The 56267-nt window shown below is 71.8% G+C and carries 53 protein-coding genes, 1 tRNA gene and 3 pseudogenes (1 of these 57 running past the window's edge); 18 read left to right on the forward strand and 39 right to left on the reverse strand.

The annotated features are described in order from the left end of the window. From K7862_RS26145 to K7862_RS26155, 3 genes and pseudogenes are all read right to left on the reverse strand, one after another. Positions 1-558, reverse strand: a pseudogene (locus K7862_RS26145) (ISL3 family transposase); the annotation flags it as partial. A 261-nt stretch (positions 559-819) separates the two neighbouring features. Continuing rightward, positions 820-1155 (reverse strand): helix-turn-helix domain-containing protein, encoded by a 336-nt coding sequence (locus K7862_RS26150; protein ID WP_222966802.1) that lies wholly within the window; start codon positions 1153-1155, stop codon positions 820-822. Between the two features lie 218 nt (positions 1156-1373). Beyond that, on the reverse strand, positions 1374-2825 hold the full coding sequence (locus K7862_RS26155) for an MFS transporter (RefSeq protein ID WP_222966804.1): 1452 nt from the start codon (positions 2823-2825) through the stop codon (positions 1374-1376). 221 nt (positions 2826-3046) lie between these two features. Between K7862_RS26155 and K7862_RS26160 the strand changes: the two genes are divergently transcribed. From K7862_RS26160 to K7862_RS26170, 3 genes are all read left to right on the forward strand, one after another. Next, entirely contained in the window at positions 3047-4072 is a 1026-nt protein-coding gene (locus K7862_RS26160) for a helix-turn-helix transcriptional regulator (RefSeq protein WP_222966806.1), read from the forward strand. Positions 4073-4367: 295 nt separating this feature from the next. After that, positions 4368-4601, forward strand: coding sequence for a transposase (locus K7862_RS37835; protein ID WP_262413823.1), 234 nt, complete (start codon positions 4368-4370; stop codon positions 4599-4601). After that, positions 4564-5118 (forward strand): HAD-IA family hydrolase, encoded by a 555-nt coding sequence (locus tag K7862_RS26170; protein WP_222966808.1) that lies wholly within the window; start codon positions 4564-4566, stop codon positions 5116-5118. The genes K7862_RS37835 and K7862_RS26170 overlap by 38 nt, the downstream gene beginning before the upstream one ends. 279 nt (positions 5119-5397) lie before the next feature. On the opposite strand, the gene K7862_RS26175 is transcribed toward K7862_RS26170, so the two are convergent. Continuing rightward, on the reverse strand, positions 5398-6291 hold the full coding sequence (locus K7862_RS26175; protein ID WP_222966900.1) for an NADP-dependent oxidoreductase: 894 nt from the start codon (positions 6289-6291) through the stop codon (positions 5398-5400). Positions 6292-6361: 70 nt separating this feature from the next. Here K7862_RS26175 and K7862_RS26180 point away from each other — a divergent pair, with 70 nt between their 5' ends. Further along, on the forward strand, positions 6362-6970 hold the full coding sequence (locus tag K7862_RS26180) for a TetR/AcrR family transcriptional regulator (RefSeq protein ID WP_222966810.1): 609 nt from the start codon (positions 6362-6364) through the stop codon (positions 6968-6970). 343 nt (positions 6971-7313) lie between these two features. Here the strand turns inward: K7862_RS26180 and K7862_RS37840 are convergent. The 3 genes and pseudogenes from K7862_RS37840 to K7862_RS26195 form a co-directional block, all read right to left on the reverse strand. Beyond that, positions 7314-7982 (reverse strand): annotated as a pseudogene (locus K7862_RS37840) (zinc-binding dehydrogenase); the annotation flags it as partial. A 211-nt stretch (positions 7983-8193) separates the two neighbouring features. Continuing rightward, positions 8194-9080 (reverse strand): annotated as a pseudogene (locus K7862_RS26190) (aldo/keto reductase). Further along, the gene (locus tag K7862_RS26195) at positions 9080-9637 is read right to left on the reverse strand and encodes a TetR/AcrR family transcriptional regulator (RefSeq protein ID WP_222966812.1); all 558 of its coding nucleotides are present in this window, start codon (positions 9635-9637) and stop codon (positions 9080-9082) included. Before K7862_RS26195 ends, K7862_RS26190 begins: the two are co-directional and overlap by 1 nt. Positions 9638-10001: 364 nt before the next feature. On the opposite strand from K7862_RS26195, the gene K7862_RS26200 reads away from it, so the two are divergent. Both K7862_RS26200 and K7862_RS26205 read left to right on the forward strand, forming a co-directional pair. Then, the gene (locus K7862_RS26200; protein ID WP_222966814.1) at positions 10002-11462 is read left to right on the forward strand and encodes an MFS transporter; all 1461 of its coding nucleotides are present in this window, start codon (positions 10002-10004) and stop codon (positions 11460-11462) included. Between the two features lie 38 nt (positions 11463-11500). Beyond that, positions 11501-12100 (forward strand): TetR/AcrR family transcriptional regulator, encoded by a 600-nt coding sequence (locus tag K7862_RS26205; protein WP_262413826.1) that lies wholly within the window; start codon positions 11501-11503, stop codon positions 12098-12100. Between the two features lie 117 nt (positions 12101-12217). On the opposite strand, the gene K7862_RS26210 is transcribed toward K7862_RS26205, so the two are convergent. Next, the gene (locus tag K7862_RS26210) at positions 12218-12676 is read right to left on the reverse strand and encodes a hypothetical protein (RefSeq protein WP_222966816.1); all 459 of its coding nucleotides are present in this window, start codon (positions 12674-12676) and stop codon (positions 12218-12220) included. A 192-nt stretch (positions 12677-12868) separates the two neighbouring features. Between K7862_RS26210 and K7862_RS26215 the strand changes: the two genes are divergently transcribed. Next, on the forward strand, positions 12869-13966 hold the full coding sequence (locus K7862_RS26215) for an integrase core domain-containing protein (protein WP_222966818.1): 1098 nt from the start codon (positions 12869-12871) through the stop codon (positions 13964-13966). 185 nt (positions 13967-14151) lie between these two features. On the opposite strand, the gene K7862_RS26220 is transcribed toward K7862_RS26215, so the two are convergent. Next, a tRNA-Pro gene (locus tag K7862_RS26220) sits at positions 14152-14225 on the reverse strand. A gap of 164 nt (positions 14226-14389) precedes the next feature. On the opposite strand from K7862_RS26220, the gene K7862_RS26225 reads away from it, so the two are divergent. Further along, complete coding sequence (locus K7862_RS26225) at positions 14390-14683, forward strand: YiaA/YiaB family inner membrane protein (protein WP_262413827.1); 294 nt, start codon at positions 14390-14392, stop codon at positions 14681-14683. A gap of 68 nt (positions 14684-14751) precedes the next feature. On the opposite strand, the gene soxR is transcribed toward K7862_RS26225, so the two are convergent. Then, positions 14752-15213: a redox-sensitive transcriptional activator SoxR gene (gene soxR, locus K7862_RS26230; protein ID WP_222966823.1), complete on the reverse strand. Its 462-nt coding sequence runs from the start codon at positions 15211-15213 to the stop codon at positions 14752-14754. Positions 15214-15277: 64 nt separating this feature from the next. On the opposite strand from soxR, the gene K7862_RS26235 reads away from it, so the two are divergent. The 4 genes from K7862_RS26235 to K7862_RS26250 all read left to right on the forward strand — a co-directional run bounded on the left by K7862_RS26235 (position 15278) and on the right by K7862_RS26250 (position 22254). Further along, entirely contained in the window at positions 15278-16084 is an 807-nt protein-coding gene (locus K7862_RS26235; protein ID WP_222966825.1) for a thiamine pyrophosphate-binding protein, read from the forward strand. 17 nt (positions 16085-16101) lie between these two features. Further along, the gene (locus K7862_RS26240; protein ID WP_222966827.1) at positions 16102-17004 is read left to right on the forward strand and encodes a transketolase family protein; all 903 of its coding nucleotides are present in this window, start codon (positions 16102-16104) and stop codon (positions 17002-17004) included. Between the two features lie 1597 nt (positions 17005-18601). Then, positions 18602-21637, forward strand: coding sequence for a glycoside hydrolase family 2 TIM barrel-domain containing protein (locus K7862_RS26245; protein ID WP_222966829.1), 3036 nt, complete (start codon positions 18602-18604; stop codon positions 21635-21637). Then, positions 21634-22254 carry a GNAT family N-acetyltransferase gene (locus tag K7862_RS26250; RefSeq protein WP_222966831.1) on the forward strand — a complete coding sequence of 207 codons (621 nt, stop codon included), beginning with the start codon at positions 21634-21636 and terminating at the stop codon, positions 22252-22254. Before K7862_RS26245 ends, K7862_RS26250 begins: the two co-directional genes overlap by 4 nt. A gap of 95 nt (positions 22255-22349) precedes the next feature. On the opposite strand, the gene K7862_RS26255 is transcribed toward K7862_RS26250, so the two are convergent. The 3 genes from K7862_RS26255 to K7862_RS26265 all read right to left on the reverse strand — a co-directional run bounded on the left by K7862_RS26255 (position 22350) and on the right by K7862_RS26265 (position 23875). Then, positions 22350-22715, reverse strand: a complete 366-nt coding sequence (locus tag K7862_RS26255) for a hypothetical protein (RefSeq protein ID WP_222966833.1) — start codon at positions 22713-22715, stop codon at positions 22350-22352. A gap of 63 nt (positions 22716-22778) precedes the next feature. Continuing rightward, complete coding sequence (locus K7862_RS26260; RefSeq protein WP_222966835.1) at positions 22779-23117, reverse strand: DUF6228 family protein; 339 nt, start codon at positions 23115-23117, stop codon at positions 22779-22781. A 23-nt stretch (positions 23118-23140) separates the two neighbouring features. Next, positions 23141-23875, reverse strand: a complete 735-nt coding sequence (locus K7862_RS26265; protein ID WP_308012193.1) for a TetR/AcrR family transcriptional regulator — start codon at positions 23873-23875, stop codon at positions 23141-23143. 89 nt (positions 23876-23964) lie between these two features. On the opposite strand from K7862_RS26265, the gene K7862_RS26270 reads away from it, so the two are divergent. Both K7862_RS26270 and K7862_RS26275 read left to right on the forward strand, forming a co-directional pair. Then, a complete protein-coding gene (locus K7862_RS26270) occupies positions 23965-24447 on the forward strand; it encodes an SRPBCC family protein (protein ID WP_222966837.1) in 483 nt (160 codons plus the stop codon). 158 nt (positions 24448-24605) lie between these two features. After that, a complete protein-coding gene (locus tag K7862_RS26275) occupies positions 24606-25040 on the forward strand; it encodes a DUF5959 family protein (protein WP_308012194.1) in 435 nt (144 codons plus the stop codon). 30 nt (positions 25041-25070) lie between these two features. Here K7862_RS26275 and K7862_RS26280 read toward each other — a convergent pair whose 3' ends face one another. The 5 genes from K7862_RS26280 to K7862_RS26300 form a co-directional block, all read right to left on the reverse strand. Then, complete coding sequence (locus K7862_RS26280) at positions 25071-25598, reverse strand: hypothetical protein (protein WP_222966839.1); 528 nt, start codon at positions 25596-25598, stop codon at positions 25071-25073. A gap of 96 nt (positions 25599-25694) precedes the next feature. Then, positions 25695-26927 (reverse strand): MBL fold metallo-hydrolase, encoded by a 1233-nt coding sequence (locus K7862_RS26285; RefSeq protein WP_222966841.1) that lies wholly within the window; start codon positions 26925-26927, stop codon positions 25695-25697. A gap of 222 nt (positions 26928-27149) precedes the next feature. Then, positions 27150-28052 carry a GNAT family N-acetyltransferase gene (locus tag K7862_RS26290; protein WP_222966843.1) on the reverse strand — a complete coding sequence of 301 codons (903 nt, stop codon included), beginning with the start codon at positions 28050-28052 and terminating at the stop codon, positions 27150-27152. Between the two features lie 164 nt (positions 28053-28216). Beyond that, entirely contained in the window at positions 28217-30238 is a 2022-nt protein-coding gene (locus K7862_RS26295) for a M3 family metallopeptidase (protein WP_222966845.1), read from the reverse strand. A 134-nt stretch (positions 30239-30372) separates the two neighbouring features. Continuing rightward, positions 30373-30642: a DUF5302 domain-containing protein gene (locus K7862_RS26300; RefSeq protein ID WP_262413831.1), complete on the reverse strand. Its 270-nt coding sequence runs from the start codon at positions 30640-30642 to the stop codon at positions 30373-30375. A 102-nt stretch (positions 30643-30744) separates the two neighbouring features. Between K7862_RS26300 and K7862_RS26305 the strand changes: the two genes are divergently transcribed. Together K7862_RS26305 and K7862_RS26310 are read left to right on the forward strand one after the other, a co-directional pair. Next, a complete protein-coding gene (locus K7862_RS26305) occupies positions 30745-31773 on the forward strand; it encodes a saccharopine dehydrogenase family protein (protein ID WP_222966847.1) in 1029 nt (342 codons plus the stop codon). Next, positions 31770-32306 carry a GNAT family N-acetyltransferase gene (locus tag K7862_RS26310; protein ID WP_222966849.1) on the forward strand — a complete coding sequence of 179 codons (537 nt, stop codon included), beginning with the start codon at positions 31770-31772 and terminating at the stop codon, positions 32304-32306. The genes K7862_RS26305 and K7862_RS26310 overlap by 4 nt, the downstream gene beginning before the upstream one ends. Here the strand turns inward: K7862_RS26310 and K7862_RS26315 are convergent. From K7862_RS26315 to K7862_RS26330, 4 genes are all read right to left on the reverse strand, one after another. Next, positions 32279-33115 carry an SAM-dependent methyltransferase gene (locus tag K7862_RS26315; RefSeq protein WP_222966851.1) on the reverse strand — a complete coding sequence of 279 codons (837 nt, stop codon included), beginning with the start codon at positions 33113-33115 and terminating at the stop codon, positions 32279-32281. The two genes, K7862_RS26310 and K7862_RS26315, sit on opposite strands and share 28 nt — an antisense overlap. After that, complete coding sequence (locus K7862_RS26320; protein ID WP_308012195.1) at positions 33112-33924, reverse strand: SAM-dependent methyltransferase; 813 nt, start codon at positions 33922-33924, stop codon at positions 33112-33114. Before K7862_RS26320 ends, K7862_RS26315 begins: the two co-directional genes overlap by 4 nt. A 35-nt stretch (positions 33925-33959) precedes the next feature. Then, positions 33960-34175, reverse strand: coding sequence for a DUF397 domain-containing protein (locus K7862_RS26325; RefSeq protein WP_262413843.1), 216 nt, complete (start codon positions 34173-34175; stop codon positions 33960-33962). Between the two features lie 108 nt (positions 34176-34283). Then, positions 34284-35150: a Sco1979 family transcriptional regulator gene (locus K7862_RS26330; RefSeq protein ID WP_504740063.1), complete on the reverse strand. Its 867-nt coding sequence runs from the start codon at positions 35148-35150 to the stop codon at positions 34284-34286. A gap of 140 nt (positions 35151-35290) precedes the next feature. Here K7862_RS26330 and K7862_RS26335 point away from each other — a divergent pair, with 140 nt between their 5' ends. Next, positions 35291-35764 (forward strand): ATP-binding protein, encoded by a 474-nt coding sequence (locus K7862_RS26335; RefSeq protein WP_308012196.1) that lies wholly within the window; start codon positions 35291-35293, stop codon positions 35762-35764. Between the two features lie 75 nt (positions 35765-35839). On the opposite strand, the gene K7862_RS26340 is transcribed toward K7862_RS26335, so the two are convergent. Further along, entirely contained in the window at positions 35840-36646 is an 807-nt protein-coding gene (locus tag K7862_RS26340; protein ID WP_222966855.1) for an SGNH/GDSL hydrolase family protein, read from the reverse strand. Between the two features lie 301 nt (positions 36647-36947). Here K7862_RS26340 and K7862_RS26345 point away from each other — a divergent pair, with 301 nt between their 5' ends. Further along, entirely contained in the window at positions 36948-37763 is an 816-nt protein-coding gene (locus K7862_RS26345; protein ID WP_222966922.1) for a tyrosine-protein phosphatase, read from the forward strand. 63 nt (positions 37764-37826) lie between these two features. Here K7862_RS26345 and K7862_RS26350 read toward each other — a convergent pair whose 3' ends face one another. The 16 genes from K7862_RS26350 to K7862_RS26425 all read right to left on the reverse strand — a co-directional run. After that, complete coding sequence (locus tag K7862_RS26350; protein WP_308012197.1) at positions 37827-39002, reverse strand: serpin family protein; 1176 nt, start codon at positions 39000-39002, stop codon at positions 37827-37829. 71 nt (positions 39003-39073) lie between these two features. Beyond that, positions 39074-40561 (reverse strand): aspartate aminotransferase family protein, encoded by a 1488-nt coding sequence (locus K7862_RS26355; protein ID WP_222966859.1) that lies wholly within the window; start codon positions 40559-40561, stop codon positions 39074-39076. Further along, entirely contained in the window at positions 40548-42554 is a 2007-nt protein-coding gene (gene dxs / locus K7862_RS26360; RefSeq protein WP_222966861.1) for a 1-deoxy-D-xylulose-5-phosphate synthase, read from the reverse strand. Before dxs ends, K7862_RS26355 begins: the two co-directional genes overlap by 14 nt. 252 nt (positions 42555-42806) lie before the next feature. Then, the gene (gene hpnH, locus K7862_RS26365; protein ID WP_222966864.1) at positions 42807-43835 is read right to left on the reverse strand and encodes an adenosyl-hopene transferase HpnH; all 1029 of its coding nucleotides are present in this window, start codon (positions 43833-43835) and stop codon (positions 42807-42809) included. A gap of 5 nt (positions 43836-43840) precedes the next feature. After that, complete coding sequence (locus K7862_RS26370) at positions 43841-44455, reverse strand: phosphorylase family protein (protein WP_222966866.1); 615 nt, start codon at positions 44453-44455, stop codon at positions 43841-43843. A 3-nt stretch (positions 44456-44458) separates the two neighbouring features. Then, a complete protein-coding gene (shc, locus tag K7862_RS26375) occupies positions 44459-46468 on the reverse strand; it encodes a squalene--hopene cyclase (RefSeq protein WP_222966868.1) in 2010 nt (669 codons plus the stop codon). A 99-nt stretch (positions 46469-46567) separates the two neighbouring features. Continuing rightward, on the reverse strand, positions 46568-47638 hold the full coding sequence (locus tag K7862_RS26380) for a polyprenyl synthetase family protein (protein WP_222966870.1): 1071 nt from the start codon (positions 47636-47638) through the stop codon (positions 46568-46570). After that, positions 47635-49107: a hydroxysqualene dehydroxylase HpnE gene (gene hpnE, locus K7862_RS26385; protein WP_222966872.1), complete on the reverse strand. Its 1473-nt coding sequence runs from the start codon at positions 49105-49107 to the stop codon at positions 47635-47637. The genes K7862_RS26380 and hpnE overlap by 4 nt, the downstream gene beginning before the upstream one ends. Before the next feature lie 130 nt (positions 49108-49237). Continuing rightward, positions 49238-50182: a presqualene diphosphate synthase HpnD gene (gene hpnD, locus K7862_RS26390; RefSeq protein WP_222966874.1), complete on the reverse strand. Its 945-nt coding sequence runs from the start codon at positions 50180-50182 to the stop codon at positions 49238-49240. Beyond that, entirely contained in the window at positions 50179-51066 is an 888-nt protein-coding gene (gene hpnC, locus K7862_RS26395) for a squalene synthase HpnC (RefSeq protein ID WP_222966876.1), read from the reverse strand. The genes hpnD and hpnC overlap by 4 nt, the downstream gene beginning before the upstream one ends. A gap of 341 nt (positions 51067-51407) precedes the next feature. Further along, the gene (locus K7862_RS26400) at positions 51408-52220 is read right to left on the reverse strand and encodes an ABC transporter ATP-binding protein (protein WP_222966878.1); all 813 of its coding nucleotides are present in this window, start codon (positions 52218-52220) and stop codon (positions 51408-51410) included. Beyond that, positions 52207-53136: an ABC transporter permease gene (locus K7862_RS26405; RefSeq protein WP_222966880.1), complete on the reverse strand. Its 930-nt coding sequence runs from the start codon at positions 53134-53136 to the stop codon at positions 52207-52209. Before K7862_RS26405 ends, K7862_RS26400 begins: the two co-directional genes overlap by 14 nt. Positions 53137-53217: 81 nt before the next feature. Next, positions 53218-54090, reverse strand: coding sequence for a glycosyltransferase family 2 protein (locus tag K7862_RS26410; RefSeq protein WP_222966924.1), 873 nt, complete (start codon positions 54088-54090; stop codon positions 53218-53220). Positions 54091-54107: 17 nt separating this feature from the next. Further along, positions 54108-54887, reverse strand: a complete 780-nt coding sequence (locus tag K7862_RS26415; protein WP_222966882.1) for a CDP-alcohol phosphatidyltransferase family protein — start codon at positions 54885-54887, stop codon at positions 54108-54110. Continuing rightward, the gene (locus tag K7862_RS26420; protein WP_222966884.1) at positions 54865-55926 is read right to left on the reverse strand and encodes an iron-containing alcohol dehydrogenase family protein; all 1062 of its coding nucleotides are present in this window, start codon (positions 55924-55926) and stop codon (positions 54865-54867) included. The genes K7862_RS26415 and K7862_RS26420 overlap by 23 nt, the downstream gene beginning before the upstream one ends. Beyond that, positions 55914-56267: the 3' end of a phosphocholine cytidylyltransferase family protein gene (locus tag K7862_RS26425; protein WP_222966886.1), read on the reverse strand. 405 nt of this gene lie beyond the right edge of the window; 354 of the gene's 759 nt are visible here — the last part of the coding sequence; its start codon lies off the right edge, out of view — the gene reads right to left on this strand; the stop codon is at positions 55914-55916. The genes K7862_RS26420 and K7862_RS26425 overlap by 13 nt, the downstream gene beginning before the upstream one ends.

Consider the following 56267-nt stretch of genomic DNA (forward strand, 5'->3'; position numbering starts at 1 on the left):
ACGTTTGACGGTGTTCAGGGACAGTTGCAGTCGGCGGGCGCATTCGAGCAGGCCGACGCCCTTCTCGAGCAGGTTGTGGACCTGGCGCCAGCGTTCGAGGGTGGTCTGCGCGCGGGGCCCGTCGCAGATGGGGGCGTCGAGCACGGCGGCCCAGCAGGTGCTGTGTGCTTTCACCTCGTTCAGGGCGGCTTCGCACAGGTTGTGCCACAGGTGCCACCGGTCGATGACCTGCACTGTGTCGGGCAGGGCGCGGCGGATGGCCTCGGAGTAGGTCGCGGAGCCGTCTCGGCACACGATGTCGATGCCCGGATGCTCGCGCAGCCAGGCTTCCAGCGTGTCGGCGGTGCGGTCGGGCAGTACGTCGATCCGTTCATGGGTCTCGGCGTCGATCACCACGGTGGCGTAGCGGTGCTGCCGGCGCAGGGCGAAGTCGTCGACGCCGACCACGCGGGGCACCCGCCCGGTGGGCAGCGGGATGCGCAACAGGGTGCGCAGGGCCGTGTGACGCGACAGGCCCACCGCGAGTATCGCCAGACGCGATCCAGCCCGGCCCGCTAAGAAGCTGTTGCGCTATCGAGCGTGGTGAGCGTGGGTTCGAGTGTGGGTTCCCGGTCGGGTGATCTTCGGTCGGGGCAGGCATGGAGACAGGGCCTCCGGGGGACAAGCACCCCTCGGTCGCCTCGCTGTACCGAGCCTTCGCCGAAGCCGAGCAGGAGACGGAGGCGGTCTCGTGAGCGCAGAGGGGGAAGCCCCCTCACGGCCCGTCAAAAGATTTGACGGCTACGCCGGTTTTCTGTTCGGTTCCTACTCGGGCCCGGATCAGGTCGCCTCCGTGTATGGCGGCACGCTCGTGGCTGTGGCCACGATCTGGACGCGCGCTTGGGGCCCATAGAGCTTCGGGCGCCCCGGGCGGTGGGCGTCGTCTAACCCGGGCAGCCCGTGGAGCGCGAAACGGCCACGCCATTTGCGCACCGTGTTAACGCTGGTGGCGCAGGCGACAGCGATCTGGCCGTTCGTCAATCCGTCCGCCGCCACCAGCACAATCCTGGCGCGTAGTACCTGCCGGACTTGTCCGGATGCGGATGTGGTGGTCCGCTCCAACAACCTGCGGGTGGCCTTGTCCAGCATCACGGCCACCGCCGTCGTCCGCTCCATCCCAGGCTTGGCTTCCTCTTACCGGTAGGCCGGTTGGCCGGCGAACGCGGTGGCGTGACCCGTTACACCCGCCCTGGACGGTCCGGCTCCCACGGCCAGGGAGGCCGGGCCCACTGCACCCGCGACGTGGCCGGGGCCACGGCCGCCTGCGGCTCGGGCTTCCGGCCAGGCTCCGGAGCCGCACCCGGCCCTGGAGTCGGGTGCGGCCTGGCGGCTGCTCACCGAGCCGGGGCGGCAGCCGCACGGGGAGAGCGCAGGCAGACCGCGGCGACGGCGACGGCGAGCAGGACCAGGGAAGCGTTGACCGCGATGGCCACGCTCACGCCGTGCAGAACCGCGGTGGCCGCGGAGGAGGCCATCGCGCCGGTGGCGATGGCGCTCATGATCGGCGTTCCCATGGTGATGCCGATCTGCTGGGTCATCGTCGCCACGCCGGTGGCCAGACCCTGTTCGTGGTCGGGCAGCCCGGACGTCGCGGTGATCATGAACCCGACGATCACCAGCATATTGCCGACACCGCCGACGAAGGTGGCGATCAGCAGCAGCGCGAGCGAGCCGCCGGTGGAGGAGGACAGTCCGAGCAGCGCAATGGTCGCCACCGCCTGGATCACGCCGCCGGCGATGAGCGCGGCGCGGGTACCGATCCTGCCGATGATCCGCGGCGCGAAGGAACCGCCGGTCACGGTGCCCAGTCCCAGCACTCCGAACGACAAGCCCCCCTCGAGGGGGGAGAACCCGAGGACCTTCTGCAGGTACAAGGTGAGCAGGAAGACCAGGGAGGTCTCGGTGAGGAAGGCCACCAGGCCGGCCGCGTTCCCCCAGGCCACCGTCGGCCGGCGCAGCACGGTCACCGGCATCAGCGGGGCCTGCTGGCGCCGCTCGACGGCGTAGAACAGCGCCAGCAGCGCCGCTCCCAGGGCCAGCGAACCCAGCGTGGTGACCGATCCCCAGCCGTCGCGGCCTGCCTGGGTGAAGCCGAACACCAGCGCCAGCAGACCGAGCGTGACCAGCGCGGCCCCGGGCAGGTCAAGGCGCGGGCGGGTGGTCGGCCGGGACTCCTTGATCACCGAGGGGGCGATCAGCAGCACCACGAGTGCGACGGGCACGTTGATGAAGAAGGCCCAGCGCCAGCTCAGCAGGTCGGTGAGGACGCCGCCGAGCACCGCCCCGGTGGTGAAGCCGGCCGACATCAGCGCCCCGTTGAGTCCCAGGGCGCGATCGCGTGCCGGGCCCTCGGGGAAGGATGTCGTCATCAGCGACAGACCGGCCGGGGTGACGGCGGCCGTGGCCAGTCCCTGGAAGACGCGGGCCGTGATCAGCATCGTCGGGCTGGTCGCCAGGCCGCCGGCCAGCGAGGCGAGCCCGAGGACAGCCAGGCCCACCAGGAACAGCCGGCGCCGGCCGAACAGGTCAGCAATCCTTCCGAACAGCAGGGTGAACCCGCCCGCGCAGAGCGCGAATGCCGTGGCGATCCACTGCAGGTTGCCCAGCGAGATGCCCAGCCCCTGTCCGATGTCGGGCAGGGCGACGTTCAGGATCGAGAAGTCCACGGCCAGCATGAACTGGGCGACCAACAGCACGGCCAGCACGATCTTCAACCGCCCGGTCAGCGGCTGCGGCCGGACGGTCTCGATCACCGGTGCGGTCCCGGTGCACTCGGTCAGCGACATGATTGTGGTGTCCCTTCCGCGCCTGTGGCGACGCCTCACCACCGATCCTGCGGGCCGGCCGGCAGACCACCCAGACCTCTGTCGTGACGTGCCACGCCGTGGGTAGTCATGGCACGACCACGCACAAGTCCGCGCGACGGGAACGCCCGGCCGCTCTGGCGGGTTGACTGGACACAGCGGCTTTTCTCGCGCTCCTTCCCCCCGGCCACCAGGAGTTGACGATGACCTCGACACCCTCAGCGTCCGGCGACTCCGGCCCGGTGCCCCAGGCCGCCGGCGGCAGCTCCGAACTCGGCGACTTCCTCAAGACCCGGCGGGCCCGGCTGAGCCCGCAGGACGTCGGACTGCACCCTTACTCCGGCCTGCGCCGGGTGGCCGGTCTGCGCCGCGAGGAACTGGCGATGCTCGCCGGGGTCAGCGTCACCCACTACACCCGCCTGGAGCAGGGGCGCGGGAACGGCACCTCCGAACAGGTACTGGACGCCATCGCGGTCGCCCTGCGCCTCAGCGACGACGAGCGCGCGCACCTGAAGGATCTTGCCCGGCCCGCCAGGACCCCCCGCCGTACGGCCCCGCCGCGCTCGCACGACCGGGTCACCGCGGCGATGCGCAACCTGCTGGGCGCCATGCCCGACGTGCCCGCCGTGGTGCTCAACCGCGGCAACGACGTCCTGGCCTGGAACCGCGTCGGCCATGCCCTGCTGGCCGGCCACCTCGGCTTCGACGATCCGGTGCGGCCCGCCGACCGGCCCAACCTCACCGACATCCTCTTCCTCAGCCCGCAAGGCCGCGATCTCTACCAGAACTGGGAGGAGGAGGCCCAACTCGCGGTCGCCTCCCTGCGGCTAGTCGCCGGACGCCACCCCCAGGACAGCGACCTGGGAGGTCTGGTGGGTCGGCTGGCCATGCAGAGCCGTGAATTCGCCGCCTTGTGGGCGCGTCACCCCGTCCGCACCTGCACCGACGGCGTCAAGCACCTGCAGCATCCTGTGGTGGGCACCATGCAGCTCACCTTCCAGAGCCTGACGCTGCCGGGCAGCAGCGATCAGCGCATGATCGCCTACAGCGCCGAACCCGGCACCCCGTCCGAAGCCGCCCTGCGCCTCCTAGCCAGTCTGAGCAACCCTGACAAGCAGGCGGCGGCCCCGGACGCACATCTAGCCTCCGACGCCCCGGCGCCTCCCGGCGGGTACGAGGCCCTCCGCGAGACACGCCGCCCAGGCGACCCGGGCCCCACCGCCAGGTGACGCCCCCGCGACGGGCGCGTCTTAGAGCCCGTTGCTCTATCGATCGTGGTGAGCGTGGGTTCGAGTGTGGTTTCCCGGTAGGGTGATCTTCGGCCGTGGCGTGTATGAGGGCAGGGCCTCCGGTGCATCTCGGGGTTGTCGAGACCAACGAGGACACCAGGAGGCCCTGTTGTCGCAGTTCTACGCCTTCGCGTCGGCCGGATCCAGCTCGCTCACCCGGTCGTGCGACTGTCTCGCTCACCGTTTCGGGAATGCGGGCGACCGCCCTGAGCGGGAGTCGAGGTATCCGTCGGACATGACGGATGCGGAGTGGGCTGTGGTGCGGGACCTGCTGCCGGTGCCGCCGTGGCTGGAGGGCAGGGGCGGCCAGCCGGAGGGCTATTGCCACTGGCAGATGGTCGACGCGGTCCGCTATCTGGTCGCGGGCGGGATCACCTGGCGGGCGACGCGGGCGGGATCACCTGGCGGGCGATGCCCGCGGACTTCCCCGCATGGACCGCGTCTACGCGTTCTGGCGCAGGTGGCGTGACCGGGGCCTGACCACCGAGTTGCACGACCGGCTGCGCGACCGGGCCCGCCGGGCGGCCGACCGCGATACCGAGCCGACCGCGGTAATCATCGACGCGCAGTCGGTGAAAGGAGCCGCGTCGGTTCCGGCTGCCACCCGGGGCTTCGACGCGGGGAAGAAGGTCAACGGCCGGAAAAGGCGCATCGTGGTGGACACCCTCGGGCTGCTGCTGGCCGTGATGGTCACGGCAGCTTCGGTCACCGACCGCGAGGCGGCGCAGACCTACAGTTCCACCGAAGTCTCCCGGGGCAAGCCCGCGCCCGACCTGTTCCTGCACGCCGCCCAGCGGATGGGCGTCGATCCCGAAGCCTGCGTGGTCGTCGAGGACAGCCAACCCGGCGTCCACGCTGCCCGTGCCGCCGGCATGCGAGCGCTCGGCTACGCAGGAGGACTCACCCCGGCCGAACGCCTCGAAGGCCGCAACACCACCGTCTTCTACGACATGCGCGAGCTGCCCACTCTCATCGCCGAGCGGTAGCCACCTCTCCACCAGACACTGCCCAGCCACGAGATTTCACGGGAATGGCCGCGAACGCCGCGTCAGTCGGCGCGGCAGCGAAACCAGGCACCGCAGCAGCCGCCAGAGTGGTCGTCAGGAGCGTCTCGCGCATGTCCGACACCTTCGTCGTCAAACGAACTCCGGTGAACGAGCCTGGGCGACCGACATCGTCATACCTCCCGACGGCCACAGACAAGGGCCGCACACCGGCGACGGCGACCGGGCAACACGTCACTGCATGCCTGCCCACCCGGGTTTTCAGGGGACGATGACTCGGCGCCCGCGCGTGTGGCCCCTTTGGCTGTCGATGTGCGCCGCCGCGGCCTCGGCGAGCGTGTAGGACTTCTCGACCGGGATGTGGAGTTTTCCCCGCGAGATGAGGTCGGCGGCCACGGCGAGCGCTTGCGGCACGCTCCCGGCCACACCAGAGAATCGGACACCGAGCTCCGGCGCACCGAGATCGGCGATGGAGATCACCTTCCGCGGGTTCCCGGCCAGTTCGACGAGTTCGCGGATCACGCCCGAGCCGGCCAGATCAAGAGCCGCGTCGACATGGCCGAGCTGCCGCACCCGCTCGACCCAGCCCTCGCCGTACGTCGTGGGGAGGGCGCCCAGGCTGCGCAGATAGTCCTGATTCGCGACCCCTGCCGTGCCGATCACCGTGATGCCGCGGTCGCGGGCGATCTGCAGCACCGCTGAGCCGACACCCCCGGACGCGCCGCTGACCAGCAGCGTCTGCCCGGACTGCGCACCGACCTCACGGATGACGCGCAGCGCGGTCTCCACCACGGATGGGTATCCGGCCGCCTCTTCGAACGTCAGCCCCTCGGGTATACGGGCCCAGGCCGACAGCACAGCGAACTCGGCATAGGTGCTGAAGCCTTCACCGAAGACATGGTCACCGACCCGGACGTCTTCGACGCCCTCGCCGATCTCGTCCACCACCCCGGCGGCGTCCTGCCCGACTCCGGAGGGCAGCTCGATCGGATGGGCTCCGAGCTTCTGGCCTTCACGGATCCTCCAGTCGACGGGATTCACACCCGCCGCCCGCACGGTGATCCGTATCCGGCCGGGGCCCGCGTGGGGCTCCTCGGCGTCCACGAGGTGCAGAACGTCCGGTCCGCCGAACTCGGTGAAGCTCACTTTTCTCATGCCGCGGAGCGTAGCACTAACGGTTAGCTTTTCGAACTTGATACAGGTTCGTATCTGGTAGTGTCCGGGCATGACCGTTCCGCCCGGGCGTCGTGAGCGCAAGAAGGCCGCGACCCGCCAGAAGATCGCCGACGCCGCCCTTCGGCTCTTCCTGGAACGCGGGTACGAAGCGGTGGGAATCCGTGACGTGGCCGCTGAGGCCGACGTGGCCGTCACCACGCTCTTCTCCCACTTCGCCTCGAAAGAGGCTCTGGTGTTCGAGCGGGGCGATGACTTCGAGCAGCGCCTCACGCGGGCGGTCACCGGCCGGGCGCCGCAGGAGCCGCTCATCCCCGCGCTACGCCGCGAGATCCAGTACCTGGTCCGGCATTGCACGGCGGACAGCGCCACCCCGATCTGGCGCATCATCGACGAAACGCCCGCCTTGCGGGAGTACGAGGAGTCGATGAGGTTGCGCCACGCGGAGTCGCTGGCGACGGCCATCGCCGCCGATCCCGACCTGTCACTCACCACAACGGCGAGCCGGACGATCGCGAGGTTCGTGATCGACGCCTACTCACTGGCTCGCGAGGCGCCCAGTCCGGACGCCGCGTTGGACGAGATCTTCCGGATGATCGAGGCAGCCTGGGCCGTCGCCGCCTGCCCCCGCAGCAATTCCACCGGCACGGCCGGCCCGTAGCCAGGACCGCGCACCCGCCCGACGCTCGTCCCTCCCGGATGGCGGTCGCCAGCATGTACAGCTTCATGCGTTCCCTGGGCCGGCCGGCACGCAGTGGCCGACGGGACGTCAGGAGGTGACGTCCACCAGGACCTTGCCGACCGTGCGGCTCTCGACCGCGCGGTGCGCGTCGGCGGTGCGGTCGAGCGGGAAGCGAAGCAGCGGCAGGCCGCGTGCTCCTCGCCGACCGGCGCACCGCGGCGGCGACGTCCTGGACGGCTGCGTCGCGTGCCTGCGGACCCGCCGTGTAGAGCACCAGGAACTGGAAGCGCGTGTTCAGCACCATGTTCTGCGGCACGTTCAGTTCGACCGGCTTGCCACCGTCGTTGGCGTAGGTCGAGATTGTGCCGCGGGTTCGCAGTACGGCCGGGTCCAGGGCGAGGTTCGTGCCCAGGGCCACCTCGGCGACGATGTCGACGCCGTCCGGGGCGATCTCGCGGATCTCGGTGGCCGGGTCGCCCTGGCGGTAGTTGATCACGTGGTGGGCTCCGGCGGCCGTGGCCAGCCGTGCTTTCTCCGAGCTGCTGATCGTGCTGAGCACGGTGGCGCCGGCCCATCGGGCGAGCTGGATCACGGCGTGCCCGACCGCTCCGGCCCCGCCCGCCGCGAGTACCGCCTTCCCGGCGAGTGCCCCGGGACGCAGCCGGCGCGGCCCGTTCTCGGCGACGGTGAGTGCGCGGTGCGCGGTCAGCGCGGGGACTCCGAGTGCGGCGCCGACGTCGAAGCCGGCCTCGTCGGGCAGTGGCACGGCCTGTTCGGCGGGCACGACGGTGAACTCGGCAGCGGTGCCGGTGGGTCGCCCGGCGGCGGCCATGAACAGCCAGACGCGCTGACCGACCCGGCTGGGGTCGACACCCTCACCGACGGCGTCGATCGTGCCGGCGCCGTCGTGGTGCGGGGTGACCTCCAGGAAGTGCTTGGGGTGGCCGACGCCGGAGCGCGCTTGCCAGTCGGCCGGGTTGATCCCGGACACGGCGACCCGGACGCGAACCTCGCCGGGGCCGGGCTCGGGCGGCTCACGCTCGACGAACTGGAGAACGTCGGGGCGCCGTGGTCGCGGTAGACGATGGCCTTCATGATCCGTCCCCGGAGCCTGGTGGAGCGGGGTTTCCCGGCGCGGCCTGGTGGTCGGCCGGGGTGCCCGGAGTGGGGTGGTGTGGTCGCGAACCGAGCGTTGGGTCCGGTCAGCCGATGGGGACTTCGTTGGAGCGGGACTCGACGCCGTCGAGGGTGGCGAGGGTCTCGGCGTCGAGCGCGATCTCGCTGACCGCGATGTTGGCCTCCAGATGGGCGGTGTTGGCGGTGCCCGGGATGAGCAGCGCGTTCGGGGCGTGGTGGAGCAGCCAGGCGAGGCCGACCTGGGAGGGCGTGGCGCCCAGGGACTCGGCCACGGCGTGCACCACTGGCTCGTCGGTCGCTTTGGGCAGGCCGGGGACTGCCCCGCCGAGCGGGAAGAACGGCACCCAGGCGATGCCCTCGGCCGCACACAGCCGCAGCATATCCTCGTCGTCGCGGGAGACGAGACTGTAGGCGTTCTGCACGCAGACGACTCCGGCGGGCAGGGCACGGCGCAGGCCGTCGAGGGTGACGCTGCTCAGGCCGATCGCGCCGATCTTGCCCTCGTCGCGCAGGGCGGTCATCGCTGCGAGCTGGTCGTCGAGGTCGACGACCTGATCGCCCTCAGGACGGAGTCCGGGACCGGTGTCCAGGCGGCGGAGGTTGACGACCGCGAGCCGGTCGACGCCGAGGCTGCGCAGGTTGTCCTCGACGCTGGCACGCAGCTGCTCGGGCCGCTGCGCCAGACGCAGGGGCAGGCGCCCGCCCGGGTCGGGGTCGGCCCCCACCTTCGTGACGACCAGGACGTCGTCCTCGGGGCGAAGTCGCGGATCACATCGTTGGCGAAACCGAAGCCGTAGAACTCGGCGGTGTCGACGTGGTCGACGCCCAGCTCGACCGCGCGGCGCACCAGCGCGACGGCCTCGCCGCGGCGGTCGTGCAGCCGCTCGAGCTGCAATGCCCCGTAGCCGATCCGGAAAACGGTGCGGGCGGCGAACGAAGCGGTCGCGGTCATCACGACGGTGTCTCCTCGCTGGGTGAGCGCAAGGCGGTGTACAGCAGTTCGGCCTGGTAGAGCGCCATGACGCGGTGGGCGATCGGGGCGGCGTGCTCCCGGGCCTGAGGCGGCTCATGGTGCTCGACCTTGACGAGCCAGGCCGTGATGCAGTCGTGCAGCATCGCGCGCACCCGGTCGGTGGCGTCGACGACGATGTCGTGGACGGCCGGGTCGGTGGTCGCCTCGCTCCAGGTCTGTACAGCGACGCGGGCCTGGACGGGGTCGATTGCGGCGGTCAGCCGGGAGAGCAGTTCGTCGGGGTCGGGCGGGACGTCGGCCGCGGCGAACTCGCCGATGGTGCCGGCGCGTTGATGGAGCATCTGGCGGGCGGCGGCGCGCACCAGGTCGGCCTTGTTTCGGTAGTGCGCATAGATCGAGCCGACCGAGAGGCCGGACTCGGCGGTGATGTCGGCGATCGAGGTCCGCTCCAGGCCGTTGCGGCTGAAGCAGCGGACAGCGGCCTCGGCGATCTGGGTACGCCGGAGTTCCTTGCGCGCGTCGGTGAGCCGAGGCACCACGCCTCCCACAAAAGGAATCGCGGTTCTGCTTACGGGAGACGCTACCAGAATCGCCGTTCTGTTTGAGGGGTTGGTGCGCCTGCGTTGGAGTCGTCCAGCTGGGCCGCAGCACTGAGTGAGTGCACTCACTTGACAGGATGCACGCGGAGGCAAAGACTGAGTGAGTTAACTCACTCGAACGAGGAAGTGTGCCATGGACGCGGGTCGCCGGCAGGTCGTGGCGGAGCAACGGGACAAAGGTGCGGGGCAAGGGCGACAGGGAGGTCGAGGAAGGGCCGATGAAAGGGGCGGCGGCGCCCGTGGCGGTGACGCCACAGGCGCCGCGGGCACCGTGCGGCTTGCGCTGAGGTCGCGGATCGGGGTGGCGACGCTGGTGCTGCTGTGCGCGGTGCAGTTCCTGGACATCGTCGACGCCGCCATCGTGAATGTGGCGCTGCCGTCGATCCAGCGCAGCCTCGGATTCTCGCAGCAGAACCTCCAGTGGGTGGCCAGCGGCTACGTGCTGACGTACGGCGGCTTTCTGCTGCTCGGCGGACGCCTGAGCGACCTGCTCGGGCGGCGGCGGATGCTGCTCGGCGGATTGGGCGTGTTCGCGCTCTCCTCGCTGGCGGCGGGGGCGGCCACGAGTTCGGGGGTGCTGGTCGGGGCGCGGTTGGTGCAGGGGCTCGGTGCTGCGCTGATGGCGCCGGCCGCGCTGTCGCAGCTGACCACGAGCTTCCGCGGGCGCGATCGCACGGCGGCGCTCGGGGTGTGGGGTGCGGTCAGCGGGATGGCCGCGGCGGTCGGGGTCTTCCTCGGCGGGGTGATGGCGCAGGGTCCCGGCTGGCGCTGGGTGTTCTTCGTCAATCCGCCGATCTCCGTCGCCGTCGCCGTCGGCGCGCTGGTACTGCTGGCCAAAGACCGCCGGGGCCGGGCCGGCGGTGCGGGCCGGGCGCCGTTCGACACGGCCGGCGCGGCGCTGGTGACGGGCGGGATGCTCGCGCTGGTCTACGGCTTCGTCCGGGTGCCCGCGGTCGGCTGGGGCTCCGGCCAGACGCTGCTCGCACTCGGCGGGGCGGCGGCCTTGCTCACCGGGTTCGCGCTGAACGAGGCGCACAGCAGCCATCCGCTGCTGCCCTTCGCCATCCTGCGCGTCAAAGGCCTGGTTGCGGCGGACCTGACCCAGTTGATCGCCTTCGCCGGGTTCTTCTCCGTGCTGTTCTACGCGACGCTCTACATGCAGGAGGTGCTGCACTACTCCCCCATGAAGGCGGGCGCGGCCTACCTGCCGATCACCGCCGGATTCGCCGTGGCGGGCGGGGTCTCCGGGCGGTTGATCCCGCGCATCGGGACCCGGGTCACGGCCGCGGCCGGATGTCTCGTCGCCGCAGCCGGGATCTACGCGGTCTCGCGCACGCCGCTGCACGGCTCGTACACCACCGACCTGCTGCCCGGTCTGCTGGTGATGGCATTCGGGGCCGGGGCGGTGTTCGTGTCGGTCACCGCCGCGGCGAACGCGGGGGTGCCGTCCGACAAGGCGGGCCTGGCAGCCGGGCTCCTCAACTCCTCGCAGCAGATCGGCAGCGCGCTGGGGCTCTCCATCTTGTCGGTGGTCGCAACCAGCCGCACCGCCGAACTGCTGACCCAGCACGCACCGCGGGTCGTGGCGGCAGCCGCGGGGTATCACCGGGCACTGCTCGTGGGCAGCGTTCTGATGGCGTGCGCGGCGTTGCTTGCCCTGCGCATCGGCAACACGAAGGAGTCGGCGCCGCTGGTCATGGTCGACGGCGAGGCGCCGAGCGGCGAGGTTTCCCCGGAGTCACCTAAGGTTGAGAGGCGTTGAGCATGGACGGGCGAGACTCCGCAAGCACCGGATACGAGATGACTGACGTACGAACCGAGGGATCCGCCGCCGGGCAGCCGACCAGGATGCGCCAGGGCAAACGCGAGCGGCTCCTGGGCGCGGCGATCGAGCTGCTGCACCAGGAGGGCGTGGAGCGCACCACGCTCGCCGACATCGCTCACCGCGCCGAGGTCCCGGCCGGCGGCGTCTACTACTACTTCAAGACCAAGGACGATGTCGTCACGGCGGTCATCGACGCCCACGCAGCCCAGGTCAGGGCGAATCTCACCGAGATCGAGAGCCGTCACGACTCCCCCAAGGCCAGGCTCAAAGCCCTGGTGGAGCAGTTCGCCTCCCAGCGCGAGCTGATCGCCGAGTTCGGCTGCCCGCTCGGCACCATCTGCTCGGAGCTCGGCAATCGCCACCTCGAGACGAGCCCGGCCGCCGTGCTCATGCGGCTGCCGATCGCGTGGATGGGGGAGCAGTACCGCGCGCTCGGCCGCGACGACGCGGAGGAACTCGCGCTCGAGCTGATGGCCGCCTATGAGGGCAGCGCACTGCTCGCCAACACGATGCGCGACCCGTCGATCCTCACCAACGCCGCGCGACGCATCACGCGCGGCATCGACGCCCTTTGAAAGGGCCGCCACCGCGGCGTCGTGGCGGGCCACCCGCAGGACCGCGGCGATGCGCCGCGGTCCTTGCTCTCAGCGCCGATGATCTCCGTCGCGGCGCTGAGTTGTGAAGGGCGGTCTCTAGCCGTTCGGGTTGAGGGCGCCGTCGAACGCGAAGACGGGGTTGGGGACGTCCTTGCCGGACCTGTCGGTGATGGTGGCCAGGCCGATCAGTTTGGACGGGCCGCCGGCGACGTAGGTGGAGTCGGCCTTGATCTGGAGCTCGAACTTGCCGGTCTGCACCTTCTGGTGGTCGTCGTGGAAGGTGATCTTGCAGATCCAGTCCGCGCCGGAGCCCACGTCGGCGACCTTCGGACCGGCGCGGTCGCACGTGGCGGAGGCGTCGATGCCCGCGACGGTGATGCCGGGGATGCCGAGGATGTGGGACTGCTGGACGTAGAGGTTGGCGAACGTGGGGGCCAGCGCCTTCTCCACGCGGACCTTGGTGACGTCGGGCGAGCCCGCGGCGGTCGTTGCGGTCACGGCTGCGGCCGCCACGGCCAGGCCGAGGCCGGCCTTGAGCAGACGGGTGCGGTTCATGCGTCAGCCTCCGGTGATGTCGCGACGGCGCAGGGAGAAGAAGGCGAAGGCCAGGCAGGTGACGGTGCCCCTGCCGAAAAACCTCATCCTCCCTGGTGAGAACCGGTGGAGGAGGCGCCCAGGCTCGGAGCCCGTAGACGTCCGGACGGTGCTCTCGCGCGGTGGGCAAGCGCCCCGGCATGATGATCAATTGTGTTGCTGCGACTGGCCTACCTGACCGCGACGAACGCGTTCGCGATGCTGCGTCTGCCGCCCATGACCGACCGGGACCGGGACGCGGAAATCCTCGCGCTGCGTCATCAGATCATGGTCCTGGAACGCCAACTCGGCCAAGAAAGCTTGCGGTTCACCCCGAGTGATCGCGCGTTCCTCGCGGCCCTGCTGCATCGGTTGCCGCGGAACGTACTGCACCGGGTACGACTGCTGGTACGCCCGGACACGGTATTGCGCTGGCACCGGGATTTGGTCGCACGCCGCCACGCGGCTCGTTCCCGTCCGAAGCGTTCGGGACGCCCCCGGATCGTCCGCTCCATCCGGCTCCTGGTGCTGCGGCTCGCGCGGGAAAACCCCAGCTGGGGCTACCGCCGTATTCACGGTGAGCTCCTCGTCCTAGGCGTGAAAGCGGCCTCCTCGACCGTCTGGGAGATCCTGAAAGAAGCCGGTATCGACCCGGCGCCGGAGCGAGCCTCCAGTACGTGGGCAGACTTCCTGCGCTCCCAGGCCGACGCGCTCCTGGCCTGCGACTTCCTGGAGACCGTCACCCTGTCCGGAGCGCGGCTCTATGTCTTCACCGTGATCGAGCACGCAAGCCGGCGGATCCGCGTCCTCGGCGCCACTGCACATCCCACCACGTCCTGGGTGACCCAGACCGCAAGGAACCTCGTCATGGACCTCCAGGACGCCGACTGCCGCGCGCGGTTCCTGAGCCGGGACCGGGACGGGAAGTTCCCTGCCCTGTTCGACACCATCCTCAACGATGCTGGCGTGGAAGTGGTCCTCAGCGGCGTACGGATGCCACGCATGAACTCGATCATGGAACGGTGGGTGCAGACCTGCCGACGCGGGCTACTGGACCGCACCCTCATATGGAACCACCGCCACCTGCTGCATGCCCTGCGGGAGTTCGAACAGTTCTACAACGAGCACCGACCGCACCAAGGCATCGCCAACGCCCGCCCCCTTCATCCGTTGCCCTCGCCCATCACCGATCCAGGCCAGATCTCCCGCCTCGACATACGAAAACGCGACCGCCTCGGCGGCATCCTCCACGAGTACCAACATGCCGCGTGACCTGCGCGGATGAGGTTTTCGGCAGGGGCAACCTCGACCAGGCGCCCCGATCCCGTGAAACAGGAGTTGGTCCGCAAATGGTCCCCAAGGAGGCGCCCGGGCGGCACTTGCGTGTAGTTCGCTGAGAACGCGAAGAAGCCCGCTGAGCTGGAGCGGTATGCTCCGCCAGCGGGCTTCGTGCACCGTCGGGACGACAGGATTTGAACCTGCGACCCCTTGACCCCCAGTCAAGTGCGCTACCAAGCTGCGCCACGTCCCGGTACTTGGTCGGTTCGGGGTTTGGGCCCCGGGCTGACCTCGCACGAGAACAATACCGCACCTCGGGGGGTGTTCGCTCGCACCCCGGACGTGGGGGGAAAGGCCCAGCCGGGATGAGTAGCGGTACTCATGTGGGGTGGGTCACAGCGGCGGGACCCTGGCGGTATGACGAAGGTGATTCCTCAGCAGCAGACGACGGCGGCCTTCGCCGTCCAGGCTGCGATCTCGTTCGCGCTGTCGCTCGGCGCGATGGTCATCGGGGTGGCCTACCTCCCCGTCGGGGCCTGGATCCGGGCCTTCCTCGCGGTCGGGCTGCTCTACGTGGTGACCTCCGCGTTCACCCTGGCCAAGGTCATCCGTGACCGTCAGGAGATCGGTCAGGTCGCCACCCGCGTCGACCAGGCCCGTCTCGACAAGCTCCTCGCCGAGCACGACCCCTTCAAGGTCGAGGGGGTCTGAGCCGGGCTCCTGCTGGGCGCCGCCCGGCCGGCATCAGCTCCCCGCCTGCCGGGCGGCGCCCAGCCCCCTCACCCCACCGGCTCGTCCCCCAGCAGGTACCGCGCCCCCGCCCCGCCCCCCGCCGCCACGTCTCCGGGATTCGACAGGCTGCAGTGGCTCACCGACAGGCACCCGCACCCCACGCACTCCGTCAGCCGGTCCCGCAGCCGCCGCAGCTCCGCGATCTGCTCGTCGATCCGCTCCTGCCACGCCGTCGCGATCGCGTTCCACTCCGCCGTGGTCGGCACATGCCCCTCCGGCAGCCGCGCGAGCGCGGCCCGGACCTCGTCCAGCGAGAGGCCGATCCGCTGGGCGGCCCGGATGAAGGCGAGCCGCCGCAGCGTCGCGCGCCGGTAGCGCCGCTGGCCGCCGGCGGTCCGTTCGGCGTGGATCAGGCCGAGGTCCTCGTAGTAGCGCAGCGCCGAGGGCGCATGGCCGCTGCGGGCCGCGAGCTCGCCGATGGGCAGCAGGTCACGTGAGGTGGGGCTCATACCCACCCACTATCGGCCGCGCCCGGCTTGACCTCAAGTGCGCTTGAAGTTGCACAGTCGCCGCATGGCAACGAAAACGGGGACCCGCCCTTACGGGTACGACGATCTGCGCGGGCTGATGTCCCGCATGACCGGCGACGAGAAGCACGGACCCGCGGCCACCTCGACGCTCGACGTGCTGTGGGTGCTCTACGACCGCGTCCTGCGGATCTCGCCCAACGCCCCGGACGACCCGGAACGCGACCGTTTCCTCCTCTCCAAGGGCCACGGCCCGATGGCGTACTACGCCGTGCTCGCCGCCCGCGGCTTCGTCCCCGAAGAGTGGCTGACCGGCTTCGGCGCCTACGACTCCCCGCTCGGGCACCACCCGGACCGCACGCTCGTGCCGGGTGCCGAGATCGGCTCCGGTTCGCTCGGGCACGGTCTCGGGCTCGCGGTCGGCAGCGCCCTCGGCCTGCGGGCCCAGGGCCTGACCGAGCCGCGCGTGTGGACGCTGGTCGGCGACGCCGAGATGGACGAGGGCAGCAACCTCGAGGCCGTCCAGTACGCCGGTGCCGTGGGCCTGGACCGGCTGAACGTCGTCGTCGTGGACAACCGGTCGGCGACGCACGGCTGGCCCGGCGGCCTGGCGTCGCGCTTCGAGGCCGAGGGCTGGTCGGCGGTGACGGTCGACGGCCGCGACCACCAGGCGCTCTTCGACGCCTTCACCGCCCCTCACCCGGGCCGGCCGCACGTCGTCGTGGCCCGCGTCGAGGCGAAGGACGCGGCAGCGGTCGTCCAGGGCACGAACGTCCTCCGCGACGACGACGAGGACGAGGACGAGGACCGATACCCGCAGAGCCACCACAGCGCACACAGCCACCAGAACTGAGACACGGGGGTACTCCGATGGACACCATGCGTGAGCGCTTCGCCACCGTCACGACCGACCTGCTCGACCGCGACCCGCGCCTCGCCCTGGTCCTCGCGGCCATCTCCGCGGACCGCTTCCAGGACGCGGCCCGCGCCCATCCGGACCGCGTGATCGACGTGGGGATCAGGGAACAGCTGCTGGTCGGCGCGGCCGGCGGGCTCGCCCTCACGGGCCTGCGGCCGATCGTGCACACCTTCGCCAGTTTCCTGGTCGAGCGGCCCTTCGAGCAGGTCAAGCTGGACCTCGGGCACCAGGGCGTGGGCGCGGTACTGGTGAGCGCGGGCGCGTCGTACGACAACGCGTCCGGCGGCCGCACCCACCAGTCCCCCGGCGACGTGGCCCTGCTCGACACCCTCGACGGCTGGACGATCCATGTACCGGGCCACCCGGACGAGGCCGAGGCGCTGCTGCGGCATGCGGCGGCGGACGGTGACCGTCACGTCTACGTGCGGCTCAGCGAGCAGGCCAACCTCGCGGCGCTGCCGGTGTCACCGGGGCGTTTCCCGGTGGTGCGCGAGGGGCGGGACGCGGTGGTGCTGGCCGTCGGGCCGATGCTGGACGCGGTGCTGGAGGCGACGTCGGGCCGCGACGTGACGGTGCTGTACGCGTCGACGGTGCGGCCGTTCGACGCCGCGACGGTCGCGGCGACGGTGAGCCGCTCGGTCCGGCCGGACCTGGTGCTGGTCGAGCCGTACCTGGCCGGCACGTCGGCAGCCGCGGCGAACGAGGCGCTGGCCGCCTTCCCGCACCGCGTCCTGGCGCTGGGTACGCGCCGCGAGGAACTGCGGAAGTACGGGTCCTGGCAGGAGCATGTGGTGGGGCACGGCCTGGACGCGGGGGCGCTGCGGAGGCGGATCGACGAGTTTCTGGAGTTGTGAGGGCGGTGGCCGCGCCGGGCGGCGGGGCGGTGCTGAGGGCGCGGGCTGCCCCGGTGACGGGTACGTCCGACCCTTGCCTTGTCGGCCGGCGAGCCGACCTGGACGCGGTTTCATCCCATGCGCCGGCATGCGGGCCGGTTCGGGCAGGCCGTCCCGGATGCGTGCCGGATCGGTGTGACGAGACCCGCGCCCGCTCCCGAATCCCGCGCGGGGGTGACCGCGTCGCCGTTCCGGCCACCGGCAGGCGGACGCTGCGGCTCGCGTGCTCGGACCGTACTCCACCGCGGCCGCACCGACGACCAGCAGACGTTCCCACGACCTGCGGCTCGTTCGGACGGCGGATGCCGGCGGCGGCAGCAGCCCGGGCGGCGTTGCCGCAGCCCGTGTCCCTGGCTTCTCTGACGACGTCAGGCGCCGGCCGGCGCGGGCGCGGGCCCTGTGCCCGGCTCGCCGTCCGTACCGGCACCGGAACCCGAACCAGCACCCGTCTCCGTTCCGGCGTCCCCACCCGCTGGCCCCCACCCGTCGTCCCGGACGCCTGGTCCGCGGCCGCGCCGCTCGGAGCGGGCGCGCCGCTCGGAGCGGGCGTGCCGCCGCCGGAACCACCGGAGCCGCCCGGACCGCCGCCGGGCTCGGCGACGCCGCTTCCGTCCCCGCCCGAGCCGGACGGCTTCTCGTCCTTCTTCGGCGTGCGCGGCACCGCCAAAGCCTGCCGCCGGGCGTCCTCGGCACTGTTCTGCGCGCCCAACGTGCCGAAGTAGAAGCCCGCGACGGTGGCGAGCACGGTCATCAGCGCGGTGACGATGGTCTTGCGCAGGTCGCCGGAGTCGGAGCCGGCGGACAGCATGGCGACGGCGAGCGCGAACCCGACCAGGGCCAGGATCAGGACGGCGATGATGCTGCGGGTGAGGCCGCGGACGCCGCGGGGCTCGCGCAGATCGCGCAGGAAGTCGCGCACTTCCTGGTCGGTGGCGGCGTGGCTGATCAGGTGGTCGGTGAGCTGCTGCCGCCACGCGGTGGCCCGCCGTACGTCCATGATCATCGGGATCACCGCGATGACGGCGATGACCACGACCACCGCCGCGATCAGCACGAAGGCGGTCCGTCCGCTGAGGCCGGATATGGGCTGCGTCTGCTGGGTCTGGGCGGCCAGACCGGCGGCGCGCGCCAGGCCGGTGCCGTGGGCAAAGAGGTTGGCCATCGCGCTCTCCCGAAGTCTCAAGGGCGGGCAGGATCCCAGCGCCGGCGCGAACCGGTCAAGTCCTCGTTCAAGCACGCGATTTGGGGAGCCGGCTTCCCCCGTCACCCCAGGCTCCGCCGTACCACCGTCAGATGGTTCTCCGGCCGGAAGCCCGGCCCAGATTCCGGACCCCGGCCACACCCCCGGCCCCCGAACGAAACCCAATCCTTGATCGATACATCTAGCGGCGGAGCCATACGCCTGAGCAGAATCGGATACGCGCAAGGATGCGAGACGCGAACGCCAGACCGGCCCGGTCCCGGGCGGTCCGGGCGGTCCGGGCGGTCCCGGTCACCGGGCGGACCGGGGTGGCCCGGGTCCGAAGACGCCAGATCACAGCACTTGAGGAGCAGCACGATGCACGAGGCGCCGCCGGCCGGGGCACTGCCGTACTACGAGGACCCCTCGCCCGGCACGGGAGCGCTCCCGCCGCGCGCGTGGTGGGCGGTGTCCGACGCCCGGCGGCTGAACCTCGGCGGCGCGTGGCGGTTCCGGCTGTCGGCGACCGCGCAGGCCGAGGACGAGTCGTTCGCCCGCCCCGGCTTCGACGCCTCCCGCTGGGACGTGCTGCCGGTACCGTGCCACTGGCCGCTGCAGGGCCACGGGCGTCCCGCGTACACCAACGTGCGCTACCCGTTCCCGGTCGATCCGCCGTTTGTGCCGACGGAGAACCCGACCGGTGACCATCTGCGGCAGTTCGATCTGCCGGACGACTGGCCGGGCGGTGCGGCGGTGCTGCGCTTCGACGGCGTCGAGTCGTGCGCGCGGGTGTGGCTGAACGGCACCGAACTGGGCGTGTTCAAGGGCAGCCGGCTGCCGGTGGAGTTCGAGGTCGGCGAGTTGCTGCGTCCGCGCGGCAACGTGCTGGCGGTCCGCGTCCACCAGTGGTCGTCGGGCAGTTACCTGGAGGACCAGGACATGTGGTGGCTGCCCGGCATCTTCCGGGACGTCACGCTGATCGAGCGTCCCGAGGGCGCGGTCACCGACTTCTTCGTGCACTGCGGTTACGACCACGCGACCGGTCTGGGCACGCTGCGGGTGGACTGCGAGCCGCACGGCACCGTCACCGTCCCGGAGTTGGGGCTCGACATCCCGACCGGCGAACCGGTGATCGTGCCGGTGGAGCCCTGGTCGGCTGAGCTGCCGCGCCTGTACGACGCCGAACTGGCCACCGAGGGTGAGCGGATCCCGCTGCGGATCGGCTTCCGCACGGTGGCCGTCGAGGACGGTGTGCTGAAGGTCAACGGCCGCCGGATCCTGCTGCGCGGTGTGAACCGGCACGAGTTCGACCCCGACCACGGCCGGGCGGTGGACCTGGAGACGATGCGGCGCGACGTGCTGCTGATGAAGCAGCACAACATCAATGCGGTGCGGACCAGCCACTATCCGCCGCATCCGGCGTTCCTGGAGCTCTGCGACGAGTTGGGCCTGTGGGTGGTCGACGAGTGCGACCTGGAGACGCACGGCTTCCAGGAGGTCGGCTGGCGCGGCAACCCCGTGGACGACGAGCGCTGGACTCCGGCGCTGCTCGACCGGGCGGCGCGGATGGTCGAGCGGGACAAGAACCACCCGTCGGTGATCATGTGGTCGCTGGGCAACGAGTGCGGCACCGGACGCGGCCTGTCGGCGATGGCGGCCTGGATCCGCGGGCGCGACGCCGTCCGCCCGTTGCACTACGAGGGCGATCTGTCGAGCGCGGACGTCGACGTCTACTCGCGGATGTACGCCGACCACGCGGAGTGCGAGCTGATCGGACGCCGTGAGGAACCGCCCCTGGAGGACGCGGAGTTGGACGCCCAGCGGCGGGCGATGCCGTTCATCCTGTGCGAGTACGCGCACGCCATGGGCAACGGTCCCGGCGGGCTCACCGAGTACCAGGCGATCTTCTCGGCGTACGAGCGCTGCCAGGGCGGCTTCGTCTGGGAGTGGATCGACCACGGGCTGCGCCGCAGGACCGCGGACGGCACCGCGTACTTCGCCTACGGCGGGGACTTCGGCGAGGAGGTCCACGACGGCAACTTCGTGTGCGACGGCCTGGTGTTCCCCGACCGCACCCCGTCGCCGGGCCTGCTGGAGTTCAAGAAGGTCGTCGAGCCGGTGCGCATCGTCGGCGACCCCGGGCGCGGTACCGTCACCGTCACCAACCTCCATGATTTCGCCGACCTTTCGGGCCTGACGTTCCGCTGGGCCTACGAGGAGGGCGGGGAGGCCGCCGATCGCGGCCGTCTGAAGGTGCCCGAACTGCAGCCCGGGGAGAGCGCGGTGCTGGAACTGCCGCTGATGCCGAAGAGGACGGGCCGCGGTGAGGCGTTCTGGACGGTACGGGCGACGCTGGCCGAGGACACCGCGTGGGCGCCGGCCGGGCACGAGGTGGCCTGGACGCAGTTCGCCGCGGCCCAGGGCGACGCGCAGGGAGGCCAGTTCACGGCGGGAGAACGGGCTACGGCGGGACGCCAGTTCACCGCGAGCGGCCAGTTCACGCCCAACCGCGGGAAGCCGCACAGCCCGCGGCTGGCCGAGGGCGGCATGGTCGTCCTCGGCCCGGGCGTCTTCGACGCGGCCACCGGGGCGCTGCGCTACCTCAACGGCAATCAGGTGACCGGCCCGGCGCTGGACGTCTGGCGGGCCCCGGTCGACAACGACCGCGGCATGGCCTGGTACCCGCAGGGCCAACTCGACCGGCAGTGGCGGGAGCTGGGCCTTCACCGCATGCGGCACCGCGTAATGCGGGTCGCGGTGGGCGGCGACACGCTGACCGTCACCACGCGGGTCGCGCCGGCGGCCACCGACCTGGCGCTGCACACCGTCTGCACGTGGTCGTCGACCGGCGACGGGCTCACCGTGGACGTCGAGGTCACGCCCGAAGGCGACTGGACGCTGCCGCTCCCCCGGCTGGGCCTGCGTATGGGCGTCTGCCCGACCATGGACGAGGTCGAGTGGTACGGCGGCGGGCCGGGCGAGGCCTACGCCGACACGCGCGCCGCCTCCCGCATCGGCCGCTACCGCTCGACGGTCGACGCCCTCCAGACCCCGTACGTGCGGCCGCAGGAGAACGGCGCGCGGGCGGACGTGCGCTGGGCGGAGTTCCGCCGCGACGACGGTACGGGGCTGCGGGTGGAGGGCGCACCGCCGTTCTGGCTGACCGCCCGCCCCTGGAGCACCCAGGCACTCGACGCCGCCGAGCACACGCACGAGCTCGTCCGCGACCGCACGCTGTGGCTGCACCTGGACCACGCGGTGCACGGCGTCGGCAGCCACGCCTGCGGGCCCGAGGTGCTGCCCGACTTCCGGCTGACGGCCGCGCCCGCGACGTTCTCCTTCACCTTCACCCAGCTCGCCCCGTCCGAGCCCCCGACCGCCCTGCGTTCCCTGACCCACCCGGAGCAGCCGTGACCAGCCCCGTCGTCCGCCCGTACCAGCCCGCCGACCTGCCGGCCCTGTATGACATCTGCCTGCGCACCGCCGACGCGGGCCAGGACGCCACCGACCAGTACCCGCCGCAGGACCGCGAGTTGCTCGGCGCGATCTTCGCGGCGCCCTACGCGGTGCTGGAACCCGGCCTGACGTTCGTCCTGGACGACGGGGACGGGAACGCGGTCGGTTACGTCCTCGGCACCGGTGACACGGCCGGATTCGTCAAGCGGTTCAGGGACGAGTGGCTGCCGGGCGTCGCGGGCCGCTGGCCCGCGCCGGCCGGTGAGCCCACCACGCCCACGGAGGCGATGGCGGCGCTGCTGCACACGCCGGAGCGGATGGTGCTGCGCGAACTCGCCGACTACCCGGCCCACTTGCACATCGACGTGCTGCCGCACTTCCAACGCGGCGGTCATGGGCGCGCGTTGATGAACGCCTACCTCGCGGCGCTGGCCCGGGCCGGGGTTCCGGCCGTCCACCTGGGCATGCTCACCGTCAACACGCCGGCCCGCGCGTTCTACGACCGGCTGGGGTTCCACGAGATTCCGGTGAGCGACCCGGGCGTGCTCACGTATTTGGGGCGGGCGACGGCGTAGGGCTGCCGGCCTCGGGAGCGGCCGAACCTCAGCGGAGGCTGCGAGGAACTCGGGGTCAGGGAGGCGGGTCTTCGGGGGTTGCGCCGGGGGTGCCTTCAGCCCCGGGCCGCTTCCCCGAACAGGCTCTCCGCGGAGGGCGATTCGGCCTCCACGACGAGCACGGTCATCCCCGTGTCGGTCCAGGTCTCGTGCTCCTCCCCCGCGGCCCAGCAGGCCGCTTGCCCTTCCGCCACCGCTTCGGCCTCACCCTCGGCGCCGCTGGCCCAGCCCTGCCCCTGCGTGACGATGAGGATCTGGGGCGTCGTCGCCGGATGCCGCCCGATCCGTCCGCCCGGCTCCAGACGCATGACGGTGACGGCCGCGGAGCCGCTTCCGCGGTGAACCCGGACGCGACGTACGCCTTGGCTGCCGTGGGCCGTCGCCGGGGAGCCGGCGCTCATGTCGATGCTCAGGACCTTCATGCCGGGCATTCTGCGGCAGCCGACGGCAGTTGGGGCCGTGACGGCGGCCAGAAAGTACGTCGGTCAGGCGGGGCGCGGCTCGGAGCGCAGGAAGGCGCTCATCTCTGCGGCGAGGTTGCGCATGTCCTCTCCTGGGGCGTGCTCGGTCGTCGCCTCGAAGCGCCACTCGTCGGACGGAGGGTGGTCGTGCATGCCCCAGGTGAGGTGCACGGCGTGCCCGGAGTGCCGTGCGGAAAGGGTCAGGTCGCCTTCCAGGGACCGCCACGTCCGGGCGCCCTCCCACCCGCGGAAGTCTTCCGCCAGCTCGGCGAGGAAGACGTCGAGACCGTCGCCACCAAGGGTGCGGACCAGCACCTCGACGTTCACCCACCGGCTGCGCGCCGTCACCAAGAAGTCGAGCAAGGGGCTGCCGCGGTGGGTGCCCGTCAGAGGGTCCGCGTTTCGCCGGGTTGTTCGAGATGTGGGCGGTTGAGGTCGTGCAGTCCGGTGTTGATGAGGCGTGCTGCGCGGTGGACGTCGGCGGTGACGGCGGCGTGGAGGCCTGCTGCGGTGTGGGCCGGTTCCAGGTGTTTGTGAAGCGACTGGAACTGGATGGGCCACAGGGCGAGCAGGGCTGCTGCGGCGATCTGGGGTTCGGGGTCGCCAGGATGCAGGCCGGCTCGTGCGGCCAGGATCGCGGCGACGGCGGCGGCCTGGCGGTCGGTGGTGTCGCGGTGGTGGGCCCTCAGGGAGGGGGTGGAGCGGATGAGGCAGGCGAAGCGCCTGAGCGTGCCCTTGGCCTGAGTGAGGTCGGGCTGGCCGAAGATCCATGCGGTCAGCGCCGAGAGTTGTTCGGCCAGGATCAACTGTGCCGCTTCGACGGCGGGCAGGCGCGGGTCGGCGAGCACTTTCTCCAGGGAGGCGAGGGTGGATTCGCCTAGGTCCAGGACCAGGGATTCCTTGGTCGGGTAGTAGTTGAACACCGTCTTCTCCGAGACGCCGCACGCCTCGGCGACCTCGGCCACCCGCACTGCGTCGAAGCCGCGCTCGATGAACATCTCGGTGGCGGTGTCCGAGAGCCGTCGGCGCAGCAGGCGCTTCTTGCGTTCGCGCAGGCCTTCGGTGGCGGGCGGCTCCTCCCGGGGGCGCAGGGCCGTCCAGTCCACCGTCTTCATGGTCATGGTCGAGAGCATAGCCATCCTGAGGCATATTTACTGTGCCTGTAAAATTACTGCTACGGTAACTTTAGCCGTCAGCCCTGGAGGACCACGTGAGTGCCATCCGCATCGTCCGCAACTACCCCCACCCGCTGCATCTGGTCTGGCGCGCGGTCACCGACCCCGAGCTCGTGCCCCTGTGGACGGCCACCGGCGCGGGCGCCCGCATGGAGGGCTTCACCCCCGTCGAGGGCGCCGACTTCCGGTACGTCGCCAAGCCCAAGCCGGGCTGGAGCGGCGTCGTCCTGTGCACGGTCCTGGAGGTGCGCGAACCCACCGTGCTGCGCTACTCCTGGCAGGACGAGGGCGGCGGTGCAACCACCGAGGTCGCCTACCGCCTCGAACCGCACGCCGGCGGCACCCGCTTCAGCTATGACCACACCGGCTTCACCGGCATCGGCGGCTACTTCATGGCCAAGATCCTCGCCACTGTCCGCACCAAGATGCTCGCCCAGGGCCTGCCCGTCGTCCTCGACCACCTCGACGAGACCGGCACCCTGCGCCCCGACAGCACCCTGCGCCCCAAGGCGCTGTGACACCTACGGCACCCCGCCCACAGCATCCGACCTCCTCGCCGGTACCGCGGCGGTGGCAGATGAGGGTGCTGCGCTGCTGCCCGGGGTTCGCCGGGGCGAGTCGCTGTGCTAGGTGTGTGTGGACGTGCAGCGTTCGGGTGCTGTTCGACATCGTATGCGTGAGCCGGGAGGACGCCGTCATGGCCGAGGGGCCGATCGATCTGATCCGCTGGGAGGGGGACGGCAGCAGCGTCGTCGTCCGGATCACCGCGGAGGGCGGGGGCGACGGACTGAACGGGGAGTTCGACGTCGAGACACCCTTCGTACGCGGCTCTCTCAGGACCTCGATGTCCCTGGAGGATCTGCGTGCGTGGCAGCAGGCCCTGGACCTGCTGGACACCGGGCACGACATCGCGTGGCGCGCGGACACCCGCGCTCCAGGGCTGTTCGTCGAGCTCGCCGAGGACGACGACCGGTGCCGCGTCACCGTCAAGGACGACGCGACGTCCCCGACGACCGTGACGGTGACCGTCCCGATGACCGACGCCTGGTTCGACGACGCGTATCACCGCCTCGACCGCGCCTTCGAGGTGCTGCGCCCGAACGAGGGCTGAGCCGAGGCGGCTGCTTGCCCTCTCGTCGCGTCAGACCGGGACGTCCGGCGCTTCGTCCGCTCCGGACCTGGGCGGAGATTTGGTGCCCGGGCCCGCCCGGCCACCGCTTCCGGTCGGAATGTCTCCCCCGCCCCCGTTCTCCGCCCAGAGGTACAGCAGCACCACCAGCAGCGCGGCCAGGCCGAGGATCAGTGCCCCGCAGAGCGCGGCGAGCGGTACGGCGACGACGAGGGTGAGGCGGCGTTTGACGAAGGGCCGGGCCAGCACCACGCTGCCGAGCGCGAAGAGGACGGCCCCGGCGGCCAGGACCGCGATGCCCGCGTGGGCGTGCAGCGACTCGCGCCAGGCCAGGCGGACGGTCGCGACGCTGACCAGCCCGGCGATGCTCTCGTGCCGGGCCTTGGTCACCACGTAGGCGGTGGGTGCCCCGAGTCCCACGAGCTGGAGGGCGAGGCCGCCGGCGATCCAGCGGCCGCGGTGGGCGACCGGCCCGAGCCGGCCGCGTATCGGCGCCGTCGCTACGCCGCTGGTTTCCGACTCCGTCCCGATGGTCGTCACTCCGTCAGCGTAGTGGCCCCACCGCCCGGTCGGCAGGGCCTCCTGACGAACCGCCCTTGCTGCGGGGCAGTTGAACGACGCTCGGGCGCGGAGCGCTCAACTGCCCACCGGCGACGCGCTGGTGTCGGGGACGCCGTCCCCCGAGTCGGAGTCGGAATCGGAATCGTCGGGGGCCTGGCCCGGGGCGGGCCGCCGCGGCGGGTGCTCCGGCCAGCCGCCCTGCGGCACGACCGCGCAGTCGCGCCACCACCAGTCGTCCGGCTGCGGGTCGGCAGGCTCGAAGGGGGCGCCGACCCGCGGCGTCGCGATCGCCGCGCCGTGCTCGCGGGCCGCGGCCACCGTGCCCTCGGCCGGGTCGGACCAGGCGTGCGGCGCGAGGTTGAAGGTGCCCCAGTGGATCGGCAGCATGACGCCGGCCGGGGTGCCACCGGACAGGTCGACGTGGGCCTGCATGCCCTCGGCGGGCGTCATGTGGATGTCGGGCCAGTGCTCGGAGTAGGCGCCGATCTGGATCATCGTGGCGTCGAACGGCCCGTGCTGCCGGCCGATGTCGGCGAAGCCGGGGAAGTAGCCGGTGTCGCCGCTGTGGTAGACGCTGTGCGTGCCGTCGGTGACCACCCAGGACGCCCACAGCGTCTGCTGGCGGCCGCGCAGGCCGCGCCCGCAGAAGTGGCGGGCGGGGGTGGCGGTCAGCGTGAGACCGGCGATCTCGGTGGACTCGTTCCAGTCCAGTTCGCGCAGCCGTTCCGGCGCGACGCCCCAGTACTCCAGGTGGCTGCCGACCCCCAGCGGCACCGCGAACAGCACGTCGCTGCGGACCAGCGCCTTGATCGTGGGCATGTCGAGATGGTCGTAGTGGTCGTGGGAGATGACGACCACGTCCACGCCGGTCAGCGACTCCAGCGGGACCGGGGCGGGGTGCACGCGGCGCGGCCCGGCGAAGGAGAAGGGCGAACAGCGCTCGCCCCACACCGGGTCGAACAGCACCCGGCGGTCGCCGATCTCGGCGAGCACGGACGAGTGGCCCAGCCAGGTCAGGCGCAGCCCGGAGGCCGCCGGCCGTGCCAGGTCGGCCAGCATGGTCGGGTGGACCGGCACCGGCCGCGCGGGCTTGCGGGCGAGCCTGGCCTCCTTGCGCATGTTCTCCGGAAGCGACTTGAGCAGGCTGCCGCTGGGCACGCTCCGGGCCCCGACCGGGTTCACGAACGCGCCGTCGGCGTAGTTGGGGGACTTCAGGATGCGTTCCAGTCGCGCGCCCGTCGGGTCCGCGCCGAAGGGCGCCGGGCGCAGCGTCGCGAGGCGGGAGGGCTGTCGTCCGGAGCCGGTCACGGGGCCTCCTGGCAGGTTCGTCGGACGGCGGGGTGTCCGCCGCTCTCCATTATGCGGTGGCGCCCTCCGCTTCGCGTGGGCGGCCGGGACGGGGCGCCCCGCCACGGTCAGAGGAACGGCCCGGCACCGTCGGAGCCGTCGCGGACTGCGCCCGGCCTCTCCCCCGACGTCAGAGCCCTCACGGCCGAACCCGCGAACCCCCGTGGGCGGGCGCCTCGGCGCCTACCTCCCCGGCACCGCGTGCGCCCCCTCGTCCGCCGCCGCGAAGTCGAGCTCGACCGCGTCCCGCACTGGCACGTAACCGAGCTTCTGGTAGAGGCCGTTGGACACCGGGTTGGCGAGGTCGGTGACGAGCAGCACCTCGCGGGCGCCCGCGTCCAGGGCGGTGCGCGAGACGGCCGCGACGACCGCGCCCGCGTAGCCGCGGCCACGGTGGGCCCGGGGCGTGTAGACGGCGACGACCCGGACCGCGCCGCCGACGGGAACGGTCGCGCCCGCCATGGACACCGGGCGGCCGTCGGGCAGCTCCCACAGGGTGCGGCCGCCGTGGGCGATGGCGTCGTCGACGGCCTGTTCGCCGCCGGGGACCGGACCGCCGATGTCGACCGCGAACTCCTGGTGCCAGCGGAGCACGAGGTCGCGGTCCGACGGGCCTGCGACGCGGGCGGCTCCCGGTGGCGCGGGTGCGCGCGGTGTGAGGGCGGCCAGCCGGAAGAAACGGGCGTTGCGGCGCACCAGCACGGTCTCCCCCGTGCGCGCCCGCCATCCGTCGGCGAAGGTCCGGGCCGCCTCGGCCTCGCCGCGCACTCCGGACGGGACGCCGGCCCGGCCGGCCTCGACGGCGCCGGCCCACACCCCGGGCAGCGCGCGGGCGGCGTCCTGCGGCGCGGCGGTGACCAGCGGAGGGTACGGCGGCGTCTGCAGGACGGCGGCGGCCACCTCTCCCCCGCCGTCGGGCCGCCAGGACCCGAAGACCGGGGTTCCGGACCCGTACGCGTCCGCGCCACGGCGCCGCAGCGTGTCGAGGACGGTGAGCAGGACCGAGTTCTCCACGGCGCGCGCCCGCAGGAAGTCCCCCGCGGTGGCCGCGAACCGTTCCGGGTCGTCGTCGAGCGTCCATCCCATCGCCCCATCGTGTCCCAGGGCGGGCGGGAGGCGCACGCCCTTTTCGGGGCGCCACAGGACGCCGCTCCCTTCGCACTCGCCCGGGGACGGGGAGGGGAAGGGACCGGCGTCCCGGCCCGAGGTCGTGGCGGCTGCAGTCGTGGCGGCCTCAGGTCGTCCCGGCCTCAGGTCGTGGCGGTCAGGCCACGGCGGACCAGCAGCGGTTCCACGCGCGGCGCCCGGCCCAGCACGGTCCCGATCGCCGCCATCGGGTCGACGCTGCCGCCGCGCGCCAGCAGTTCGCGGCGGAACGTGTCGCCGTTGGCCCGGGTCATGCCGCCGTTCTTGGTGAACCAGTCGACGGTGTCCGCGTCCAGGACCTCGCTCCAGATGTAGGAGTAGTAGCCGGCGCTGTACTGGCTGGCGAAGATGTGCGAGAAGTACGACGTTCGGTACCGCGGCGGGATCGCGGGCAGGGCGAGGCCCGCCTCATGGAGGGCCTTGGCCTCGAAGGCGAGCGGGTCGCCGGGGTCGGTGCCGGCGGGCAGGGTGTGCCAGGCCCAGTCGAGGAGGGTCGCGGCGAGGTACTCCACCGTCGCGAAGCCCTGGCCGAACCGCGCGGCCTCCCGCATGCGGGTCACGACGTCGGCCGGCATCGGCTCGCCGGTCTCGTGGTGGACCGCGTACGCGCCGAGGATCTCCGGCCACAGCGACCACATCTCGTTGACCTGGGAGGGGAACTCCACGAAGTCGCTGGGCACGCTGGTCCCGGAGAAGAACGGGTAGCGCACCGCGGAGAAAAGGCCGTGCAGAGCGTGCCCGAACTCGTGGAAGAGCGTGTCGACCTGAGTGAACGTCAGCAGCGCGGGCTCGCCGGGCGCGGGCTTCGGGATGTTGTGGTTGTTGACGACCACCGGGCGCTTGCCGAGGAGTTCGGACTGTTCCACCAGCGCGTTCATCCAGGCGCCGCCGCGCTTGGACTCGCGGGCGAAGAAGTCGGCGAGGAACAGGCCCATGCCCGAGCCGTCGGCGTCGAAGACCTCGAAGACCCGGACGTCGGGGTGGTAGCCGGGCAGGTCGGGGCGTTCCCGCAGGGTGATGCCGTAGACCTCGCGGGCGGCGCGGAAGACGCCGTCGTGCAGGACCCGTTCCAGCTCGAAGTACGGGCGCAGGGCGGCCGCGTCGACCTCGTAGCGCTCCTTGCTCACCTTGTCGGACCAGTAGGCCCAGTCCCACGCCTCGATGGGGGCGCCGGCCAGTTCCTGCAGCGCCTCCGCCTCCCGCTGGGCGTTGGCGACGGCCGGCGGGACGAGGCGGGCCAGCAGGTCGGTGACGGCCTGGGTGCTGCCGGCGGTGCGGTCGGCGACGACGTAGGCGGCGTGGCTGTCGTAGCCGAGCAGGGCGGCGCGTTCGGCCCGGAGGGTGGCGATGGTGACGGCGAGCGGGCCGTTGGTGTCCTGGGCGCGGTCCAGGGACGCGGTGAGCAGCCGGCGGCGGACCTCACGGTCGTCGAGGGAGGCCAGTTCGGGCTGGTTGGAGAAGTTCTTCAGGCTGAGCACCCAGCGGCCGTCGTGACCGGTGGCGCGGCCGTTCTCGGCGGCGGCGGCGACGGCGTCCGGCGACAGCCCGGAGAGCTGCGTGGCGTCGTCGAGCACCAGGGCGCCGTCGCGGCCGGCGGCCAGCACGTTCTGCCCGAACTCGGTGCTGGCGGCGGCGATCCGTGCGTTGAGGTCGCGCAGCTTCTCCCGGTCGGCCGCGGAGAGCCGGGCGCCGGCCCGCACGAAGACGGTGTGGTAGCGCTCCAGCAGCCGCAGCGACTCGGGGTCCAGGCTCAGGGTGTGGCGGGTCTCGTACAGCGCGTCGATGCGTGCGAACAGGGCCGCGTTGAGGTGGACGGCGTCGCTGTGCTCGGCGAGCAGCGCGCTCACGCGGGGTTCGATCTCCCGTACCGCGGGGGTGACATGGGCGGACGCCTGGTTGGCGAAGGCGGCGCGGGCCCGGCCGAGCAGCGCGCCGGAGCGCTCGAGGGCGACGAGGGTGTTGTCGAAGCTCGGCGGGTTGGGGTCGGCGGCGATGGCCTCGACCTCGGCGAGGTGCTCGGCGACGCCCTGTTCGAGAGCCGGCAGGTAGTGCTCGTCGCGGATGTCGGCGAACGGCGGCAGCTCGTAGGGCAGGGTGCTCGGGCTCAGGAACGGGTTCGTCGTCACCGTCCCGACCCTACGCCTTCACGCCGCCGTCCGGCAGGTGGCGACGGCGCCCGCCCGGGCCGTCTGACCTGGGCGGGCACGGCTTGCGACCTCCGGTCGGTGTCAGTGAGGGCCGGAGCGCGCCAACCCCTTCATCACCCTCCACTCTTGCGGCGGAATTCGCGGCCGCCGCCCGCGCGGCCGTGGGTGCCGTGGATCTTGGACGGGTCGGGGCCGCTCCCCCCGGCGCCGCCGCCCTTCCGGCTGCCCTGCTTGCGGGCCAGGGCCTCGCGGAACTTCCGCTTGACGTCGTCCTCGCCCGCCGCCTCGCCCTGCGGGGCGGCCGTGTCGGACCCGTCGGCCACAGTGGTGTCCTGCGCGGGGGCGTCGTCGGCCACCGCGGCCTGCTGCTCTTGGTCGGTCATGGGACCAGCGTCGCACGCCGGCGCCGTACCGCCCACCCGATATCGCCTGGACGGACGGCGCGTGTACGGTTCCGGTCACCACCGCCGAGGAGGATGCGATCCATGACCTGGCTGTTGTACGGCGCCACCGGTTACACCGGGCGCCTGATCGCGCGCCGCGCGCTCGCCCGTGGCATGCGACCTGTGCTGGCCGCCCGGAATGCCGCCAAATTGGTGCCGTTCGCCGCTGAACTCGGCCTGGAACACCGGGTGTTCGGCCTGGGCGAGTCGGCCGCGATACGCCGCGGACTGACGGGTGTGGACGCGGTGGCGCACTGCGCGGGGCCGTTCGTGCGGACCGCGCTGCCGATGGCGCAGGCGTGCGTCGAGACCGGCACGGCTTACATCGACATCACCGGGGAGATCGACGTCTTCGAGTCGCTGCACGCCCTCGGCCCGCGGGCCGCGGCGGCGGGTGTGCCGCTGCTGCCGGGCGCGGGCTTCGACGTGGTGCCGACCGACTGCGTGGCGGCGCTGCTGGCCCGCCGGCTGCCCGACGCCACGCAGCTCGACCTGGCGTTCCTGGTCGGGGGCGGGACGAGCCCGGGCACCGCGAGGACCGCGCTGGCCGGTGCGGCGGACGGCGGACGGATCAGGGCCGGCGGCGAGATCCGGACGGTTCCGGTGGGGTCGCGCCAGGTGCGCGCGGCGTTCCCGTCGGGGGCCAGGACGGTCGTGTCGGTGCCGTGGGGTGATGTGAGCACCGCGTACCACTCGACGGGCATCCCGGACATCACCACCTACACGGCGGTCCCGGCGCCGGCTCTCGCCGCCAGCCGGGTGCTGCGGGTGCGGCCGCTGCGCGGGGCGCTGGCGGGCCTGGCGGGCAAGGTGGTCCGCGGCCCCGGGGAGCGCGCCCTGAACGGCTCCCGCAGCGAGGTGTGGGGCCGCGCCCGGGACGCGGCGGGCAACACGGTGAGCGCGACCCTGTCGGGCCCCAACCCGTACAGCATGACGGCGGATTCGGTGCTGCGGATCATCGAACGGCTGGCTGAGCTGCCGACCGGTTTCCGGACGCCGTCGATGGCGCTCGGCGCGGACTTCGCGGGGACGCTGGACGGCGTGACGGTCACGATGGCGGCGCTGCGATGAGCGGGACGGCCCCGGCGCCGGAGCCGGCCGCGGGCACACCTCGGGTGCGCCCGGCACGGCCGGACGAGGCGGAGCTGCTCACCGCCCTGGTGCTGCGGTCCAAGGCGCACTGGGGCTACGACGCGGCGTTCATGGCGGCGTGCCGGGACGAACTCGCCGTGACCGCCGAGAAGGTGGCGGAACACCGCACCGCCGTCGTTGAGCTGGCGGGCGGCGAGGGGCCGGCGACGGTGGCCGGGATGGTCACCGTGGAGGGCGAACCGCCGCACGGCGCGATCGGGATGCTGTTCGTGGACCCGGGCGCGATGGGCCGGGGCGTGGGGCGGCTGCTGTACGGGCACGCGCTGCGGGTGGCGGCCGGGCTGGGCATCACCCGGCTGTCGATCGACGCCGATCCGTACGCGGAGGCGTTCTACCGGACCATGGGCGCGGTCACGGTCGGCCGCGTGCCGTCCGGGTCGGTGCCCGGACGGACGCTGCCACTGATGGAGGTGGAGATCGCCGGTCAGGCCTTGCGGGCCACCGCTCCGTAGAAGCCGATGCGCTTGACCGCGTCAGGGTCCGGCGGGGCCGTCGGGCGCCACAGCGGCACCTGCACCAGACCGGGGTCCAGCAGCTCGAACCCGTCGAAGAACGCCAGGACTTCGTCGTACGTCCGGGTGTTCAGGGTCGCGGTCGCGTTGCGGTAGACCTTGAACACCTCGGGCAGCGAACTGGCGTGGAAGTCGGCGGTGGCGTGCGAGAGCACCAGGTGGCTGCCGGCCGGCAGGGCGTCCCGCAGTGCGGCCACGATGCCCGCCGGGTCCTCCTCGTCCTTGATGAAGTGCAGCACCGCCACCAGCATGAGCGCGACCGGCTGCTCGAAGTCGATCAGCTCGCCGAGGGTCGGGTGCTCCAGGATGGTCTCGGGCTTGCGCACGTCGCCGAGGAAGAACCCGGTGTTGCCGCCGCTGCCGGTGAGGCGCGCGCCGGCGTGGGTGGCCACGATCGGGTCGTTGTCGACGTACGCCACACGGATGTCCGGGGACACCGAGTGCGCGATCTCGTGCGTGTTCGGCGAGGTCGGGATGCCGGTGCCGATGTCGATGATCTGCCGGATGCCGCTCTCGGTGAGGTGGCGCACCGCGCGTTCCAGGAAGTCCCGGTTGGCGCGGGCGGCGGGGATGATGTCCGGCAGGAAGTCGATGACCCGCTGGGCGGCCTCGCGGTCGACCTCGTAGTTGTCGCGCCCACCGAGGTAGTAGTCGTACATCCGGGCCGGGTGGGGGCGGCTGGTGTCGATGGTCTCGGCGGCGAAGCCCAGGTCGTCCGCCGCCGCGCCCTCCGGCTCCCGCTCGCTCATGCGGTCCGCTCCTTCAGCCGGCCGACCGCGCCGTAGACGCCGATCGGCTGGTCCGGGACCTGCGTGCTGTCGTCCGGGCGCCACTCGTGGACCTGCACCAGGCCGGGGTCGACGAGGTCGAAGCCCTCGAAGAGCTCGAGCACCTGGGCGTGGCTGCGGGGGGTGAGGGCGGCGGTGGCGTTCTTGTAGACGCTCGCGACGTCGTCGGCGCGTTCGCCGTGGAAGTCGCCGGTGGCGTGCGAGAGCACCAGGTAGCTGCCGTCGGGCAGGGCGTCGCGGTAGGCGGCCATCAGCCCGGCCGGGTCCTCGGCGTCCGACACGAAGTGCAGCACCGACACCAGCATCAGGGCGACGGGCTGCGTGACGTCGATCAGTTCGCCGATCGTGGGGTGTTCCAGGATGGTGCGCGGCTTGCGCATGTCGCCCAGGAAGAACCCGGTGTTGCCGGTGCCGAGCAGGTGGGCGCCGGCGTGCGTGGCGACGATCGGGTCGTTGTCGATGTACGCCACGCGGACGTCCGGCGACACCGCGTGGGCCAGCTCGTGGGTGTTCGGCGAGGTCGGGATGCCGGTGCCGATGTCGATGATCTGCCGCACGCCGGAGCGGGCGAGGTGACCGACGGCGCGGCGCATGAAGTCGCGGTTGGCGCGGGCGCCGAGGACGACCTCGGGCACCACCTCCAGGACGCGTTCGGCGGCCTCGCGGTCGACCTCGTAGTTGTCGCGTCCACCGAGGAAGTAGTCGTACATGCGGGCCGGATGGGGCCGGCTGGTGTCGATCTCCTCGACGGGAAATCCCTGGTCGGTCACGCCGGCCTCCGGTTCTTGATGGTCATGGATCGCGGTCAGCCGAGGAGGAAGTCGGCCTGGCCGGCCTTCGCGCCCTGGATGAAGGTGGAGATCTCGTGGCGGGTGTAGATCAGCGCCGGACCGTCGGGGTCGGTGGACTGGCGCAGCGCCACCCGGCCGTCGTTGAGCTTCTTGGCCTCGACGCACGAGCCGCCGTTGCCGCCGCTCCAGGGTTTGCGCCAGCCGTCCTGACCGAGGTCGGCGGCGGGCATGCCGTTGTAGACGCTGCCGGCGCCGTCGAGGCCCGGGGCGTGGAGGTCGTCGTGGCCGGCAACGGCGCCGAAGATGCCGGCGCTGCCGTCGTTGAAGCGATCCATGGTTCAGATCTCCTTGCGCATGCCATCGAGGATGGCTTTCGTGCTGTGTGCGGGCGCTGCCTGCGCGCACATCCGGTCCAGCGCCTCGAGGAACGTGGACACGTCGTCCCGGTCGTCGAAGTAGACGCCGCCGACGAGACTTTCGGAGTAGGCGACGTCCGGGAGCTCTCTGAGCTGGAACCGGAAGATGTGGAAGGGCCCGTACATCGCCGGATGCGGGCCGGCGGCGTACGGGATCACCTGTAGCCGTACGTTGGACAGTTCGGTGGCCTCGATCAGCGCGCCGATCTGCTCGCGCATGACCGTGCGGCCGCCGATGGGACGGCGCAGCACCGTCTCGTCCATGACCACCCACAGCAGGGGCGCGGCCTGTTCGCGGGTGAGCAGGCTCTGCCGCTCGATCCGCAGGGCGACCAGCCGCTCGATCTCGTCCGCGGTGGCGTGCGGCATGCCGGCGCGCAGCACGGCACCCGCGTAGTCGGGGGTCTGCAACAGACCGGGGACGTAGTGGGGTTCGTAGGCGCGGATGACCGCGGCCTCGCCCTCCAGGCTCACGAACGCGCTGAACCAGTCGGGCAGGACGTCGCGGAAGCTGTGCCACCAGCCGGGCCGGTTGGCCTCGCGGGCCAGGGCCAGGAAGCCGCCGATCTCCTCGGCGGCGGTGATGCCGTAGGTGGTGAGGAGCTTCTCGACATAGGGGATTTTCAGGCCGACTTCGGCCTTTTCCATGCGGCGGATGGTGGCGTGGGTGACGTCGAGTGCTGCGGCGGCCTGCTCGTAGCTGAGGCCGGCTTTCTCCCGCAGATCCTGGAGACGCTTGCCGAGCACCATGCGCAGGACCGTCGGAGCGCCTCCCGGCCGCAGGTCCATCACGTGCCTCACTCTCCAACTGCCTTGGCTGGCAAGCAGTGTGTCACGACGTCAGTGCCAACGACAGCGTGTTTTCCATGATTCTGCAAATTGCAGAACGGACCTTGCCAGGTGTGAGTGAGCAGCCTCATAGTGACAGGGTGGTCTCCTCAGCAGACGCCCTGCGGCAGGACCGCCGGCTCGGCGCCGGCGTCCCCTGCCGACGCGACGTCTTCCGGCTGCCCGCACTGGGCGCGTCCGTGGCGGACGCCCGCGGGCGGGTCCGCGCGCGCCTGCTCGAATGGGACCTTGACGCCGAACTGCGCGACGACGCGGGCCTGGTGGTCACCGAACTGTTCACCAACGCCGTGCGGCACACCCGGAGCGAGAAGATCACCTGCGTGCTGCAGGACGCCGGCCGGGTGATCCGGCTGGAGGTCACCGACCAGGGCCACGGCTCCGGGGTGCCGATGCCGTGCGACGCGCAGGACGACGAGGAGGGCGGCCGCGGGCTGCTCCTGGTGAGCCTGCTCTCGGTGGCCTGGGGCTCGGACCCCGCGGAGACCGGGGCCGGCCGCATGGTGTGGGCCGAACTCGCCGCCCACCGCGGGCCGAGGGCGCTGCCGGACCACTGATTTCGCGGACCACGGGGACCACCGGCCGCGGACACCCAGGGTGCGGGGACTTGCTGATCGCCGAGGCCGCAATCCCTAGCGCAGCGGCAGCAGATCCGGACGCTTGGGCGCGCGGTCGTCACCGGAGGACTCACCGCGCAGCCGGCGGCCGATCCACGGCATCAGGTACTCCCTCGCCCACTGGATGTTCTCGCGCCGCACCTCCGAGGGCAGGCGCTGCGACTGCGGCGGCCACGGCTCGTCGGGGTCGGTCGGCACCGGCATGCCGAGCACCTGCGCGGCCCGCAGCGCGACCCTGGTGTGCCCCTCAGGCGACAGGTGCAGCCGGTCCTCGCTCCACGCCCGCCGGTCCTGCACCGAGCGCAGCGACCACAGGTCGAGCACCGGGCAGCCGTGGCGGTCGGCGATGGCCCGCACGTGCGCGGTGTACGTGGCGATCTTGCCGCGCAGATGGCGCAGCACCGGCACTCCGCGCGTGTCGAAGCCGGTGCACACCAGCACGGTGCCGACCGCGGCGGTGAGGTCGGTGACGGCCGCCTCGAAGCGTTCGGCGACGGCGTCGGGATCGCCGCCCGGCCGCAGGATGTCGTTGCCGCCGGCGCAGAACGTCACCAGGTCGGGGGCGAGTTCGACGGCCCGCGGCACCTGCTCGGCGACGATCTGGTCCAGCAGCCGCCCGCGCACGGCGAGGTTGGCGTACCGGAAGTCGCCCGGCGCTTCCCCGTCCGCCCGCCGCTCGGCCAGCAGCACGGCGAGCCGGTCGGCCCAGCCGAGGAGGGTGCCGTCCGGTCCCGGATCCCCCACGCCCTCGGTGAAGCTGTCCCCCACCGCGGTGTACGACCGGAACGTTCCTTTGGTGTTGTTGCGTGCGTCGTCAGCCACGTCGGGCCATTTTTCCCCTCGGGATGTGACCTACGCGACCGTAGGGTGGCGTTGACGCAGCGTGATTCATCCCACCGGCTCACACCCTCCGCAGAAGGAATACGGCGACCTCGGGGACAGCGAGGTCGCCGCCGGGCGGTGGGCGCCACCGGCGTGCGGCAGGCACGGCCCGCCGGACACATACCGTTCGGTATGCCGTTGCTCATACCGTCCGGTACGGGACGTCCGCGCTGCCGTATCGTCGACGGTGGCCCAGCATGAGCGGTGACGCGACGACGAAGGAGCGCAGGTGACGCAGGAAGTGCGGCAGTCCACCCCGACCGGGGACGAACCCGAGCTGACCGGTGTCCGCAATTTCCGCGACGTCGGCGGCCTGCCCACGGAGGACGGGCGCCACGTGCGGTACGGCGTGCTGTTCCGCAGCGGGCACCTGGCGCACGCCTCGGACGAGGACACCGCGTTCCTGGAGTCCCTGGGCCTGCACACCGTCTTCGACTTCCGCAACCGCGACGACATCGCCCTGGAGGGGCCGGACGCGGTGCTGGCCGGCACCCGCAACCTCAACATGCCGCTCAGCGACCCGGCCGAGGGCGCGGGCTTCTGGCACATCGTGCGGGACGGCGACGTCGAGGCGCTCCGGGAGCTGCTGGGCGACGGCAAGGCCGCGGAACGGATGGCCACGGCCTACCGCAAGCTCGTCCTGGAGCGGACCGAGGAGCACTCCCGGATGCTCGCCGAGCTGACCGACACCGCGGACCCGGCCGTCCCCGCGCTGCTGCACTGCGCGGCCGGCAAGGACCGTGCGGGCACCTCCATCGCGATCATCCTGCTGGCGCTGGGCGTGGAGCGGTCGGCGATCGAGGCCGACTACCTGGAGAGCAACGCGCGGCACCGCCGCTACAAGGTGGTGCGCGGCGACGGCAGCACCGGGACCGAGATCGACCCCGCGATCCGCGAGCTGCTCAGCCCCCTCTTCGAGGCCCGGGTGGAGTACCTGCGGACGGCCTTCGCGACGATCGAGGAGAAGTGGGGGTCGGTGGACCGCTACCTGGAGGAGGGTCTCGGCCTGACGCCGGAGCGGCGTGCGCTGCTGAAGGACCGGATGCTCACCGACTGAGCCCTGCGGATTCGGGCCGCCGCTCTCTCCCGCGGCGGCCCGCCGCACGCAGCCGGGACGGCGTCACCAGCCGCCGGGCCGGCCAGGCGGTGCGGCCCTGGGTTCGGCCACCCAGCCGGCCGCCAGGATCAGCCGGCTCGCGCGGTGCACCGCGAGGAACGCGAATGGCCGGTCGAAGGCCACGTCGACCTGCCGGGCCTCACTGCGGGGCAGTCCCGCGCCGAGCCTCATCTCGAACGCCGTCACGGCCGCCGCCTCGAAGCCCTCGGCGCTGAACGACGCGGTGACCGTCTGCCGCCCGCGGCTCATGGCCAGCCGGGTCCGCGAGATCCCCGGGAAGTGGCCGCGGGTGCTGTCGGTGGCGGCCTTCAGGCCGAACACCTCCGGGCGGCGCAGCAGATCGTGGTCGGACTCCACCGTGAACGCCGGGGTCGTCACCCAGAGGCTGTCCTCCCACGCGGGACCGCGCACGATCGTCACCCCCGGCCCCGCCTCCCCTTCCGGCAGCGAGCCGCCGCCGGTGGACGCGTACGCCCCGGCCAGGTCCCGCTCCCCGGCGGCCAGGACGACGCGGGGCGAGGCGCCGTCCTCGCCCATCAGCAGGCGCACGTCGATGCCGTTGTCGCCGGCCACCTCGAAGACCGTCAGGCGGCCGTGCGGGGTGGCGGCCACCCGGACCTCGTCCAGGTCGGTGCCGGGCCGTCCCAGCCCGGCCAGGTCGCGGCCGAACCACGGGCCGCCGCGCGGACGCAGCCGGGCGGTGACGAACGGCCGCAGCCAGCGGGTCTCCACCGTCAGGGCCGCGGCGAGCACCATGACGGTGGCCTCGTCGAGCCCGACCGGCATCCGCGGGACCCGCCCGGCGGTCGCACGGTCGGCCCAGGCGTCGAGCTCGGCCCGGTCCTTGACCGCGTCGCCGGTCAGCCGTCCGACGACGGCGGGTGGAAGCCGGCGCAGCCACTCCTCGCGCAGGACAACGCGGTCCTGCGTCCACACGCCGAGCGCGGCGGACAACCCGGCCTGGTTCGCGAGCAGTTCGGTCAGCGCCCGGCCGCGCGACAGGGCGGTGTCCGGGTCCACCTCCAGGGCGGCGGCGAGTTCGGGACGGGCGGGGCCGTCCGCGGCCCCGCCCAGGAAGGCCAGCAGCGGCCACACGCAGGCGGCGCTGAGCACCCCGCCGGTGCGTGGGTGCAGCGCGAACCGCGCCCACCGCACCGTCAGCGCGTTGACCGCGCGCACCGTCGTCTCGTCGGCCGTCCCCGTCCCCTCCGTGCCCCCGTCCCCGTCCCGTCCTCCGCAGCGGTCGGCACCTACGAGCGGTTGGCGACCGCCTGCTTGACCAGGGTCCGGCCGAACTCCCACATCAGGCCGCCGCCGTCGTGGGCGTCGTCCATCACCGCGGTGAAGGCGGTGACGAAGCGGTCCGCGTCGGCCTCGTCGAAGACCAGCGGCGGGATCAGCTTGATCACCTCGATGTGGTCACCGGACACCTGGGTGAGGATGCGGTGCCGCTGCAGCAGGGGCACGACCACCATCTGCGCGAACAGCCCCTTGCGGGCCGCCTGCAGCATCGTCCACCGGCCGCGCAGGCCCAGCGACTTGGGCCGGCCGAACTCGATGGCGATCATCAGGCCGCGGCCGCGCACCTCCTTGAGCATCTCGTACCGGTCGGTGAGCGCGGCCAGCCGCGTGCGCAGCAGGTCGCCGACGCGGCGGGAGTTCTCCACCAGCTTCTCGTCCTCGATCACCGACAGGCTGGCCAGACCGGCGGCCATCGCCTGGGCGTTGGAGCCGAAGCTGGCGGAGTGCACCAGCACCCGGTCCATCGAGGAGTAGACCTTCTTGAAGATCCAGTCCTTGCCGAGCGTGGCGCCGACCGGCACATAGCCGCCGGACAGCGCCTTGGCGACGGTCACCAGGTCGGGCTCGACGTCCTCCTGCTCGTAGGCCCAGAAGGTGCCGGTGCGGCCGAGACCGGTCTGCACCTCGTCGCTGATGAGCAACGCCTTGTGCTTGCGGAGCAGTTCGTGAGCCGCCCGCAGGAAGCCCGGCGGCATCATGTAGACGCCGTGGCCCTGGATGGGCTCGACGATGAGCGCCGCGACGTCGCCGCGCTTGAGCTCCCGGGCCAGCGCGTCGAGGTCGCCGAGCGGGATCTCGGTGTCGGGCAGCAGCGGCGCGAAGCCGTCCTGGAAGCCGGGCTCGCCGTTGACCGACAGCGAGCCCGTGGTCAGGCCGTGGAAGGAGTGGGTGCAGTACAGCACGCGCGGCTTGCCGGTGGCGTAGCGGGCGAACTTCAGCGCCGTCTCCACGGCCTCGGTGCCGCTGTTGGAGAAGAACACCCGGTCCAGGTGCGGGGCGTGGGACAGCAGCTTCTCCGCGAGCAGGCCGGGCAGCGGCTGGCAGTCGAAGCGGGTGAGGTCGGGCAGCCCGGCGTCCAGCACGTCGTGCAGCGCCTTGCGGACCACCGGGTGGTGTCGTCCGACGCCCTGCACGCCGAACCCGGCGAGCATGTCGAGGTAGTCGTTGCCCTCGGCGTCCCAGAAGTGAGCGCCCTCGGCACGCTCGTAGAACTTGTCGAAGCCGATGGTGTGCAGCATGCGCGGCAGTTGCGGGTTGAGGTACCGGCCCTGCAACTCGTAGCGTTCACCGCCGCGTTCGGCGAGCAGCGTCGCCAGGTCGAACCCCTTGGGCTGCCCGCCGTCGTCCCGGCTTCCGGCCTCGCGGCTTCCGGCGTCCTGACCACCGGCGTCGTGTCCGCCGGCGTCCTGGCCGGCCGCCGCGTCAGACGATGTCATCGCTCACCTGCTCCTTGCGTGCGTGGATCCGTTCCGAAGTGTGCGCGGGCCCGGCGGGTGCCGGGACGGCGTGGTCGCCGGCCGCCGGGGCGAGCGGCCGCCGCGGGCTGCGCCCGGTGATGCGGGTCAGGGCCGCGCCGATGCCCCCGGCGATCTCGGCCGGGGTGAGTCCGATGTCGGCCAGCACCTCGCCGCGCTTGGCGTGGGCGAGGAACTGCTGGGGGATGCCGAAGTCGCGCAGCGGTACGTCGACGCCGGCGTCCCGCAGCGCCTGCGCGATCGCCGAACCGACGCCGCCGGCCCGGCCGTTGTCCTCGACCACGGCCACCAACCGGTGGCCGGCGGCCAGTTCGGGCAGCGCGGGGTCGACCGGCTTGACCCAGCGGGGGTCCACCACGGTGACGCCGATGCCGCGCCCGGCCAGCAGTTCGGCCGCCCGCAGGCAGGTGACGCCGAGTGCGCCCACCGCTACCAGCAGGACGTCGGGTTCCTCGCCGGACGCCGGGCGGCGCAGGACGTCCATCCCGCCGATCCGGTCGATCGCCGGCAGGGCCTCGCCCGCGGTCTCCTTGGGGAAGCGGACGACGGTGGGCGCGTCCTCGACCTCGACCGCCTCCCGCAGTTGGGCCCGCAACTGGTCGGCGTCGCGCGGCGCGGCGATCCGCAGGCCGGGGACGACCTGGAGGATGGACATGTCCCACATGCCGTTGTGGGAGGCGCCGTCGACACCGGTGACGCCGGCCCGGTCCAGGACGAAGGTCACACCGCACTTGTGCAGGGCCACGTCCATCAGCACCTGGTCGAAAGCCCGGTTGAGGAAGGTGGCGTAGACGGCGACCACCGGGTGCAGGCCACCGGTGGCCAGGCCCGCCGCCGAGGTGGCGGCGTGCTGCTCGGCGATGCCGACGTCGAAGACCCGCTCGGGGAACGCCCTGGCGAAGGGCTCCAGGCCGACCGGCTGGAGCATCGCGGCGGTGATGGCGACGACGTCCGGCCGCTCCTCGCCGATGCGCACCATCTCGTCGCTGAACACCGAGGTCCACGAGGGGCCCTGGGAGGGCACCAGGGGCCGGCAGGTCAGCGGGTCCATGGCGCCGACGGTGTGGAACCGGTCCGCCTCGTCCTGCTCTGCGGCCGGGTAGCCGCGGCCCTTCTCGGTGATGCAGTGCACCAGCACCGGGCCGTGGAAGCGGCGGGCCCGGCGCAGCGCGGACTCCACGGCGGCGATGTCGTGGCCGTCGATCGGGCCCAGGTACTTCAGCCCGAGGTCCTCGAACATCCCCTGCGGCGCGAAGGCGTCCTTGAAGCCCTTCTTGGCGCCGTGCAGCGACTCGTACAGCGGGCGGCCGACCACCGGCGTCTGCTGCAGGACCTGCTTGCCCCAGGACAGGAAGCGCTCGTAGCCGTCGGTGGTGCGCAGCGTGGCCAGGTGGCTGGCCAGGCCGCCGATGGTGGGGGCGTAGGAGCGTTCGTTGTCGTTGACGACGATGATCAGCGGCCGGTCCTTGGCGGCGGCGATGTTGTTCAGCGCCTCCCAGGCCATGCCGCCGGTGAGCGCGCCGTCGCCGATGACCGCCACCACGCGGTCGCTGCAGTGCCGCACCTCGTTGGCCTTGGCCAGGCCGTCGGCCCAGCCCAGCACGGTCGAGGCGTGGCTGTTCTCGATGACGTCGTGCTCGGACTCCTCACGCGAGGGGTAGCCGGACAGGCCGCCCTTGCTGCGCAGCTTGGAGAAGTCCTTGCGCCCGGTGAGGAGCTTGTGCACGTACGCCTGGTGGCCGGTGTCCCACAGGATCTTGTCGGCCGGGGAGTCGAAGACGCGGTGCAGGGCGATGGTCAGTTCGACCACGCCGAGATTGGGTCCCAGATGACCGCCGGTTCTGGCCACGGCCTCGACCAGGAAGTGCCGGATGTCGGCGGCCAGCTCGTCGAGCCGGCCCTCGGGCAGCGCCTTCAGGTCGCGTGGGCTGTGGATGTTCTCCAGCATCGTCATGTGCAGACCTCGTTCCCCTGCCGGAATTGCGTGTGACCCCTGACGTCCCCGTGTCCCCGTGATCGTTCTCCGTGATCGTTCCCCGTCTTCGCAGCCTCTCACGGTGCCACCGCCCCTTACGTCCGGAACCGGCGGCGCGCCCGGAACCGGTGGCGGGAAGCGCGCGGGTCACCGGCAGGGCGTCGCCGCCGCCGGTGACCCGTACGCGTCGAGCATCGAGCCGTTCAGGCCCTCGCTCCGTTCACCGGGCCGTCACTTGGCCCGGTTGGAGGCGACCGTCTCGCGGGCCGCGCGGATGGACTCCTTCAGGGAGCCCATGGTGGCCAGGACGGCGGTCGGCTCGTAGCCGCAGTGCGCCATGCAGTTGTCGCACCGCTCGTCCTTGCCGCGGCCGTACTTGTCCCAGTCCGTCTTGTCGATCAGCTCCTGGTAGGTCGGGACGTAGCCGTCCGCCATCAGGTAGCAGGGGCGCTGCCACCCGAACAGCGAGTAGTTCGGGATAGCCCAGGCGGTGCAGGGGAAGTCGGCCTTGCCCTCCAGGAAGTCCAGGAAGAGCGGGCTGTGGTTCAGCCGCCACCGGCGGCGGTTGCCGTCGCCGAACGCCTTCTTGAACAGCTCACGGGTCTGCTCCACGCCCAGGAAGTGGTCCTGGTCGGGCGCCTTCTCGTAGGCGTAGGCGGGCGACAGCATCATCTCGTCGACCTGCAGGTCGTCGTTGAGGAAGTTCAGCACCTCGACGATGGTCTGCGGGGTGTCGGTGTTGAAGAAGGTGGAGTTGGTGGTCACCCGGAAACCGCGACGCTTGGCTTCCTTGATCGCCTCCACCGCCTCGTCGAAGGTGCCTTCCTTCGCAACGGACTCGTCATGCCGTTCCCGCATGCCGTCGATGTGGACGGTAAAAGCGAAGTAAGGAGACGGCGTGAATTTGTCGATCTTCTTACGGAGCAGCAAGGCGTTGGTGCAGAGGAAGACATACTTCTTGCGGGCCACGAGCTGACGCACGATCTCGTCGATCTGGGGGTGCATCAGCGGCTCGCCGCCCGCGATCGACACCATCGGCGCACCCGATTCCAGCACCGCGCCGACGGCCTGGGCCACCGGCATGCGCTGCTTCAGCACCCCGGCCGGGTGCTGGATCTTGCCGCAGCCCTCGCATTTGAGGTTGCAGGCGAAGAGCGGCTCGAGTTCCACGATGAGCGGGAACTTTTCGCGACGCCTGACCATTTTCTGTTCGAAGAGGTACGACGCGACACGGATGGTCTGACGGAGCGGCATAGCCATCTAGCTCACCTCCAGGGGAGCGCGGTAGTGCGGTGCCATTCAAGAAAGGCGGGAACAAGATCTCTGAGCACCCGGAACGCGAGGATTCCGGTGCGGAGCGTGCCGACGCGCACGAGTTCGAACTCGGGCGTGTCGACGACGACGCGGGCCGCCGCGACACGGTGCGCCCCCTCGGCGAGGGCTGCGCGCCGCATCGCGGCCGACTCCATGTCCACGGCGATGGCACCGGTCGCCGCGAGAGCGGTGCGCTCGGCGCCCCGCACGACATGGTCGGACTCCGCCAGGGTGCCGGTGTGCACGGTGTGGCCGGTGTCCGCGAGAGCCTCCTTGAGCGCGGCGGCCAGCGCCTGGCTCTCGTGCCCGTCGTCGGCGACGACGACGTCCCCCGGCCGCATACCGGGCGCGAGCCCGGCGCAGAAGCCGGTGGTCAGGACGGCGGCGTCGGTGTTGCGCGGATCGTGCAGGGCCGTGCGGACAGCCCGCTCCGCGGCCTTCGGCCCCATGCCCGTACGGAGCACGGTGGCCTGGTCCGCGGCGCATCTGGCGGCTCCCCTGCGCAGCGCGAAACGCTCGATGCGCAGGGCGCACACCACCAGCAACGGCGGCTCGGTACGACCCACGAACTAGGCTCCCTTCTCGGCCATGGCGTGGCCGGCGGTTCCGAAGGGCTCCGCCCGCACGTAGCGGCCGAGCGCGGTGAGCGGGAAGACCATCCGGTACAGGTGGTAGTTGATGGAGAAGTCGCGTGGGAATCCGGTACCCGTGAAGTAGGGCTCGTCCCAGGAACCGTCCTCCATCTGGGTGTCGACCAGCCACCGCACGCCCCGGGTGACGGCGTCGTTGTCCCGTTCGCCCGCCGCCAGCAGCGCGAGCAGCGCCCACGCCGTCTGCGACGCGGTGGAGTGGCCGCGGCCGATCCATTCGCTGTCCGAGTACGACCGCAGGTCCTCGCCCCAGCCGCCGTCCGCGTTCTGCACGGACTCCAGCCAGGCGACGGCCCGGCGGATCGCCGGGTGCGAGGCCGGCAGGCCGGCCGCGGCCAGCGCCGGGACGACCGAACCGGTGCCGTAGATGTAGTTGACACCCCAACGGCCGAACCAGGCGCCGTTGTCCTCCTGCTCCGACAGCAGCCAGTCGATGCCCCGGCGGGTGTGCTGGTCGTGCTCCAGGCCGAGCGCGGCCATCATCTCCACCACGTGCGCGGTCACGTCGGCCGAGGGCGGGTCGATGACCTCGCCGAAGTCGCAGAACGGCAGCCGGTTGGGGAACGGGCTGGTGTTGTCCGCGTCGAAGGCGCCCCAGGCGCCGTTCTTCGACTGCATCCCGATGTTCCAGCGCACCGCCCGGTCGATCGCCGAGTCCAGGCGCGCCGGGTCGGGGTGCGCCACCCGGCGCAGCGCCAGCACGACCTCGGCGGTGTCGTCGATGTCCGGGTAGTTGTCGTTGTGGAATTCGAACGCCCATCCGCCGGGGGCGAGCTGCGGGCGCTGCACCGACCAGTCACCCGGACGGGTGATCTGCTCGTCCAGCATCCACTCGGCCGCCTTGACCAACGCCGGGTGGTCCGGCGCGAGACCGGCGTCGGCGAGCGCGATGGCGGCCAGGCAGGTGTCCCACACCGGCGACTGGCACGCCTCGATCATCCGCACGTCGTCCTCGGGCCACACGGCGAAACGATCCAGCGACTCCAGCCCCGCGCGCAGCACCGGGTGGTCCAGGTCGTATCCCAGCAGGTGGAGGGCGATCACCGAGTACACCGCCGGCGGCTGGATGCCGCCCCAGCAGCCGTCCGCCTCCTGGCGCTCGATGATCCAGCGGGCGCAGGCGTTCATCGCGGTGCGGCGCAGCGGGCGCGGGCTGAAGCGGCGGTAGAGGTGCAGCAGCTGGTCCACGCGCTGGAACACGCCGTCCCAGGTGGTGATGGGGGCCTTGCGCTGCCGGGGGTTGGGCACCGACGGGTCCACGTGCAGCTCGTCGATGCCGAACGGCGCGGGGCGCACCGGCCGGTGCGCGCCGACCACGGTCAGCGGCACGATGGTCTGCCGCGCCCAGCAGCCGAACGAGTAGATGTTCAGCGGCATCCACTTGGGCAGATAGATGATCTCCGGCGGCAGTTCCGGCAGGTCGTCCCAGCTCCACCAGCCGAACAGGGCCAGCCAGATCCGGGTGAAGACCCGGCTGGCGGCCACGCCGCCCTCGGCCCGCGCCCATTTGGCGGCCAGCTGCATGTGGGCCTCGTCGGGCGCGTCACCAGCGAGGCGCAGGGCGACGTACGCCTCGACGGTCGCCGAGACGTCGCCGGGACCGCCGTGGAAGGTCGGCCAGGCCCCGTCCTCGCGCTGCTGGGAGCGGATCCAGCGCGCGGAGGCGGCGATGACCTTGGCGTCGGTGATGCCCAGGAACTGCCGGAGCATCAGGTCCTCGGCGTCCATGGTCACATTGGTTTCGAGGTCGCCCTTCCACCATCCTTCTGGACTCTGCCGTGCCAGAAGGTGGTCTGCGGCGCGCTGCACGGCACGCTGCGCCGCCACCTCGGGGCCGCCGGATGGAACAGGGTCCGGCTCCGAGGTGCTGCTGGCCGAAGGTGTCCGGTGGGTGGGCGTCCCTGGACTGCCATCGGTCGTCGCTGTCATGGCTTCCCCTTTGCAGTTGAGACTTCTGCGGTGTTGGGGGCGGCCGTCGGCCGTCACAAGAGAGGGTCGGGCGACGTCGTGCGCTCCACGTTTCCTGGGTTACTTCTCGCGGACCACCACAAAATCCGCAAGGCCTACCAGCTTTTGGTGGACATCCTCCGGCATGTCCATCGAGTCCAACGCGGCGATGGCGGTCGCGTACTGCCTGCGGGCCTCCTGCGAGGTCCACTCACGACCGCCTGCTTCTTCGATCAACGCCGCACGCATGGCGAACTCTTCCTCGCTGAAGGCATCGTTTTCCTGATTTTTCGCGTCGGCCGCCAGCAGTTCACCCAACCGCTCGGACGCGGAGCCGCCGGCGGCCAGGGCCGCGACCACGGGAAGCGACTTCTTGCGCTGCCGCAGGTCGCTCCAGGTCTGCTTGCCGGTGGTCGACGGGTCGCCCCAGATGCCCAGCAGGTCGTCGATCGCCTGGAACGCCAGTCCCAGGTGGTAGCCGTAGTCCTCCAGCGCGTCGGCGTCGGCCTCCGAGGCACCGCCGAGCACCGCGCCGATGGAGGAGGCGCAGGCCAGCAGCGCGCCGGTCTTGTTGCCCTCCATCTCCAGGCACTCCTGGACGGTGACCCGCTCGCGGTGCTCGAAGGAGATGTCCTGGGCCTGACCGTCGATCAGCTTGCGGGTGGCGGTGGTCAGCCGGCGCGTGGCGCGGCCGGCGTCGACCGTGCCGTGCTCCAGCAGGATCTCGTTGGCCAGCGCCATCAGCGCGTCGCCGACCAGGATCGCCTGGGCCGGGCCGTGCACCTTCCAGACCGTGTCGCGGTGCCGGCGCTGCTCGTCACCGTCCATCAGGTCGTCGTGCAGCAGTGAGAAGTTGTGCACCAGCTCGACCGCGACGGCGCCGGGTACGCCGGTCTCCGGCGGGGCGCCCGCGGCCTGGGCGGAGAGCAGGGCGAGCGCGGGGCGGACGGCCTTGCCGCCGTCGCCGTCGGCCGGCCGGCCGGCCTGGTCGATCCAGCCGAAGTGGTACGCGGCGACGGTGTCCATCGGGGGAACGAGGCGGGCCACAGCGGCGCGGAGGACGGGGGTGGTCAGAATGCGGCCGTTTTCCAGCAGCCCGATGACGCTGTCAGCGGTCACGATGTCTCCTCTTGTTGCACCAATTGCACTCATGCCGCCTCCAGAACGCCGTTGTCGCTCGGCAGACCGAGGGCGGACAAGGCTTCCCGGGACGCCTGCAGCCCGCTGCGGACCGCGCTTTCCATGGTCGCGGGCCAGCCGGTGGCGGTCCATGCGCCCGCCAGGTACAGGCCGGGGTCCCGGGTGACCGGGCCCGGACGCAGCGCGCCGACTCCCGGAGCGGGCGCGAAGGTGGCCGTCCGCTCGCGGGTGACGAAGAAGTCGCGCACCTCCGCGCCGCGGGCGGCCGGCAGCAGCCGTTCCAGTTCCGGCAGGTAACGGTCGCGCAGTTCGGCGACCGGCAGGTCGATCTCGTCCTGGGCGGCGGACTGGGACAGCGCCACGTACTGGCCGCCGCCGGTCAGCCCCGAGCTTGCGGTGCGGTCGAAGACCCACTGGACCGGGCTGCCGAGCGCCGCGACGAACGGCCGGTCGAGCACCTGTCGGTCGTAGATCACATGGACATTGAGGATCGGCGCGGTACCGATCCGCAACAGCTTTTCCGGGTCCTCCACAGCGCCTTCGGGCAGCAGCCCGTGCGCCTCGCGCTGCGGGACGGCCAGCACCACGACGTCGGCGGGCAGCCGCTCGGCGCGTCCGGGGCCGGTCTCCACGGTGACCTCGCGGGATCCGCCCGCGGCGGTGATGCCGTCGGCCGCGATGCGGTCGGCGGTGATCGCGGTGGCGCGCGAGCGCAGCAGGACGCGGACTCCCGCGGCGTCCAGCGCCGTCCGGGCCCGGCCGTCGTGCAGGTCGCCGAGCGGCGCCGACGCCCAGCCGATGTCGGCGGCGGCGGGGTCGGAGAGCAGGCCGGTCTTGAAGACCATCGCGGCCAGGCCCAGCGAGGCGTCCCCGGCCGTGGCGTTCAGGGTGGCGACGCCGACCAGGTCCCACAGCGCCTCGACGGTGCGGCCGGACTGGCCGCGGGCGGTGAGCCAGCTGCCGAAGTCGACGCCGTCGAGGGCGGGGTCGGCCGGGTCGAGGCCGCGCAGCGCCAGGGCGGCCCGGCCGACCGACGCGCGCTCCCGCAGCGACAGGTGCGGGTAGCGGGCCAGGCTGGCGGCCAGGTGCAGCGGAACCGGCAGGGCGCTCCGGCCGATCCGGCCCAGGCGCCCGTTGTCCGCGTCCACCACCGGGACATCCAGGCGTTCCTGAACGGTCACCAGGTCACGCGCGGCGATGCGGTCGAGGAACCACTGGTAGGCGGTGCAGCAGCGCAGGAAGACGTGCTGGCCGTTGTCGACGGACAGGTCGCCGCGTCTGAACGAGAACGCCAGGCCGCCCAGGCGCGGCCGCGCCTCGGTGAGCGTCACCCGCAGGCCGGCGTCGGCGAGTGCCAGCGCGGCGGTGGTGCCGGCCAGGCCGCCGCCGATCACCACGGCACGGCGCTGCCCGCCGCCGTGGGCGGCGGGCGCGGCACCGGACGGCCGGTCGCCGCTGGTGCTGCTCTGCGTGGTGGTCATGCGCCCTCCCGTCGGGCTGCGCCGCGGGGGGTGCAGCCGGCCGTCGCGGAAAGTGACGCGGTGCGCGTCGCCGGGGTTGCCTGGTCGTGGAGCTGCCGTGTTGCGGTGTCCGCGCCCTCGCGGATCGGTGTCACACGGCGCTCCGTGGCTCGCGGGCGGTGCGGCGCGCGTCGAGGCCGGCGAGGCCGCGGACCGCGACGTAGGCCTTCTCCCGTCCGGGCAGCGAGACCCTGCCGCGCAGTATCGCGCCGGGGTCGGCGGCGATGCGTTCCAGCAGCCGGCGGTAGATGCCGGCCATGGCGGCGACACAGGCGCCGCTCCTGCGGTCCAGCATCGGCAGCAACTGGTAGCCGGTGGCGAAGAGCTGACGGGCCCTGCGGACCTCGAACTCCACCAGACCGGTGAAATCGGAGCCCGGCGGCGGCGTGTCGCCGTGGAATCCGTCGGCGCAGCCGAACTTGGCCAGGTCCTCGGCGGGCAGGTACGTGCGGCCGTTGCCCGCGTCCTCGCGGACGTCGCGGAGGATGTTGGTGAGCTGCAGGGCGAGGCCGAGCGTGTCGGCGTATTCGGCGGCACGCTCATGATCGTGCCCATTCGCGGTGCCGAAAACGCCCAGAGAGAGCCTTCCGATGGCACCTGCCACACATCGGCAGTAGACGGCCAGATCGTCCCAGGTCTCGTAGGTTTCGCCCCGAACGTCCATTTGGACGCCGTCGATCAGTTCGTCCAGGCCGCCCAGCGGCAGCGGGAACCGTGCGGCGGAGTCGGCCAGGGCGACGGCGACCGGGTCGACGTCGTCCTCGGCGACGTCACCCTCACGGACGCGGACGAGCACCTCGCGGGTGCCGTCCAGTCGCCGGACCTTCTCCGCGGCGTCCAGGTCGCCGTCACCGATGTCGTCGACCCGGCGGGAGAACGCGTACAGCGCCGACATCGCCTGCCGCTTGGGCGTCGGCAGCAGGCGGATTCCGTAGGCGAAGTTGCGGGCCTCGTGTCCGGTCACGGCTTCGCAGTACCTGTATGCGGCACGTACCAGCCCGGACGTATGGGCGGAACCGTTCATGGTCCGGCTCACCCCTCTCTTCGCAATGTCGACCCCACCTCGCGCAGCAGCCCGGGCTTCGTGGCTTTGGGCGAACCGGCCAGGACGTCGTATCCGGCTGCCTCGACCGCCTTGAGCGCGGCACGCCCGCCGCCGACAAACCCGGCAAGCAGTAGCCGAAGCCTGCCACGGACGCTACCCACCAGGGGAGTGCCTTCATCCAACAGGTCCCGGGCGCGTCCCGCCTCGAAGGCGACCAGCTCACGCACCCTACTGTTCGCGGTGGCGGCGGCGAGGTCCGCCTCCTCCACCCCGAAGCGTTTCATGTCCGCGGCCGGCAGGTAGATCCGGTCCCTGCCCAGGTCCTCGGCGACGTCCTGGAGGTGCTCGACGATCTGCAGGGCGGTGCAGACGGCGTCGGAGCGGCGGATCCGTTCGGGCGAGGAGGTGCCGGTGATGGAGAGCACCAGACGGCCGACCGGGTTGGCGGACAGCTCGCAGTAGGCCAGCAGGTCGTCATAGGTGGCGTAGCGCTTGACGTGCTGGTCCTGGCGGTTGGCGGCGATCAGGCCCAGGAACGGCTCCGGGGTGAGCCGGTGGCTCCGCACGGTGGGGCGCAGCGCGAGCAGCAGCGGGTGGCGGGGGGTGCCGTCGAACACCCGTCGCAGGTCGGCCTCGAAGGCGTCGAGCATGGCGGTGCGGTCGGCCGCGGCCTCGGGGTCCAGACCCAGGTGCACGGCGTCGGCGCGGCCGCCGGCCGCCAGGTCGCCGTCGCCGATGTCGTCCACCAGACGGGCGAAGCCGTACACGGCCATCAGGTCCTGGCGCCAGGCACGCGGGAGGAACACCGGTGCCACGGGGAAGTTCTCACGCGCGGCCTTGTCCAGGACGGCCCGGGACGTGTCGTCCCCGGTCACAGCGCTGGTCCCGGTACGCAGGCGGCGAGCGTGCCCTGGCACGGCATGGTCCCGATCTTCATGGCCGCCACATCCCCCGTTCTACACCGCCCGGACGAATCTTCCCATTTCGGACACGCCGCACCGGGAGCCGCGCACACCCCGTCTCGCTCTTCACCCAGGCACCGAGTACCGGTACAGCTTACGTCCGGGCACGTCCCGGCGTACGCCGGGGGCGCGACAGGGGCGGTCGCGGGATCGGTTGCGCCTCCCAACCTTCTCAACGCGCCACCCCCGCCGGATCATCCGGCGGGGGTGGGCGTTTTCGGCAACGGTACGGTCAAGAAGACGTGAAGGAGAGGTCACTTCCCCGAGTGGGACTCGTAGGCCTTGATGACGTCGTCGGTCGGACCGTCCATCAGCAGTTCGCCCTTCTCCAGCCACACCACCCGGTCGCACGTGTCGCGGATCGAGTTGTTGTTGTGGCTGACCAGGAAGACCGTGCCGGCCTCCTTGCGCAGCTCCCGGATCCGCTCCTCCGAACGCTTCTGGAACGCGCGGTCACCGGTGGCCAGCGCCTCGTCGATCATCAGCACGTCGTGGTTCTTCGCCGCGGCGATGGAGAACCGCAGCCGCGCCGCCATACCCGAGGAGTACGTCCGCATCGGCAGCGAGATGAAGTCGCCCTTCTCGTTGATGCCCGAGAAGTCGACGATCCCCTGATACCGCTCGCGGACCTCCTCCTGCGACATGCCCATCGCCAGACCGCCCAGGACCACGTTGGTGCTGCCCGTGAGGTCGTTCATCAGCGCCGCGTTGACCCCCAGCAGCGACGGCTGGCCGTCGGTGTAGATCTTGCCGCTCTCCGGCGGCAGCAGGCCGGCGATGGCCCGCAGGATCGTCGACTTGCCGGAGCCGTTGGAGCCGATGATGCCGATCGCCTCGCCGCGGTAGGCGGTGAAGGTGACGCCCTTGACCGCGTGCACCCGGCGGATGTTCGGGTTGGACTTGCGGGTCACCAGCCGGGCCAGTGCCGCGGTGGCGCTGCCCTTGCCCGTGCCGGCGCCGTAGACGGTGTAGACGATGTGCACGTCGTCCACGATCACGGTGGGAACGCGCGTGCCGGCGGCGGCCGGCTGCGCGTCCGCGACGGTCTGCTGCTCAGCCACGGCCATAGGACTCTTCAGCCTTCCAGAAGTAGATGTAACCGCCGACGCCGACCAGGACCGCCCAGCCCACGGCGCTCGCCCACACGTGCGGGGGCAGCTGCGCCGAGGTGACGCTGTCGATCAGCGCGAACCGCATCAGGTCGATGTAGACCGCGGCCGGGTTGATGTCCAGCAGGATCCGCACGATGTGCGGGGCGTGCGCGGTCAGGTTCGCGATGCTGTACATGACGCCGGACATGTACATCCAGGTACGGAGGATGAACGGCATGAGCTGCGCGAGGTCGGTCATCTTGCTGCCCAGCCGGGCCATGATCATCGCCAGGCCGGTGTTGAAGATCCACTGCGTGAAGAGCGCGGGGACCATCAGCACCCACGACCCGTCCGGCACCTCACCGGTCATCAGGACGATCGCGACGAGCACGAACATCGACATCATGAGCTGCTGGAGCTGCATGAGCGTGAACGCGACCGGCATCGAGGCGCGCGGGAAGTGCAGCGCGCGGATCAGCCCGAGGTTGCCCGACACCGCACGCACACCGCTGAGTACCGAGTTCTGCGTGAACGTGAAGATGAAGATGCCGGTGACCAGGTAGGCGATGAAGTTGTCGATGCCCTTGCTGGTACCGATGAGCAGACCGAAGATCAGGTAGTACACGGCCGCGTTGAGCAGCGGCGTCATGACCTGCCAGAGCTGGCCCAGGCGCGCCTGGGTGTACTGGGCGGCCGTACGCGCCTTCGCGAACTCGTTGATGAAATGTCGCCGGCCCCACAACTGCCGGGTGTACTCCGACAGCCCGGGCCGGGCGCCGCTGACGGACAGGCCGTACTTGGCCGCCAGCTGGGCGGGGCTGAGGCCGTCGTCGGCCGAGGGAGCCGCGGGGGCGCCGACGGCGACCGCACCATCGTGCGTTGTCTCGCTCACAGTTGACACTTTCGTCCTCAAGGTGCGCTCCGGGGGCAGGGGAGTCCCGGACTGCGCCTGATGCTCTCAGGTCTGAGCTTGTCAGATGATCGGGGGTCGGCCTAGTCGGGTCAACCGCCAGACCGTGCGCCACCGCATGGGCCGGCGTTCGCCGCACGGTGAGGCCCATCCCTCGCGGAATCCGCCGAGCCAGGCCCGCAGTGCCGGGCGGGACGGACGCCGTACGAGAGTCAGGGCGAACCACACGCCGAGGTAGACCGGGACCAGCGGCCACGGCAGATTGCGGCGGGCCAGCCACACCCGGTTGCGGGCCACCAGCCGGTGGTAGACCGCGTGCCGGGCCGGGGACGTGGCCGGGTGGTGCAGAACCAGATCGGAGCGGTAGTCGATCAGCCAGCCCGCGTCAAGAGCGCGCCAGGCCAGATCCGTCTCCTCGTGCGCGTAGAAGAACTCGGCGGGCAGCGCGCCGACCTGCTGGATGACGCGGGTGCGCACGGCGCAGGCGCCGCCGAGGAACGTGGTCACCCGGGAGTCGCGCATCGGGTCGGCGGCGCGCAGCCGCGGCACGTGCCGGCGCTGGGTGACCCCGGTCTCCGGGTCGGCGATCCGGAAGCTGACGATGCCGAGTTTCGGGTCGGCCGCGAAGGCCTGCCGGACCAGCTCGCCGGTGTCGTCGGAGGGCAGCAGCCCGTCGTCGTCGAGGAACAGCAGCACGTCGACGTCCCGGCCGCCGGGGCCGAACAGCTCGATGCCCACGTTGCGGCCGCCGGGGATGCCGAGGTTCTCCGGGACCTCCGCGGTGCGCAGGCCGTCGGGCAGCGGGGGCAGCGGAGAGCCGTTGCCGACCACGGCCACCTCGATGGCGGGGCCCTGCTGCTTGGCGACCGAGTCCAGCAGGTCCCGCAGCTCGGCGGGCCGGTTGCCCATGGTGATGATGACCGCGCCGACCTTCAGCGGCGCCCCCGCCGTACTCATTTCAGCCTGCTCGACGCGAGGACGGACACCAGGTGCAGCAGCGTCTGCAGCAGCGCGATCGCGGCCAGCACCGCGACGCCGAGCCGGGTGAAGAACAGGTCGCCGCGGATCTGGTCGATCACCGCGAGCACCAGGATCAGCAGCGACGCCTCGACGCCGAGCACCAGTCGGTGGAACTTCAGCGCGGCCGCGGCCCGCCGGGCGAGCGCCACACCGGAGGACCGCGGTTCCGCCGCCGACTCCTTCACCGGGGGCAGCCCGCCCTGGTGCCGGGCGACGCCGACCAGGTCGGTCTCCGCCTTGATCAGCACCGCGCCGAGCGCGGCGAGCGTGCCGAGGAAGGCCCACAGCCAGTCGATCCGGCCGTCGCCGAACAGGTCGGCGGCGCGCAGCCCGAGACCGACCAGCACGGCCGCGTCGCACAGGTAGGCGCCGACGCGGTCGAGGTAGACGCCGCTGAGGGAGAACTGCTTCTTCCAGCGCGCGATCTCGCCGTCCACGCAGTCCAGCAGCAGGTACATCTGGACCATCACCACGCCGAGCACGGCGCCCGTGATGCCCGGCACCAGCAGGGCCGGGGCGGCGAGCACGCCGAAGACGGTCATCAGGTACGTCAACTGGTTGGGCGTGATGCGGGTGAGCACCAGGTGCCGGTCTATGCGGAGCGAGAGCTCCCGCATGTAGAGCCGGCCGGCCCAGTGTTCGCCGCTGCGCCGGTCCTTGACCCCCGCGGGGTGCACGACCGGGCGCAGTTCAGCTACTGATGGCTTTGGCATAGTCGGCGTACGCGTTCCTGATGTCGGTGTCGGACAGGTCCAGGTGTTCCAGGATCGTGAAGCGCCCGGGGCGGGTCTGCGGTGCGTAGCGCACCACCTCGACGAACTCCGGTTCGGTGAAGCCGATGTCGGACGCCAGCACGGGCAGGCCGTGCCGCCGCAGCACCTCGGCGATGAGCCCGGCCTGCTCGGTCGCGCCGCGCAGGTGCATGGCGAACGCCGCGCCCAGACCGGCTCCCTCGCCGTGCGCCGGGGCCCGCTGCGGGAAGAGCAGGTCGAAGGCGTGCAGGATCTCGTGGCACGAGCCCGACGCCGGCCGGCTGTCGCCGCTGACCGACATCGCGATGCCGGAGAGCACCAGCGCCTCGGCGAGCGTGGTGAGGAAGTCGTCGTCGCCGATGCCACCGGTGTGCCGCAGCACCGCCTCGCCCGAGGTGCGGGCCATGGCCGCGGCCAGTCCGTCGATCCGCTCACCGGTCTCCCGGTGCGACAGCTCCCAGTCGGCGATCGCGTTGATGTTGGAGACCGCGTCGCCGATGCCGGACCGCACGAATCGGGCCGGCGCGGCCCGGACCACGTCCAGGTCGATGACCAGCGCTATCGGCGACGGCACTCCGTACGAGCCGCGGCCGTTGTCGTTGTCCAGGGTCGCGACGGGCGAGCAGATGCCGTCGTGGGACAGGTTGGTGGCCACCGCGACGAGCGGCAGCCCGACCCGGGCCGCCGCGTACTTCGAGGCGTCGATGATCTTGCCGCCGCCGAGCGCCACCACCGCGTCGTAGCGGTTGCCGTGCATCGCGTCGGCGAGCTTGACGGCCGCGTCGATGGTGCCGCCGCCGACCTCGAACCAGTCCGCGCCCGGCAGCGTGGCCGAAAGCCGCTCCCGCAGGGCGGTGCCGGAGCCGTTGCTGATCGACACGGCGAGCCGGCCCGAGCTCGAGATGCGCTGGTCCGCCAGGAGCACCCCGAGGTCGTCCAGGGCGCCCGGGCGGATGTCGACGACGACCGGCGACGGGACCAGCCGGGTCAGTACCGGCATGCGATCTCCCTGCCCTTGGCGAGGTCGTCGTGGTTGTCGATCTCCACCCAGGACACCTCGCCGATCGGCGCCACGTCGATGGTGAAGCCGCGGTCGACCAGCTCCTGGTAGCCGTCCTCGTAGTAGAGGTCGGGGTCCCGCTCGAAGGTGGTCCTGAGCGCGTCGGCCAGCTCGGCCGCCGCCTCGCCCTCGATGAGGGTGACGCCGATGTACTCGCCGGTGGCCTCGGCCGGGTCCATCAGCTTGGTGATCCGCCGCACGCCCTTGCCGGGCTCGGCGACGACCTTCATCTCCTCGTCGGCGAGCTTCTTGACGGTGTCGAGCGCCAGGATGATCCGGCG

It is taken from the genome of Actinacidiphila acidipaludis (assembly GCF_019890725.1).
In the GTDB taxonomy this organism is placed as follows: Bacteria; Actinomycetota; Actinomycetes; order Streptomycetales; family Streptomycetaceae; genus Actinacidiphila; species Actinacidiphila acidipaludis.

Coding starts and splice junctions, on each gene's coding strand:
- K7862_RS26290 (WP_222966843.1), bottom strand. CDS start 28,052: ATGGGATGGACGCTCGACGACGACCCGGAACGGTTCGCGGCCACCGCG.
- hpnH (WP_222966864.1), bottom strand. CDS start 43,835: ATGGCTATGCCGCTCCGTCAGACCATCCGTGTCGCGTCGTACCTCTTC.
- K7862_RS26415 (WP_222966882.1), bottom strand. CDS start 54,887: ATGCCAAAGCCATCAGTAGCTGAACTGCGCCCGGTCGTGCACCCCGCG.
- K7862_RS37835 (WP_262413823.1), top strand. CDS start 4,368: ATGACGGATGCGGAGTGGGCTGTGGTGCGGGACCTGCTGCCGGTGCCG.
- dxs (WP_222966861.1), bottom strand. CDS start 42,554: ATGACGATGCTGGAGAACATCCACAGCCCACGCGACCTGAAGGCGCTG.
- K7862_RS26180 (WP_222966810.1), top strand. CDS start 6,362: ATGACCGTTCCGCCCGGGCGTCGTGAGCGCAAGAAGGCCGCGACCCGC.
- K7862_RS26175 (WP_222966900.1), bottom strand. CDS start 6,291: ATGAGAAAAGTGAGCTTCACCGAGTTCGGCGGACCGGACGTTCTGCAC.
- K7862_RS26265 (WP_308012193.1), bottom strand. CDS start 23,875: ATGACCATGAAGACGGTGGACTGGACGGCCCTGCGCCCCCGGGAGGAG.
- K7862_RS26420 (WP_222966884.1), bottom strand. CDS start 55,926: ATGCCGGTACTGACCCGGCTGGTCCCGTCGCCGGTCGTCGTCGACATC.
- K7862_RS26235 (WP_222966825.1), top strand. CDS start 15,278: ATGGCAACGAAAACGGGGACCCGCCCTTACGGGTACGACGATCTGCGC.
- K7862_RS26325 (WP_262413843.1), bottom strand. CDS start 34,175: ATGCCCGCCGCCGACCTCGGTCAGGACGGCTGGCGCAAACCCTGGAGC.
- K7862_RS26380 (WP_222966870.1), bottom strand. CDS start 47,638: ATGAGTGCAATTGGTGCAACAAGAGGAGACATCGTGACCGCTGACAGC.
- K7862_RS26170 (WP_222966808.1), top strand. CDS start 4,564: ATGGACCGCGTCTACGCGTTCTGGCGCAGGTGGCGTGACCGGGGCCTG.
- K7862_RS26300 (WP_262413831.1), bottom strand. CDS start 30,642: ATGACCGACCAAGAGCAGCAGGCCGCGGTGGCCGACGACGCCCCCGCG.
- shc (WP_222966868.1), bottom strand. CDS start 46,468: ATGACAGCGACGACCGATGGCAGTCCAGGGACGCCCACCCACCGGACA.
- K7862_RS26160 (WP_222966806.1), top strand. CDS start 3,047: ATGACCTCGACACCCTCAGCGTCCGGCGACTCCGGCCCGGTGCCCCAG.
- hpnE (WP_222966872.1), bottom strand. CDS start 49,107: ATGACCACCACGCAGAGCAGCACCAGCGGCGACCGGCCGTCCGGTGCC.
- K7862_RS26150 (WP_222966802.1), bottom strand. CDS start 1,155: ATGGAGCGGACGACGGCGGTGGCCGTGATGCTGGACAAGGCCACCCGC.
- K7862_RS26355 (WP_222966859.1), bottom strand. CDS start 40,561: ATGACATCGTCTGACGCGGCGGCCGGCCAGGACGCCGGCGGACACGAC.
- soxR (WP_222966823.1), bottom strand. CDS start 15,213: ATGAGCCCCACCTCACGTGACCTGCTGCCCATCGGCGAGCTCGCGGCC.
- K7862_RS26310 (WP_222966849.1), top strand. CDS start 31,770: ATGAGCGGGACGGCCCCGGCGCCGGAGCCGGCCGCGGGCACACCTCGG.
- K7862_RS26155 (WP_222966804.1), bottom strand. CDS start 2,825: ATGTCGCTGACCGAGTGCACCGGGACCGCACCGGTGATCGAGACCGTC.
- K7862_RS26255 (WP_222966833.1), bottom strand. CDS start 22,715: ATGAAGGTCCTGAGCATCGACATGAGCGCCGGCTCCCCGGCGACGGCC.
- K7862_RS26400 (WP_222966878.1), bottom strand. CDS start 52,220: ATGGCCGTGGCTGAGCAGCAGACCGTCGCGGACGCGCAGCCGGCCGCC.
- K7862_RS26330 (WP_504740063.1), bottom strand. CDS start 35,150: ATGGACCTGCGGCCGGGAGGCGCTCCGACGGTCCTGCGCATGGTGCTC.
- K7862_RS26245 (WP_222966829.1), top strand. CDS start 18,602: ATGCACGAGGCGCCGCCGGCCGGGGCACTGCCGTACTACGAGGACCCC.
- K7862_RS26315 (WP_222966851.1), bottom strand. CDS start 33,115: ATGAGCGAGCGGGAGCCGGAGGGCGCGGCGGCGGACGACCTGGGCTTC.
- K7862_RS26205 (WP_262413826.1), top strand. CDS start 11,501: ATGACTGACGTACGAACCGAGGGATCCGCCGCCGGGCAGCCGACCAGG.
- K7862_RS26305 (WP_222966847.1), top strand. CDS start 30,745: ATGACCTGGCTGTTGTACGGCGCCACCGGTTACACCGGGCGCCTGATC.
- K7862_RS26240 (WP_222966827.1), top strand. CDS start 16,102: ATGGACACCATGCGTGAGCGCTTCGCCACCGTCACGACCGACCTGCTC.
- K7862_RS26210 (WP_222966816.1), bottom strand. CDS start 12,676: ATGAACCGCACCCGTCTGCTCAAGGCCGGCCTCGGCCTGGCCGTGGCG.
- K7862_RS26225 (WP_262413827.1), top strand. CDS start 14,390: ATGACGAAGGTGATTCCTCAGCAGCAGACGACGGCGGCCTTCGCCGTC.